Annotated in this window: 43 protein-coding genes and 1 tRNA gene; 9 read left to right on the top strand and 35 right to left on the bottom strand. The window is 37.4% G+C overall.

Annotated elements, in window-relative coordinates; translation table 11 throughout:
• Nucleotides 1–166 precede the first annotated feature (166 nt).
• The 25 genes from HF974_01490 to HF974_01370 form a co-directional block, all read right to left on the bottom strand.
• Complete coding sequence (locus HF974_01490; GenBank protein ID MBC2697017.1) at nt 167–889, bottom strand: DUF4157 domain-containing protein; 723 nt, start codon at nt 887–889, stop codon at nt 167–169.
• Nucleotides 890–1,636: 747 nt separating this feature from the next.
• The gene (locus HF974_01485; GenBank protein ID MBC2697016.1) at nt 1,637–4,024 is read right to left on the bottom strand and encodes a hypothetical protein; all 2,388 of its coding nucleotides are present in this window, start codon (nt 4,022–4,024) and stop codon (nt 1,637–1,639) included.
• Between the two features lie 103 nt (nt 4,025–4,127).
• Nucleotides 4,128–4,310: a hypothetical protein gene (locus HF974_01480; GenBank protein ID MBC2697015.1), complete on the bottom strand. Its 183-nt coding sequence runs from the start codon at nt 4,308–4,310 to the stop codon at nt 4,128–4,130.
• Between the two features lie 379 nt (nt 4,311–4,689).
• A complete protein-coding gene (locus HF974_01475) occupies nt 4,690–5,892 on the bottom strand; it encodes a hypothetical protein (protein ID MBC2697014.1) in 1,203 nt (400 codons plus the stop codon).
• 268 nt (nt 5,893–6,160) lie between these two features.
• Nucleotides 6,161–6,835 (bottom strand): YkgJ family cysteine cluster protein, encoded by a 675-nt coding sequence (locus tag HF974_01470; protein ID MBC2697013.1) that lies wholly within the window; start codon nt 6,833–6,835, stop codon nt 6,161–6,163.
• 282 nt (nt 6,836–7,117) lie between these two features.
• Nucleotides 7,118–8,095 (bottom strand): hypothetical protein, encoded by a 978-nt coding sequence (locus tag HF974_01465; GenBank protein ID MBC2697012.1) that lies wholly within the window; start codon nt 8,093–8,095, stop codon nt 7,118–7,120.
• 26 nt (nt 8,096–8,121) lie between these two features.
• Nucleotides 8,122–8,835 (bottom strand): hypothetical protein, encoded by a 714-nt coding sequence (locus tag HF974_01460; protein MBC2697011.1) that lies wholly within the window; start codon nt 8,833–8,835, stop codon nt 8,122–8,124.
• Entirely contained in the window at nt 8,819–10,117 is a 1,299-nt protein-coding gene (locus tag HF974_01455; GenBank protein ID MBC2697010.1) for a hypothetical protein, read from the bottom strand. The genes HF974_01460 and HF974_01455 overlap by 17 nt, the downstream gene beginning before the upstream one ends.
• 3 nt (nt 10,118–10,120) lie before the next feature.
• Nucleotides 10,121–12,529 (bottom strand): hypothetical protein, encoded by a 2,409-nt coding sequence (locus HF974_01450; protein ID MBC2697009.1) that lies wholly within the window; start codon nt 12,527–12,529, stop codon nt 10,121–10,123.
• A 582-nt stretch (nt 12,530–13,111) separates the two neighbouring features.
• A complete protein-coding gene (locus HF974_01445; protein ID MBC2697008.1) occupies nt 13,112–13,507 on the bottom strand; it encodes a GPW/gp25 family protein in 396 nt (131 codons plus the stop codon).
• Nucleotides 13,507–13,899 (bottom strand): hypothetical protein, encoded by a 393-nt coding sequence (locus HF974_01440; GenBank protein MBC2697007.1) that lies wholly within the window; start codon nt 13,897–13,899, stop codon nt 13,507–13,509. Before HF974_01440 ends, HF974_01445 begins: the two co-directional genes overlap by 1 nt.
• A gap of 2 nt (nt 13,900–13,901) precedes the next feature.
• Nucleotides 13,902–14,540, bottom strand: coding sequence for a phage tail protein (locus tag HF974_01435; GenBank protein MBC2697006.1), 639 nt, complete (start codon nt 14,538–14,540; stop codon nt 13,902–13,904).
• Nucleotides 14,537–15,574 (bottom strand): phage late control D family protein, encoded by a 1,038-nt coding sequence (locus tag HF974_01430; GenBank protein MBC2697005.1) that lies wholly within the window; start codon nt 15,572–15,574, stop codon nt 14,537–14,539. Before HF974_01430 ends, HF974_01435 begins: the two co-directional genes overlap by 4 nt.
• 25 nt (nt 15,575–15,599) lie before the next feature.
• Nucleotides 15,600–16,229, bottom strand: a complete 630-nt coding sequence (locus HF974_01425; GenBank protein MBC2697004.1) for a peptidoglycan-binding protein LysM — start codon at nt 16,227–16,229, stop codon at nt 15,600–15,602.
• A complete protein-coding gene (locus HF974_01420) occupies nt 16,229–18,946 on the bottom strand; it encodes a hypothetical protein (protein MBC2697003.1) in 2,718 nt (905 codons plus the stop codon). The genes HF974_01425 and HF974_01420 overlap by 1 nt, the downstream gene beginning before the upstream one ends.
• 7 nt (nt 18,947–18,953) lie before the next feature.
• Nucleotides 18,954–19,385, bottom strand: a complete 432-nt coding sequence (locus HF974_01415; protein MBC2697002.1) for a phage tail protein — start codon at nt 19,383–19,385, stop codon at nt 18,954–18,956.
• Nucleotides 19,386–19,393: 8 nt separating this feature from the next.
• Nucleotides 19,394–19,576 carry a hypothetical protein gene (locus tag HF974_01410; protein ID MBC2697001.1) on the bottom strand — a complete coding sequence of 61 codons (183 nt, stop codon included), beginning with the start codon at nt 19,574–19,576 and terminating at the stop codon, nt 19,394–19,396.
• The gene (locus tag HF974_01405; GenBank protein MBC2697000.1) at nt 19,570–19,941 is read right to left on the bottom strand and encodes a hypothetical protein; all 372 of its coding nucleotides are present in this window, start codon (nt 19,939–19,941) and stop codon (nt 19,570–19,572) included. Before HF974_01405 ends, HF974_01410 begins: the two co-directional genes overlap by 7 nt.
• 22 nt (nt 19,942–19,963) lie before the next feature.
• Nucleotides 19,964–20,404: a phage tail protein gene (locus HF974_01400; GenBank protein ID MBC2696999.1), complete on the bottom strand. Its 441-nt coding sequence runs from the start codon at nt 20,402–20,404 to the stop codon at nt 19,964–19,966.
• A 31-nt stretch (nt 20,405–20,435) separates the two neighbouring features.
• Nucleotides 20,436–21,980 carry a phage tail sheath family protein gene (locus tag HF974_01395; GenBank protein ID MBC2696998.1) on the bottom strand — a complete coding sequence of 515 codons (1,545 nt, stop codon included), beginning with the start codon at nt 21,978–21,980 and terminating at the stop codon, nt 20,436–20,438.
• A 1-nt stretch (nt 21,981) separates the two neighbouring features.
• A complete protein-coding gene (locus tag HF974_01390; protein MBC2696997.1) occupies nt 21,982–22,389 on the bottom strand; it encodes a hypothetical protein in 408 nt (135 codons plus the stop codon).
• Nucleotides 22,390–22,694: 305 nt separating this feature from the next.
• Nucleotides 22,695–23,240 (bottom strand): hypothetical protein, encoded by a 546-nt coding sequence (locus tag HF974_01385; protein MBC2696996.1) that lies wholly within the window; start codon nt 23,238–23,240, stop codon nt 22,695–22,697.
• 23 nt (nt 23,241–23,263) lie between these two features.
• Nucleotides 23,264–23,830, bottom strand: a complete 567-nt coding sequence (locus HF974_01380; protein ID MBC2696995.1) for a DUF4255 domain-containing protein — start codon at nt 23,828–23,830, stop codon at nt 23,264–23,266.
• Between the two features lie 6 nt (nt 23,831–23,836).
• Nucleotides 23,837–26,071, bottom strand: a complete 2,235-nt coding sequence (locus tag HF974_01375) for an ATP-binding protein (GenBank protein ID MBC2696994.1) — start codon at nt 26,069–26,071, stop codon at nt 23,837–23,839.
• A gap of 52 nt (nt 26,072–26,123) precedes the next feature.
• Nucleotides 26,124–26,435, bottom strand: coding sequence for a hypothetical protein (locus tag HF974_01370; GenBank protein ID MBC2696993.1), 312 nt, complete (start codon nt 26,433–26,435; stop codon nt 26,124–26,126).
• 571 nt (nt 26,436–27,006) lie between these two features.
• On the opposite strand from HF974_01370, the gene HF974_01365 reads away from it, so the two are divergent.
• The 5 genes from HF974_01365 (at nt 27,007) to uvrB (ending at nt 33,719) form a co-directional block, all read left to right on the top strand.
• A tRNA-Thr gene (locus HF974_01365) sits at nt 27,007–27,080 on the top strand.
• A gap of 45 nt (nt 27,081–27,125) precedes the next feature.
• Nucleotides 27,126–27,350 carry a hypothetical protein gene (locus HF974_01360; protein ID MBC2696992.1) on the top strand — a complete coding sequence of 75 codons (225 nt, stop codon included), beginning with the start codon at nt 27,126–27,128 and terminating at the stop codon, nt 27,348–27,350.
• Nucleotides 27,351–27,425: 75 nt separating this feature from the next.
• Nucleotides 27,426–30,248, top strand: a complete 2,823-nt coding sequence (uvrA, locus tag HF974_01355; protein MBC2696991.1) for an excinuclease ABC subunit UvrA — start codon at nt 27,426–27,428, stop codon at nt 30,246–30,248.
• The gene (locus tag HF974_01350; protein MBC2696990.1) at nt 30,241–31,791 is read left to right on the top strand and encodes an excinuclease ABC subunit C; all 1,551 of its coding nucleotides are present in this window, start codon (nt 30,241–30,243) and stop codon (nt 31,789–31,791) included. Before uvrA ends, HF974_01350 begins: the two co-directional genes overlap by 8 nt.
• Complete coding sequence (gene uvrB / locus HF974_01345) at nt 31,785–33,719, top strand: excinuclease ABC subunit UvrB (GenBank protein ID MBC2696989.1); 1,935 nt, start codon at nt 31,785–31,787, stop codon at nt 33,717–33,719. Before HF974_01350 ends, uvrB begins: the two co-directional genes overlap by 7 nt.
• A gap of 66 nt (nt 33,720–33,785) precedes the next feature.
• Here the strand turns inward: uvrB and HF974_01340 are convergent, their stop codons facing one another.
• The 4 genes from HF974_01340 to HF974_01325 all read right to left on the bottom strand — a co-directional run bounded on the left by HF974_01340 (nt 33,786) and on the right by HF974_01325 (nt 37,515).
• A complete protein-coding gene (locus HF974_01340) occupies nt 33,786–35,936 on the bottom strand; it encodes a hypothetical protein (protein MBC2696988.1) in 2,151 nt (716 codons plus the stop codon).
• Nucleotides 35,920–36,174 (bottom strand): hypothetical protein, encoded by a 255-nt coding sequence (locus tag HF974_01335; GenBank protein MBC2696987.1) that lies wholly within the window; start codon nt 36,172–36,174, stop codon nt 35,920–35,922. The genes HF974_01340 and HF974_01335 overlap by 17 nt, the downstream gene beginning before the upstream one ends.
• A complete protein-coding gene (locus tag HF974_01330; protein ID MBC2696986.1) occupies nt 36,175–36,804 on the bottom strand; it encodes a hypothetical protein in 630 nt (209 codons plus the stop codon). It abuts the gene before it with no gap.
• A gap of 378 nt (nt 36,805–37,182) precedes the next feature.
• The gene (locus HF974_01325; protein MBC2696985.1) at nt 37,183–37,515 is read right to left on the bottom strand and encodes a hypothetical protein; all 333 of its coding nucleotides are present in this window, start codon (nt 37,513–37,515) and stop codon (nt 37,183–37,185) included.
• Between the two features lie 607 nt (nt 37,516–38,122).
• Between HF974_01325 and HF974_01320 the strand changes: the two genes are divergently transcribed.
• The 4 genes from HF974_01320 to HF974_01305 all read left to right on the top strand — a co-directional run bounded on the left by HF974_01320 (nt 38,123) and on the right by HF974_01305 (nt 44,943).
• The gene (locus tag HF974_01320) at nt 38,123–43,381 is read left to right on the top strand and encodes a PGF-pre-PGF domain-containing protein (GenBank protein ID MBC2696984.1); all 5,259 of its coding nucleotides are present in this window, start codon (nt 38,123–38,125) and stop codon (nt 43,379–43,381) included.
• A gap of 381 nt (nt 43,382–43,762) precedes the next feature.
• On the top strand, nt 43,763–43,885 hold the full coding sequence (locus HF974_01315; GenBank protein ID MBC2696983.1) for a DUF4277 domain-containing protein: 123 nt from the start codon (nt 43,763–43,765) through the stop codon (nt 43,883–43,885).
• Nucleotides 43,886–43,948: 63 nt separating this feature from the next.
• On the top strand, nt 43,949–44,419 hold the full coding sequence (locus HF974_01310) for an IS1 family transposase (GenBank protein ID MBC2696982.1): 471 nt from the start codon (nt 43,949–43,951) through the stop codon (nt 44,417–44,419).
• Between the two features lie 110 nt (nt 44,420–44,529).
• Nucleotides 44,530–44,943: a hypothetical protein gene (locus HF974_01305; protein MBC2696981.1), complete on the top strand. Its 414-nt coding sequence runs from the start codon at nt 44,530–44,532 to the stop codon at nt 44,941–44,943.
• A 109-nt stretch (nt 44,944–45,052) separates the two neighbouring features.
• On the opposite strand, the gene HF974_01300 is transcribed toward HF974_01305, so the two are convergent.
• From HF974_01300 to HF974_01275, 6 genes are all read right to left on the bottom strand, one after another.
• On the bottom strand, nt 45,053–46,042 hold the full coding sequence (locus HF974_01300; protein MBC2696980.1) for a glycosyltransferase: 990 nt from the start codon (nt 46,040–46,042) through the stop codon (nt 45,053–45,055).
• A gap of 51 nt (nt 46,043–46,093) precedes the next feature.
• The gene (locus HF974_01295) at nt 46,094–47,290 is read right to left on the bottom strand and encodes a methyltransferase domain-containing protein (protein ID MBC2696979.1); all 1,197 of its coding nucleotides are present in this window, start codon (nt 47,288–47,290) and stop codon (nt 46,094–46,096) included.
• A gap of 41 nt (nt 47,291–47,331) precedes the next feature.
• Nucleotides 47,332–48,015, bottom strand: a complete 684-nt coding sequence (locus HF974_01290; GenBank protein MBC2696978.1) for a hypothetical protein — start codon at nt 48,013–48,015, stop codon at nt 47,332–47,334.
• 134 nt (nt 48,016–48,149) lie between these two features.
• Nucleotides 48,150–49,394 (bottom strand): IS110 family transposase, encoded by a 1,245-nt coding sequence (locus HF974_01285; protein ID MBC2696977.1) that lies wholly within the window; start codon nt 49,392–49,394, stop codon nt 48,150–48,152.
• Between the two features lie 321 nt (nt 49,395–49,715).
• Nucleotides 49,716–50,261, bottom strand: coding sequence for a hypothetical protein (locus HF974_01280; protein ID MBC2696976.1), 546 nt, complete (start codon nt 50,259–50,261; stop codon nt 49,716–49,718).
• Nucleotides 50,262–50,392: 131 nt separating this feature from the next.
• Nucleotides 50,393–51,805 carry a lipopolysaccharide biosynthesis protein gene (locus tag HF974_01275; GenBank protein MBC2696975.1) on the bottom strand — a complete coding sequence of 471 codons (1,413 nt, stop codon included), beginning with the start codon at nt 51,803–51,805 and terminating at the stop codon, nt 50,393–50,395.
• Nucleotides 51,806–52,130: the final 325 nt, after the last annotated feature.

The raw sequence follows: 52,130 nt of genomic DNA, 5'->3' as shown, positions 1-52,130 counted from the left end.
TAAAAGTAGTAACAGGGGATCCTCATTTTAAAGATTTCAAAGATGCCGTTATGATGTGATTTTTAAAAAAGTACGGATTCCTGCAAGTTCTACTATACGATTAAGATTCAGCGTCTGAAAGACATTAAAATGCATATTTAGTACTATCTAAACCCTTCGCTACACTTCAACTTCTGGAAGTTTTCCATCTTTGTTGAAGCCCCATTTGAGGAGGAGCAACAAATTGTATTGGGGTACTTTTTTGATTCATTGACCTACTGATCAATCGATTTTGCTGAACTATGTGTGTCAATTCATGTGCCATCAACCTCTGTCCCTCCCTTGTCCCTGATGTATACTGCCCTGCCCCGAACACCATATCCTGCCCCACCGTAAACACCCGTGCATTCACCGCCCGCGCCACATCAGCCGCCCGCGCATCAGTATGCACCCGCACCTGGCTGAAGTCTTGACCAAAACGCGGCTCAAAAAATGCTTGGGCAGATCCTGGTAATGGCTGCCCACCACCTCTGATGCTGTTGATGCTGGTCTCCACATCTGAGACAACTTCCGATGTCTGGCTGGGCAACGGCTTGGTTTGAATCTCTTCTTCCTCTTCTGGCCCCACCTGCTGCTGCACCCCTGGCTCCGGCATCTGCATCACTTCATCCGCGACCCGGTCCGCCTCCTGTTCATACACATACCCGGGCTGCCCAATACTAAGCTTAGCCTGCAAAGCCCCTGACCTGACCATCCTCTGAACAGCCTGGTTGCCGATGGTTCTTTGAAGATACAGGATTCGATTAACAGGTGAGTTTTGAGATCGAAAACCGGTCTTTTGTTTATTTGAAGCCGAATTCTCCTTTGTTGACAAAGGTTTTTTGGCATCTATCTTTATTCGTTCTCCCATATTATTTACCTCCACTTAACTTTTAGAATATTTTTCAATTCACCTCATTTGGTACTGCTATTCGATGTTAATTTCACTTCTGGAAAAGAGTAGATCTTCACATTGCTTTCATCAATCTGCTCCATCAGTTCAGGATTAATGACCTTCTTTTCATAATCCAGCCATACCTGCCATTTTTCATTATCCTGGCACCCGAATCCCCTGCACGGTACAGTGCGATGTTCATATATTGTACACTTGTATGTCTCCCGATCAAGATGAACGCAGTAACAGTCATCACCATGGGCGATCAGATAGGGCTGCCAAATTCCTAGTGGATGAGCCCTTATTCCACATCCTGTTTGGAGAGTGCAAAGGGAAATTTACAATAGACAGCCTTACAGACAGGCAGTCAGCTCAAACAATCAACCCAGGCTTCATGTTCGAATGTGTACTTATCACACTCAGAGTCTTGATACAATAGCCCGATGCCGCTTTCTACGAATTACCTCACCAGCCGCTCTGCAACCTGCTTTTTACGCTCATCTATCTCATTAATAGAAAGTATGTAATTTTTACTGAGCAACTCGATAAGTGTAATGAGAAACGAGGTTGCTTCTAAAGTTCTGGTAGTGTTGGTATTAATGGGTTTATGGGTATAGAATAAACCTCTGGTTATTTCCTGCCGGATTTTACTGAAGCTGATCTTGATATTGGTTTGATTTTCCGGATGAGTTGTTCATCTGTTAATATTAATCAATAATTAGATCACTGGATTATCGACCAAACATAGCGTATCTTGACCATATTTGTATTCATTCCAGCAAACATTGTTTCAACATAAGCAACAAACATCGGTACATCAGATTCACCCTCGATTTGTTTTTCCGTATAGGTGAATATTTCTCCTTTCCCAACATTACTTGATGTTAATTCTTTGCCATCTTGAGTTAATGTAAGCCATACGTTTTGTCCCTCAAGATCGATTTCCACTGCAGTAAGTTCAATACCATCTGAAATCTTAGACGGTTTACCAACATGAAGAAGTATCTCATCATCAATTTTTTGTTCAAAAATGATCTCTTTCAGCTTTTCGGGATTACCGTTCAAAGCAACATAATTTCCGACCATAGCATAGTAATAACCTCCGTGATTTCTATACAAAAGTCTACATTCTTTCGTACCATCTTTACATAATCCATTAGGCACGGTCAAGTCCTTCTCCTGAGATACGAGATATTTGACATATTTAATATCATCAACGGTTAAATAAACATTTATTGTTTTATTTCCACCATTTGAATCAATCACAATTTCTCCCTTATAAGTGTCAGGCTCATATCTTGCAGTATTGGTAACAGTAACCATTCCCGAAGATCCTAAAATTGGTTTTATTTCTATCCATTTCGGGTAATTCTTCACACGCCAGTCTAAGGTTCCCCCTCCATCATTTGATATCTCGAATGTCAGGGATTTTTCATCTCCCACATATATAGTGCCAAAGTCGAGTTTATTCGGATCTACAGATAATTTTGGCATTAGAATACCTCCCTCTCCGGGTCCTGCTTTAACGGTCACTGTAACAGTACTATCAGCTTCTCCTGCTTCATTCGTAGCTGTAAGCTCATAAGAGGTATTTATCTCGGGATACACAACTGTATTTCCATAAACTGGATTCATTCTTTCTCTATCGATAGTAACTTTTGTAGCACCAGAAACCTCCCAGTATAATGTGGAATTCCCTCCTTCAGAAATATCAGGAGGATTGGCATAAAAGGAATCAATTATTGGTAAATCCGAAGGTAATACTCCAACATACACTTTGGTATCTCTTACGTCAGATACTCCAGCATCATTAGTTGCCATAAGGGTGAAAAGGGTATTTTCTCCAACTACTCTTATCATTGAGCCTGCTGGTACTTTCACAGGAATTCCATCGATAGTAACGCTAGTAGCACCAGATACTTCCCAGCTTAATGTGGTTTCACCTTCCGGACCATCTATATGCTTAGGTTCGGCACTAAAGTTATGGATTACTGGTGCATCTAATATTGTTTCGTCTGTTATAACCAAGGATATTCTCCCTGTCTTGGTTCCCCCATTTGATTCCACAGTAATTATTCCGGTATGCAATCCCAGATCCATGCCACCACTATTTACACTAACAGAAACCGTACCAGATTCAGTTCCACTATCAGGAGAAACTATTATCCAATCCTGGTCACTGGAAACATCCCATTCCAGGGTTCTGTATCCGTCATTCCATATTGAAAAGGTCTGAGCACCCGTCCCGGGTACAAAATCAAAGTCTATTGGATCAGGATTCGTTGATAATTCAGGTGTTATGATCAGTATTAAAATTATAGCTATAGCAGCTAATGTGATTCCAATTGCAGCAATCTTTATCCATCTATTAGGATCAGGAATAGGTTCAGGAATAGGCTCGGGAATAGGTTTAGATAAATTGATACATCTTAGATCTTCAATTAATTTCAATTTCCCGCTTTTAATCTTAAAGCCTTCTTTATTAGCCTCATATCCAATTGTCTGGTTCAGGAACTGCTGGCCTATAGTGAATGAAAATGATCCGTCCTTATCAGATACCAGATCTATTGTTGAGCCACCTATTGAAAAACTAATACTGGCATTACCCAAAGGATTATCTGTTTCATCACAGATTTTACCTTTTATCTTAATTTCAATTTCATCCATCAGAAAATCCGATTTGATCTCAAATTTATCAATCTCATGAGAAATATCTTTTCTTATGAAACCTTCTTTCTTGATGACAAAATCTAATGTCTGTCCTATATAATCTTCGTCTGCTGTGTATTCATATTCACCCTGCTCATTGGAAGAAATTGAAGCTATTTGCGTACCTTCGATACTAAGTGTGATACTTGCATCCTTAACAGGATCACGGTTCTTTGAATTTCGAATAGTGCCAAATATCCTTGTTTTCTCTTTAGTTCCTTTTTCAAGCTCATTCAATAGAATATCTGACTTAATTTCAGCTTTATCGATCTCATAAGAAATGTTCTTTCTTTCAAAACCTTCCTTTTGTATGATAATGTCCAATGTCTGCTCCAGATAATCTTCCTCTGTTGCATATTCATATTCACCCTGCTCATCAGTAGTAATAGAAGCTATCTGCATACCTTCGATACTAAGCCTGATGTTTGCCCCTGCAACAGGGTCCTTATTCTGCGAATCACGAATTGTACCATATATTCTAATAATATCACCCTCTGTTTAATTTCTACTCTTCAACTCTATTATATTTTGATTTCTGATAAGTATGAATTCTCTCATTACTATCATCTATCTGCTTAATCATCTCATCATTTATTACCATCTTTACAAAATCTTCCCACACCTTCCATTTCTCATTATCCTGACAGTCAAATCCCCGGTAGAGCACAGACCGATGCTCCCACACCATACACTTGTAACTCTCCCTATCCAGATGAATGCAGTAACCATCATCGTCGTGAGCGATCAGATAAGACCTGTCGAACTCTCATCTTCATTATTTATTTATAGTGAATCTTTTTTAACGAATTACGGAGGGATAAAAGGACGATTATAAAAAAGGTCCAGGTTTATTTTACCTTCATAAGTTCCACCATTTCAATCAATGAAAAATCTTCTTTCATGGTAGCCTTCGTCCTTCTCCTTTAGATATCCTTCTTCGGTATGAATTGACTAATGTAGATCTCCATCCTCAGAATTCGAAATTGAAAATGTCCTTGTATTCGCTTCAATTATATTGAAATGAGTCCCAAGTTCAAATTTAAACGAAGGTGGATCCGGATATAAAGTCAATATGGCTTTTCAACATGCACTGTTATGGATTTAGCAACTTCTCCTACATCATTCATAGCTCTAATAGTGAAAGTTGTAGTTTGAGAAATCCATTTGTCTATTGAGCCCTTTGATACTTCCACAGGTCCTACTCCATCGATAATGACACTTGTAGCACCAGATACTTCCCAGCTTAAAGTAGTTTCACCTTCCGGACCATCAATATACTCAGGATCTGCCATAAAAATGTGAATTTCTGGTGCCCTTGATGGTGGTTTGCCATCTTCCGGTATATGCAAAAATATCATCCCTGTCTTGGTTCCCCCATTTGATTCCACAGTAATTCTTCCGGTATGCCTCCCTGGATACATGCCAGCACTATTCAAAATAACAGAAACCGTACCATCATCAGTTCCAACATCAGGAGATACTATTATCCAATCCCGGTCACTGTAAACATCCCATTCCAGGGTTCCGTCTCCGTCATTCCATATCGAAAAGGTCTGAGCACCTATTCCGGGTACAAATTCAAAGTTTATTGGGTCAGGATCTGTTGATAGTTCAGGTGGTATATCTTCCGTTGTATTCCCTAATAAAATTATAGCTATACCGACTAATATGATTCCAATTGCAGCTACCTTTATCCAATTTATATTATTAGATCCATTATCAATAAGAATGTCCTTAAATAAATTAATGCATTTCAGGTCTTCTATCAACGTTAATTTTCCACGCTTGATCTTGAATCCTTCTCTACTGGTTTCATATCCAATAGTCTGGTTCAAGAACTGCTGGCCTATGTTAAATGAGAATGATCCATCCTTATCAGAATTTAGGTTTATTGTTGAGTTACCTATTGAAAAACTGATACTGGCATTATCAAGAGGATTGTCTGTTTCATCGCATACCTTTCCTTTTATCTTAATTTCAATTTCATCTATCAGGATATCTGATTTGATCTCAAATCTATCTATCTCATGTGAAATATCTTTTCTTATAAAACCTTCTTTCTGGATGACATAATCCAAAGTCTGTCCTATATAATCTTCCTCTGCTGTGTATTCATATCCACCCAGTTCATCAGAAGTGATGGCAACTATCTGCGTACCTTCGATATTAAGTGTGATACTTGCAGCCTTAACAGGGTCACGGTTCTTTGAATTTCGAATAGTGCCAAAGATCCTTGTTTTCTCTTTTGTTCCTTTTTCAAGATTATTCAATAGAATATCTGACTTAATTTCAGCTTTATCGATCTCGCAAGAAATGTTCTTTCTTTCAAAACCTTCCTTTTCTATGATGATGTCCAGTGTCTGCTCCGGATAATCTTCCTCTGTTGTATATTCATATTCACCCTGCTCATTAGTAGAAATAGAGGCTATCTGCATACCTTCGATACTAAGCCTGATGTTTGCCTCTGCAACAGGATTTCTATTCTGTGAATCACGAATTGTACCAAATATTCTAATAATATCACCCTCTGTTCAATGACTACTCCTCAACTTTGTCATCATTATTAACATTTGATTTCTGATCAGTATAAATTTTCTCATTACTATCATCTATCTGCTTGATCATCTCATCATTAATTATCATCTCTATAAAATCCTCCCACACCTTCCATTTCTCATTATCCTCACAGTCAAATCCCCGGCAGGGCACAGGCCGCTGCTCCCATACCGTACACCTGTAACTCTCCCTATCCAGATGAATGCAATAACCATCAGCATCATGAGCTATAAGGTAAGGTCTGCCAAATTCCCATCTGATAGCACCCTCTTCTACATCCTGTCTTGATAGAGCAAAAGGAAATTTACAGCATATAGCTTTGCAGATATGCCGCCTGCTCTCACAATCGACATCAGTTTCATGTTCAAAAGTATATTTATCACATTCCGGATCCTGGTACAAAAGCCCTATTTTACTCTCTACAAATTTATTTACCAGCCGATGTGCCACCTGCTTTTTGCGCTCATCCAGCTCTTCAATTGAGAGTATATCCTTTTCACTCAGCAGTTCTATGAGTGCGTAAAGAAATGAGGACGCTTCTAAGTTCCTGGTGGTATTGGCATTGATGCGTGTGTGAGTATATAGAATACCTCTGGTTATTTCCTTAAGGAATTCATTGGAGTTGTTCCGGGTATTGGTTTGAGATTCTGATTGCATGATCTACCTCTATTGTCAAATCAACTTTCAAGTGTCGGATTATGAAGGGCATAGGGCACAATTCTAAAATCAAATTAATCAATAATTATATTAGACACAGATTAACACTGATACATTCACTTCCGCAGGAAGTGAATGCCTGCTACGCCTTAATGGCGTGCAGGTTACGCAGATGCAACCTTAAATCAGCGTTAATCTGCGTGAATCAGCGTCTTGAAAATAACTGGAAAACATAACCGTGTCAGATCATATGTCTTGCGATATTGTATGATTGACTCGACACTATTCTTCCAATATATCGTAATATTTAAATCTGACACCAATTGTCTTATCAGACAGGTTCTTTACCATCAATCTATAGAAATATTGATTTCTATGAAAATTAACAACCCACCTCCATTCAATAGCTGAGTCAGGAGTAGTTGGAAGTACACTGGTTATAAAGAACCTGTGTGTATTAGAAAGTTCAGAATGTACTTCTTTCTCAGAATTAGCATTGATCTCGATCGGTTTTTCACCTAATATCTCTTCACTTGACCTTTTATGGGTCTTGAATTTTGAGATCGGGACTGATCTATCAATAATTTGATCCTTACCTACCATATCCTTATCAAGGTTTCCAGTCAATATGCCAGCGACATTAAGATTACCAGTATGTGTAGTATTATCAGAATTAAACTCTACCCCATCATCGATACCTCTCATCACAGGCAGCTTATTCGAATAAGTGGGAAGCAGGAAGCTCAAGCTTCTAACAACCATATCACCTCCTACGGCACCAGCATATTTTCGATCCTCAATAACGATCTGGTGAATAGTCATTTTGTTAGGATCCAGTATCAACTTAGCCAGCAAGATCTTTGTTGCAGGTTCATCAGGCATTTCCGGATCGTACTTTATATCAGGATGTTCCGTAATGCGGGAATATCCTTTTACTCCTGTCTCCTCAGTAGGGTCACTCTGGCTCTGGTCGTATGATATGGTCAAATAAAGCGTTGTTGCCGTAGCCGCAAAAAGATCGATCTGCTTATCCTCATCAAGTATGATCTGCCTTCCCTGACCATCAACAGCCATACCACCTGAAACCATCACATACTTGTCACCACGCGTAAACGTAACATTAAGACCGTATGCAATACCCCATATATGCAGGTTCTTACTATGTGACCTGATAGCATTTAGATGATACTGCTGTTCGTCCTTAAAATCGTTCTCCTCTAAGAACTGTCCGGTAAAATAGTTCAACCTTTTAATTGTCATACATTATCTCCTTTAAAAAAAGATTATCATGAATCTTCTATTTTGATATTTATCGAATAATTTGTATGTACAGGTTTTTCTGATTCAATGATTTTCTTAATTACCTTTCGTTTGTTATTTATGGTTATATTATCAGATGCAGGCAGGTCCACATTAACAATAAAAAAATAGGGTGGTAGTCCACCTAATATAGTATTCTCTCCAACAGTCGATCTTATCCCTACCTGAAATGGTTCTACTTCTTCAATAATATTCACATCAGTTCCAGTATATATCCATAGATATTCTTCCAGTCCCTTTTTAGTCCCGCGCATTCGAAATATTGGAATGATACCTGCAATAACCTTTCTTTTTCTTTCAATATCCCAGTCCTCTTTCAATACAAGGGCTACCCAGCTTGCCAGCCATTCTAAGAATTCATCTACATAAATATTCATGAACTCTTGCGTATCTATATTAGTATTGAAATATTTCCTGAAGAGTTCTTTGTTATTATTTTCTATAGGATGCAAAAAAGACGTTTCACCAAATATGAATGAGAAGCGGGGATGAAATAATTCAGGAATGATATCAAGCACCTCTGCGATACCCTTTCTTCCATTTAATGCATCATCATCAATTCCACTTAATATTTTTTCAAATATTTTAAGATATTGTGTGATAAAAGGAACCTTCCCGTCCTTTACTGTCTCGTAAAATACTGATGGAAGATACTCCATGTATTTACTTTTGGAATTCATCGCCTGCAACTTCCTCCATTACTTCTACTTTAACAGAAACATCAATAAGTCCGTCTATTGCTTTTATTCTCAGATCATCATCGTTATCGATCACTACACTGACAGTTCGTTTGACGCCGTTGGTATCTTCCACCACCTGAACTACCTCATAAATGATAAGGGGTCTTCCATATGGCCATCCGCTGCCTTTGGAACCACCTGTTAAAGGATCAAGATAATTCAAGATCCTTGTCCTTACATTCTCCCGGACTATCTCTACTTTTTCATATGAAGTAGGTTCTATCTTCACATGAATCCCAACACCAGTATAAACAGGACTGCTCACTTCGATCACTGTTCCTATAAGACGTCTGGGATCTAAGTATTCTTTCACCTGTTCTATAAGTGCCTTATACTTATCCCGCCTGTTGGATACAATGATTATCCTGACCTTTTCTCCTTTCGTAGATTGATCTACGATCGCCCTGATAACCTTAGCACGGTTAGCTATTTTTTCAAGTTGATCAGGGTAGGCATCTTCAAGGAGCATTCTGTTTAGAAGTATATGAGCTTCTCCATGCAATTCTTGTTTTTGCATCAATACTTTAGTCCTGTCACTCAGTTCCACTTCTGAAAAGGATTCTTCTTTGTTGATATAGCCGCTTTGGATCAACCTGTTCAATTCATCAATTAATGTTTGTTGAAGTAATGGTGATAAAGGCGCTGATCTATCAAATCTTTCAAGTAGTCCCTTCATAGTCGAAGAAAAAGACCCATAGATAAAAAGGGATACATGATCTTTGGCATCACTCAATTTAACAAGTAATCTGACAGTATCCTTGAGATCACTGGTATGGAACAGATCAGAGTCAGTAGCTTCAATAGCAAGTTCACGAAAGTCCTCTCTGGTTACTGCCCTGTACCGTGAATTTAAAAATGTTAAAGCTGCCGCTTTCATATCTATAATATTTGTCTCATTTCCTGTTTCGATCTCTAGTAGGAATTCAAGAATATCCCTGTGAGACCTGAAAAGATTGGGATCTGCTAACAAACGGTCGATATCATCGATACCTGAGACTCCTGCTAAGAGCCGCAGGAAATTGACATATGATGCATCTGGTATTTTGTTTATCCTGTATAATGTTGCCTCTGTGATCCAGCAAACCATCTCAAGTATAGTAATACCAGGATCAGATACATTGTAATTTGTCCATTTATCAGTATAATTAGGAATAGATGCAAGCATCTCATCTACAATATCCTGATATGTTTTAGTATCAAGATCAGGAAGTGTAATTGGCATATCTCATCCTTCAATTGTCACATTGATATTACCGCAGCAGGGCAAAGCATTAGGTTCGATCCGGATATGTTCCACACCTGATTTTTTATCAATTTTCTCTTTTTCGTCCTTTGTAAGTATAATGTCAGTAATATAATCCACACCTTCAATACCTTCGATTAACGCCGCTATCTTTGAGATAAAAATGTCCTGTCCGAACTCCCATCCCTTTCCATTGTGACCGCCTTGTAAGGGATGCAGATATAATTCAAGCCTTTTTTTTATCCTATCCATTACAATAGTACTTCCGGTCGTAATTAACGGCTTGAATTTCAAATCGATAGTAATTTCCTTATAATCAGGACCAATTACCTCTATTTTATTAAGAATTAAAAAAAAGACTCTATCTTTAAGATACCTTTCGACCATATCCAGAAGTCCAATGTCAGGTAGCGGAGCAGCACTATCAAATTTCGGCACTATGATAACATTTATCCTGTCATTATCAGGTATGCATTTTGCCCTGGCAACATATTGTGAGGATTCATATGCAAGCCACTCAAAATCCTCTTTAGTAATAGCTTTATTCCTGCTTTTAATGGTATAGGGTCCGCGTTCGATTGCCTGGTCAAGAGTCTCCTGGTTACTACCTCCGGATGATGGGATGTGGTTGGCCACACTTTCTATATTTGGAATGGCAGTTTTTAACGATGTGATCATCCCGGCTCTTACATCACCCTTTTTACCACCTCCGCTTATATACTTCCGTGCAATAATGTTATTTTTTCCGTTTTGAGGTATCATGCCCCTGATACCATCACCAAAAGTTATCCTGCCGTTTGCTCTATCAAGAATATAATGACGGCCTAGAGGATCAGAAAGTGCAAAATCCTTTATTTCATGCCATCTTACCCATATTTCCTGGATTTTACCTGATCCCTCCTGCTTTTTTAGTAAATCCCTCTGTTTTTTTGAGACCATAGAGGTTATTTCATCTTTTGATAAAACTCTGATCTCTTTTACCTCAATTATCTCTCCTTCAAGTATAGGTTTTTTTGAAAAAGAAAGTGTAAGATCACTGTGCCCGTTACCTGAACCAAGTATCTCATCCTTAACAGTTACAATGTTCATTGCCCGGACCGTATTTGGAAAAATACCTATTAATTTAGGGCAGGACACCCGATTACCCTTATTGATCTCCATTTTGATCCAGTACATTTCCCTTTCAAATTCCAGGGTACGTTTAATATCAGAAGGACCTACAAAACTAACAATCCCACCTGTTTCTAAGCAATCTGTTTCATCTTCAACAGTAATATCTTTCCATAAAACACCATTGAAATATTTATATACAAGGTCAGTTGGTTCCTTAACAGTCAATAAATAATCCGGTTCTTGATCAAATTGATCTTTAAGATCCGGATGTATAATTATATTGTCAGTTTCATTAAAAAGCTTCATCTTAAGCGCAAAAAAAAGGGTTAACGGCATATTTGCAATATTCTTATTAAAACCAAGATATAAAGCTGGCTTTTTATTTGAAGATGCAAAGGGTTTATTTCCGGGTTGAAGGTCCTTAAATTGGAAATAGTTTAAGGATTTAATTCTTTCAATTTCTTTTTTATGATAGCTGTATGAGATAGTTAAAGATTTAATAAAAGGAGGATGTTGATCTGGTATTTTATATTCAACTGCGACAGCAATGCCCATTTCAGTAAAAATCCTGGAAAAATCTTTTTTATATTTTTCATATTCTTCAGGAAATCGGTGGATTATATCATCAATACCTTTTGTCTCAAATTTTCTTTCATAATCATATATGTTTTTTACCCTTATCCATCTGTTCAACTGACCGTTGATTTCTAATGGAAGAATAGAAGGACAGATAAATCTAACCTGATCACCAGACTTTTTTTCAGTATCTATTAATTCCAGTAATTCCCATTCACTCCCGTTCCAGTATTCCCATGGATAAGTATTTACTTCAAATTTCCTGTCATCTTCAAACCCGAAATATAGAGAAATAGTAGCATTCTCCTTTGAAAAAGCCTCATTTGATCCTATGTAAAATGCAGATTTCTGCTTTGGTTCCTCTCCAAACGGATAAAAACCCATTGCCAGATCTACAGGTGTAATATTTGCAAAGGCAATATCAGGTGTAATGTGTTTTATGGATATATCTACAGTAATGTGAGAGATACTGGGTAGTTTAACTCCTTTGACTATTTGCATATCCTTCTTTGGTCTTGCTGATAACCAGAAACTTTTGACCCCATTAATATAAGTTGGTTCCAGCTTTTCTATATGAAAAGAAATATCTAATTCTTCTGTTCCTACATTATAAAACTTAGGGTTTTTAACAGGATTCTCATTACTGTCATACCACGTATAAAAGAAATCCCGCTTAAGATCCCTCCCTTTAAAATGGATCATTAGATCCACAGGTCGCTGAATATTGAGTAATATATCATCACCCAGATAGAGTATATGATCAACTGGCTTTTCATTGGAACTTTGTCCAAAGATTGAAAAACCATCTTCACTTCCTGATATAAATTCCGAATGATCAGTATATTTATCCTCCCATGGATTAAAAGAAAAAACAGCCGTAAGTGCAGCCGGAACAACACTTAGATCCTGCCCTGTTTCAAAGACCACATCCGGGTCATCTGATGAAGCTACTCTTGTACCTGATGCAACAGTAGCAACTGATGAACCTTCTGTGAGATAGAATGTTAATGGAACCTTTGATGGTCTGGCCGGCAGCAGATTTATTCCTGCAAAGTTAAAAAAGGCAAGTCTTTGTTTATCCGGAATTTTATTAAGCTGTACAATCAGCATCTCTGTCATCTTCGAAAAGAGTTTGAGCAATACCAGACCTGGATTGTCAGTATCAAAATATCCCGCCTCATCATGGATGGTCAATTCAGGACAGTACGTACTGGCAAGTTCCAGTGTCTGTTGATATATCTCTTCTGATGTCCTGTTATCCAGAACAGGCTTTTTATTTTGCATCTATCCCTCACCAAGGTAAAAAGGATATACAAGGTTATACCGCGTATTTGTCGAAATAGCCTTATATTCAATATCTATATTCATCCGTACCTTTTCGTTATTATCAGGATTAGCATCAACGTTTATCAGTTTGATTCTTGGTTCCCATTTTTTCAAAGCCTCTTCTACATAAAAAATTACAAGTGTCGCAGTGGATATATTATTTGCAGAAAAAACAAGTTCATGTATCCCACATCCAAAGTCAGGCCGCATAACACGCTCACCTTTTACAGTACCCAGGATTAACAGTATAGATTCCCTAATAGATTCTTCATACCCTGACCAGGTAACTTTTCCGGATTCAACTTTCAATGGAAATCCAAAACCGACTCCAAGAAAATCCTTTTCCATACATATCACCCTATAAATACCGTACCTGCTGCAATTACCGTACCCACTGGCATATCTGCAGGATCATTGCAGGTCATTGCTGTGTCACCATTCCTTGCAGCCATTTTTCCATTAATCTTTACCGTGACGCTTCCCATTTTTATAGTTGCTTTGTTTGAGGGAGGCTTCTGGAACGGTCCGCCTTGTGGAATATGGGGTGGAAGATTCGAAGCAATCGAATCAACTGTTGCAGCCGGCATACCCATTATCTTTACATCAGGACTGAGATTATTATCAATAATACCCATAAAAGGATGAGGTAGTGGAGTTGGAACCGGACCCCCGGGTGTTGGTATCATAATAATATGAATATCTATTGCTGTGATCTGATCTCCCTGTTTAGCTGCCGGTAGTCCCATGATTAATTAATATTCACCATTGCCCCTTTAATGTTCAGATTGCCTGATGCTTTAACATCCACACTGGAAGTAGCCTCGATCTTGGTAGATGCAGTTGATTTAGTCTCAATATCCATTGCTTCTATTGTTACCTTTCCATTGGGTGCTGATAATTCGATGTCTTTATCAGACTTGATAGAGATCGTATTATTCTTTGTATCTATGATTATCATATTTTTTTCGGTTTTATCCATGATCTTTATCTGTTCTGATCCATCACTATCATCAAGTGTTATCACATGCCCGCTCCTGGAGCGGATCACTCTTATGTTATTCTTTCCATCGCTGTTATTTTCAGGAGGTACATCCTTTCCATTCCACAATGATCCGATGACATACGGCATGTTAATATCACCATATTCAAAAGCCACTAACACCTCATCATCAACTTCCGGTAAGAAAAATGCACCTCTCTCTTTTCCTGCCATAAAAGATGTTACTCTTGCCCAGTTCGATTCATCCTCACCACTTAAACGGGGGATCTTGACCTTTATGCGTCCAAGTTTTTCAGTATCTTTATTATTAGTAACAATCCCGACTACAACACCATATATTCTTGAATCTGATCTTTTTTTCTGCTCTAAGATATCAGTAATACTCATATGCCGGTTCTCCTCACTTTAAAGGTTGTTGTATATACTCCTTCTTTGATTGAATGTACTGTAGAGATCACATAATATATTCCGCTGATCCGTTCTCCGAACCCTTTGATCTCGACAGTTATGCCTGCTCTAATCAAAGGATTCCCCATACATTCCCCCTCACCGGATATGAACTCTTTAAGCATAAGGTTATATTTTGCTTTTGCAATATTCTGCGCTTCATCAGTATCAGTGATCATATCATCTACAATGCAAACCGAAGATGAACCAAAAACACTTTCTGAAAAATAATAACCTGATTCCTCACCTGCCATTTTAGTATTCTCACTTCCGCTTGAAACAGTAGATATTATCTCTTCTTTTTTCTTGATGTCCCAGCCCCTTACTTCAATCTGGCTTCCTTCTGTCAGTGTTTTAATCTGTACTGAAAAGCTATCAAGATCCACACCATACTCAAGAGTTAATTCAGGTGTTTTATCTTCCTGTGATTTTCGAAAGATAAATGTATCATTATTTACAAGCATCTCAAAGCCAATACGCTTTCCGCGTTCAAGCAAGAATTCGTAATTGCTCTGGTCATTCTGGAAAATATAAAGGTGTGTTTTTTGGGAATCTTCAACTTCAGGGGTCAGACCTACTTCCGAAGCAATGGATGAAGCGATATCGCTGTCTTTCATATCTGTAAAAGAACGCCGCATTGTCCCGAATCTTAATCTATGAAGTTTATCATAACCTCTTATCTCTAAAAAAGCAGTATCGGAAAATGTCAGATCAAGTGCTGTGATCTCACCTGTCATTATTTCCACTGCACTGTCCATACCCATAGAGAGCTTGACACTATCTCCCGGCTTGAAGCTTTCAAGATCAATCCCCTTCCATGTTCCCTGCATGAAATTAACAATATTCAGCTTAATAACAAACATTGCCGGCAGATTGATCTCATCCTCAAACGTAACCTCTTTAACAGCCATCAGCAGTTCATCAGAAAGCTCATTTCCATCAAAGAGCAGCTTGAAACTGGCAACATTTATAATATTACCTTCCATCAGGCAGGACTCCTTAATCAGGTATTACTAATGTTTTTCCAATGTCATGCGTCTGAGGAAATGCAATAGGGTCATCAATATTATTTTCATCAGCTATCTTTCTCCATAAAGCTGCATTTTTTAGTGCCTTATGAGCAATGAGATCAAGCCTATCACTGCTTTTTATTGTCCACACTTTCCTGCAGGCTTCAATCCCCATATACTCTGCATACTCCTGTGGAGTAGCAACAGATTTGAAGGTAAAGGTTAGTTCTGCTCTAACAGGTATCCCTGTTTCAAGGAACATTGTAAATTTCTGATCAAGTTTATGGATTATTCCTTTATACGTAAACTTTCCCCAGACAAAAAGGCAAATAGGAGGCCTATTTCGATCCGGTCCTTCAACAGCAGGCATTAATAGTTTAGCAATTTTATTGGTTTTTTCTCTTACATCAGATTGTGTTTCATATGTATCAAAAAATGATTTGACAATGAAATCTACAATGTCTACCTTATTAAAGGAAGGGCTTGATTCCTGTCCTTCATCAGGATTAACTCTACCAATGATTGAAACCGTATAATCCTCGGGATTAAACATAACATCTATTATTTCTGTTTCGTCACCAGTATCATCAAGTATTTTAATTTGAGCTTTTTCTACCATTAGAATAAACCTCTCCTGTCCTTTTCTATTGATATCTTTTTCTCGATTATCTTGTATACCTTATCGGCAATCATGTGAATTTCATGAACTGATCTGTGCTGCGAGGATTCTTTTATCAGGCTTTCATTTATTCTTGTTGAATTTATACTTCTATCAGGTATTTTTTCAATTTTTTCCTGAACATTATTTGCATTTTGTGAAGTGGGTATATTGAGAACAGGTTCGCTGGCATATATGAGATCAACATCTTGTATTGGAAAAATCTTTTTATGAATTTGTTCCTCTTCATTAAAAGAAGGATGTAATCCATATATAAGGGGATGAATGACTCTTGGACTTATATTATTATCACTATTAATTTCTTGAAAATGATTGGTGATCTTAGAATTTTTTTTAATTATATGATAATAAAGTCCAGTATCGTCAACAATTCTACTTTGCTGTGAGTTTGAAATATTTGCTGTTTCTTTAGATACATTCTCATCTTCAATAAATCTATTTTTTTTAATTATTTGTAATAATTTAAAAAGATGTTTTTCATTAGTAAAATACTGTATTTCCGGATAAATCGGATTATTAAATTTAGAATCTGTATTTCTAATATTGATAAAGCTCTGTAAATAATTACTAACTATAGGATTTATTGAATTTACAGTAATTCCTGATGCTCTAACTGTCGTGTTTGAGGTGGGAAATGATATGTCGTCTCCAGTTCCATAATACTTATTAGTTATGTATTCATGTGGTATGGTATATTTAATATTAGTATTATTAGTATTATTAACAATCCTGCCTTGCTTTGGAATTGAAATATTTGCTGTTTCTTGAGATGTGTTTTTATCTGCAATTGATCTGTTTTGTTTAATTATTTGTAATAATCTAAAAAGATGATTTTCATTAGCAAAATACTGCATTTCCGGATAAATCGGTTTATTAAATGTAGAACCTGTATTTCTAATATTGATAAATCTCTGTAAATAATTAATAACTATAAGATTAATTGAATTTACAGTAATTCCTGATGCTTTAACTGTCGAGGTTGAGATGGGAAATGATATGTCATCTCCAGTCTCATAATGCTTAATAGTTATGTATTTATGTGGTATAGTACTATTAATATTATTGTTATTAATAATCCCGCTTTGCTTTGGAATTGAAATATTTGCAGTTTTCTGAGATATATTTTTGTATATAATTGGTCTGTTTTTTTCAATTATTTGTAATAATTCAAAAAGATGTTTTTCATTAGTAAAATACTGTATTTCCGGATAAATCGGTTTATTAAATTCAGGACCTGTATTTCTAATATTGATGAATCTCTGTAAATAATTGCTAACTATAGGATTTATTGAATTTACAGTAATTCCTGATGCTCTAACTGTCGTGCTTGAGATGGGAAATGATATGTAGTCTCCAGTCTCATAATACTTGTTAGTTATGTATTCATGTGGTATAGTATTATTTATATTATTATTAACAATCCTGCCTTGCTTTGGAATTGAAATATTTGCTGTTGCTTGAGATGTGTTTTTATCTGCAATTGATCTGTTTTTTTTAATTATTTTTAATAATCTAAAAACATGGTTTTCATTAGTAAAATACTGTATTTCCGGATAAGTCTGTTTATTAAATTTAAAACTTGTTTTTGTAATATTGATGAATCTCTGTAAATAATTACTAACTATAGGATTTATTGAATTTACAGTAATTCCTGATGCTTGAGTTATGTTTTTATCTGCAATTGATTTGTTTTTTTTAATTATTTGTAATAATCTAAAAAGATGTTTTTCATTAGTAAAATACTGTATTTCCGGATAAATCGGTTTATTAAATTTAGAACCTGTTTTTATAATATTGATGAATCTCTGTAAATAATTACCAACTATGGGATTGATTGAATTTACAGTAATTCCTGGTGCTCTAATTGTCGTGCTTGAGATAGGAAATGACCTGGCATCTCCAGTCTCATAATACCTATTAGTAATATGTTCATGTGATATAGTATTATTAATATTAGTATTAGTATTAACAATCCCGCCTTGCTTTGGAATTGAAATATTTGCTGTTTCTTGAGATATATTTTTATCTGCAATAGGTCTTTTTTGTTTAATTATTTGCAACAATTTTAAAAAATGGTCATCATAAGCAAAATACTGTACTTCCGGATAAATCGGTTTATTAAATGTAGGACCTGTATTTTTAATATTAATAAATCTCTGTAAATAATTACTAACTATAGGATTTATTGAATTTACAGTAATTCCTGGTGCTCTAATTGTCGTGCTTGAGATAGGAAATGACCTGGCATCTCCAGTTTCATAATACTTATTAGTTATGTGTTCATGTGATATAGTATTTTTAATAATATTATTAACAATCCCGCCTTGCTCCGAAATTGAAATATTTGCTTTTTCCTGAGATATATTTATATCTGCAATTGGAAAATATGAACAATATTGCCTGAATACTTCCGGATACTGTATATTAAAAGATTTGATAGAATTATTAATAAATATTTGATTATTTAAATTAATTTTCTTATTAACGCTTCTATTACCAAATAACCTGAGGAATATCAATGAAGGCAGTCGGCCTGAATTTCTGAAAATACCATATCTGCGAACTATATTTTTAGAAAAAGCAAAACCGTCAATTCCAACAGGCGGCTTTGATATTCTATCCTGTAAAATCTTAACAAATATATTGTATCTATTCATTTTATTGCTATAATAAAAGGTGATGAGCTAGTATCAATGTCTCACTTGCAACAGTACTATTTTTAGCATTGAATGTAGGTCCTTCCCATTTGATAGGATACGCTTCAAAGAAATGATAGTAGTCCAGGATTTCATTTCCGGAGTGATCAAATAGATAAATTGTCCCACTCTTTCTTTCGAATTTGCCGGATATTACAGTCTGATACCAGCCCCATAATTCCCAATCCATAAGTCCACGCTTCAATGTAATGTTACTGTATTTTGTAAATTTTGGGAGTTTATATTCGTAGTTATTGACTCCTCCTTCTTTTATAGTTTCAACTTCAGTCTCAATTGTTAAACCTGAAACATCGGTAAATCCGGCCGCAATAATACCTTCTATTTCCACTTTAAATCTATAGGCACTATAAGGGTCTGATCTTTTTCCTGTTTGCGACATAGCTTTCCCTATACATCCAAAAGACTTTTTGTTTTATTTGAATTCATTTTCTTATTTATTTTACTAACCTCTTCACACCACTGCTTACGCTCATTATGTTCCATATTTATAATGGTCTCATAATCCCAGTGGAGGTGATATGCCAAAAAGGCTACCTCCTCATATACATTATCGAGTGGGTAGCCTATAATTCCCCCGACGAGGTTGCCTCTATATCAAACTCATGCTCACATTTAGGGCATACCGCTTTGATAGTATTCGAACCGTTTTGATTGATCCTGTTGTACATATCCTGAAGGTATGCAAAATCCACTGTAAAGAGTCCTTCAATAATCCTTGGATTTACCATCTTCAAATCTCCCAGACTGGTAATTACTCTGGAAAAAAGGATTACAGTCAAATATGCCGGATTATTCTGCACCCTTGGATCTTTCATAGGCAGTATCTCATCAGCCGCGGTAGCAAGTCTCATCTTCCCTTCTTTATGAAGTGTGCCGTCTTCATCCGCAAATCCCATAGGTAAGGTAAAATCATATTCTGTCTGTAAGATTCCCATTTTACTTCCTCTTAATTAAGCATTACTTCACTCGTTTGACTCCTTCATGTACTATTTCAAATGTTTCGATGACCACCTCATTCGCTTTTGCACTGAAATCAGATGAATCATATTTGGTTGGCCATGCTTCGTTAATATCCCACTGTGCCTTATCATTCCCTTCCTCATCGATCAAAATCAATGAGATGCTTTTTCTTGCTGTTATAGCGCCGGAATCTTCAACAAGCTTTTTCCAGTTATAAAGCTCCATTGAATCAGTCAGCCCCTTTTTAAGCGTTATATTTCCATATTTGGTAAGTCCTGATAATTTTCTTTGGAACGGTTGATCTGTACCTTCTCTATAATCAGTTACATCTGTGGTTGAATCGGGGATAGTGGCATCTGCAAAACCTGCTGCATCAATGCCATCGATCTCTACTCTGAACCTGAAATTCCTATATGGATCGTCTCTTTCTCCTGTCATATTATTATCTCCTTTGTGGTATTAATTCACATTACTTTGTCAACGTTTTCTGGCTGATCCTGATTATTACGAACTCAGCCGGTTTTACAGGTGCTACTCCAATCTCTATGATAAGCTGTCCTGCATCTCTGACTTCAGTCGGATTATTCTCTTCATCAACCTTAACATAAAAAGCCTCTTCAGGAGTATTTCCGAATAAAGCACCATCTCTCCAGACCCTTAAAAGGAATGCTGTAATATTCCTTTTTACAGATCCCCACAGAGAAGGAGTGTTCGGCTCAAAAACTACCCATTGAGTAGCTTTGTCAATGGATTCTTCAAGGAAAATAAATAGCCGTCTGATGTTGATATATTTCCATTCAGGATCGGCGGAGAGAGTTCTTGCACCCCAGATGCAGATTCCTGATGACGGGAAGGAGCGGATCACATTTATTCCCGTAGGGTTCAATCCGTCATGTTCACTTTTCGTGATTATCTTTTCAATACCAGTAACAGTATCAAGATAACCTTCTACAATACCAGCAGGTGCTTTATGGACTCCTCTGACTGTGTCGGTCTTAGCATACGTACCTGCAACAGCTCCGGATGGAGGTACGGTTTTTATCCTTCCTGTTGCCGGGTCGGTGATTTTAATCCATGGATAATACAGTGCTCCATATGAGGAATTAAATGCATTTCCTCTATAATCACCAGTTCCTTTCTTGAAATCGAGTATTTCCATTGGGCTTAAATCAGAAGGAGGATCAGCAACAAAGAAGCAGTCACCTCTGACCTGGCAGTAATTTAGTCCTGCCAGCATTACCCCTCTTTCTCCTGCCATATCAGGAATAGCTACTATGTTAATATCATCGATCACATCAAATGCATAAAGGCCGTTCTGTGCACTTTCATCACCAATAAAATCCGTAGATTTCAGATCATTTATACCATCATCACCTTCTTGAAGAGTAATTGGTTGGTCAATACGTGGTTTATTTCCCGAACCTGCAACGCTATTAGGAGGACTTCCTTCATCCCAGTCATCCTTTTCAACTCTGATATAAGATAAATCATTATTATTGATCTTATCTTCTACATTGTTTATGGTAAGGTCATCAATTGCTTCTATTTCAATATCATTATATTTGACGATCAGTTTGAATCCGTTTTCTTCAAGTTCAGGATCAGTGGCGGCTTCAACGTCAATTGATATTTCATCACCCCATTCCCCATCAGATGATGCCAAAACCCTTAGTGCGGGTTCATTACTGCTGTCTGTTAATGTCCCGGCTGAAGGTGAAGACGCTTTTGTATTCAGATCCTGTATATCCGAATAATGGCAGGTTCGAACAACATAGCATCTTGTTCCTCCTTCATTGAAAAATTGATTCACTGCATATGCCATATTTCCATTGGCAATATAACCTCCGAATTTATTAACAAACTGTGTCCAGTTTGCTATCAGCTCTGCTTTACCTATTGGTCCCTTTTCGGTGATTCCTACAAAAGCACCAGTTGAAGTACCTACTCCTTCAATTGGCTTTACTCCTGAGGACTTTTCCTCAACATAGACTCCTGGCGATAGATATTGACTCATATTATCCCTCCAAATTATTTAATTTTTTCTCACTGACTGTTTCATCTGTTATTACCGATTCATCTGTTATTGTCGGTTCATCTGATATTACCGATTCATCTGTTATTACCGATTCATCTGTTATTGTCGGTTCATCTGATATTACCGATTCATCTGATATTACCGATTCATCTGATATTACCGATTCATCTGTTATTACCGATTCATCTGTTATTATCGGTCCAGCATCAGGTTTCTTATCATGATGACTTTTAATGATAGCCCCTTTTGCAATTAGTTTTTGAAGATGTCTTGATGAATATTCTTCATCTGATACATCTGCTGTACCTTTTGATAATAAAAAGATACTTTTACTTTCATTCAAATTTATTATTATTTTCTGGTCTAATTTATTTCGAATTACAACCATAACACCACCCTATCTAAAAATTAATTCTAATGCAGAACAAAATCCTCGCTAGCACTCAGATTTTCTTGACTGAAGCTTTGAAGAAGCTGAAGATTAGAAAATATGAACGAAGTGAGCATTTTCGATATTCAAATTATACCTTAGATACTATTGGAATGATTAATAAAACATTCGGCATAATTTTTCAGATTATCCAAAAAACATAAAAAGACATATTTTGAAAATTATTATATACTTTGTGAATTGATTAGCAATTATGATTCAATAGTTTTGCAATTACACGTTATACACTCCCATATCTAATTTTAAGTTAATTGTATTGTCTGTGCTTGTATAGTCTTACCAATTATTAATGAAACTGTTAGTTTCTTTGGTTTATACCCATCCTTAACAATATTGAGTGTTGATTTTTTAGCTTTATGTTTGGTATTAAACCGGATGAAAAAACTACCATCCTCTTGGGAAATATTATCCGACACAGCTCCCTTGACTTTTATAGAAGCATTGGGAACTGGCATATATTTAGAATCAATGATCTTACCTTTTATAATTGTCATTCCTTCCGGAAAAGGATAGTTGGCTTTTGGTTGTAGAAAAAGATCAATGAATGGGTGTTCACGATCGATCGATGTAAAATCTATACTGAAATCTTCCTGTTTGTAAAATGCACCACCTACTGTGAGAATGAACTTCACTTTTGGAAAATTTAATAATAAAAAATATCCTGTACTATGTTTTATGATAGGTTTTGTTATCATTGATGTATTTAAAAAAACATCTCCAATGACTTTTTTCTCAGGAGATATATCATCCTTTGGCATTACAGCCAGAGTTAATATTGTTTTAACCATTTGATTAAAAAACCTACTTTTGTTTATTTTTTCTTTGTATACACTTCGATATCCTTTTCTATAACACGCTTGATCCTGATATCCGGTTTCTCTGAGGGGATTTTTATAGGTGTAAATATATAAGACACTGAAAGTTTGAAATCCTGATTAGGAAACCGTTCCCAGAGTTTGTTCAGTTCTTCAAAAGATAGATTGTTGGCAATAACCCGTATCTTATCATTTCCACTTTCTTTTAGGCTTACTGTTAGCATATCATCCTTAATTACAGCATTATCATAAAAAATCTGCATGATCCGCTCAAGGATTATGACTTCTGTTTCTCTATTATTGGCAAAAGGAGTGAATATATAATATAGATCAAGGGCAAGAGGAGAGTAACGCATTTGATCTATGCCAATGGGTTTTGGTTCAACATTTCGCAGATGGCTATTCTCAACGATCTGGTACAGGAACATTGAAAGCTTTGGAGTAGTGGTAGCTTCAATATCTGCCGGTGAATCAAATAGAATGGAATTTTCATCAGAAAGTTCATATATTTTTTGATGAAGTAATTCCTTTACTGATTCTCCAACGTCCCTTAAGATTGCCATTTAATTTTATTCCGCCTCAATAAGTTCATAATATGGTGTAAAATCTGCCTTTAAGAAGGTTTTTCCCATTTTCTGATATTCCCGTTTTGCTGCATGCATAATATGGGACATTTTGATTCTTTCAGACCTATCAGCAGCATAAAATGCCGATGCAATAGCTATATTTTTAATATTACCTCCTGCAAGCTTCAGCTTCTCAGAGATAAAATCAAAATTTATGTCATTACTAAGCGGTGCTTCCTCTGGAAATATCTTGATCCATATTTGTTTTCTCAGTGTTTTATCAGGGAATGGAAACTCTACTATAAACTGCATCCTTCTTAAAAAAGCATCATCAATATTTTTACTAAGGTTCGTAGCAAGTATCACAACACCTTCATATTCTTCCATTTTCTGCAGTAAATATCCGGTTTCTATATTAGCATACCTATCATGGGCATCTTTTACTTCCGAACGTTTCCCAAAAAGGGCATCTGCCTCGTCAAAAAACAGGATTGCATTACTGGTCTCAGCTTCTTTAAAGATCTTACTGAGGTTTTTTTCTGTTTCACCAATATATTTACTTACTACACTGGAAAGGTCGATCTTATAGATATCCAGTTGGGCTTGCGTGGCAATAATCTGTGCAGCCATGGTCTTGCCTGTACCGGATGGTCCTGAGAAGAGGGCATTCAGACCTTTTCCCAGTGATATTTTTTTATCAAATTTCCAGTCCGAATATACCGTTCCTTTATGCTTTATATATATCCTTATTTCTTTCAGTTGCGCTTTTATATCTGCTGGCAGTATAATATCCTCCCAGGTATGTAGAGGAATTATCTTTTTAGCTAACTCACCAAGCTTCTTGTTAGACCTAGCTTTTGCACCCTCGTAAAGGTCATGTACAGAAAGTCCGGAAACATCCGGGTTTCTTAATCTTGCAATATTATTTGCAGTGTAAATAGTATCTTTTATCTGACCACCGCTGAAGTTGAACTTAGTAGCAAGTGCATTGATGTCAGCATCATCTATTATTGTAGAATAACTTTCTAAAAATGAGCTCCATATCTGTTTGCGGTGTGTGAAAGAAGGAAGGGGTATATTAAAATTTATATATCTGTGTTTTGCAAGAGCCACTTGTGGTTCCCACATTTCTTCACTTGATAGAAAAATCAAATTTGGAAAATCATCTAGTTTAAGAATCAAATTCCTTATATTTATTCCAGTATCTTTTTCAATAAACAGAGCATCAAAACCTTCAAGATATAGACATGAATGTTGTAATCGGGCTTCACGGATTATGGTATCCAGTATTTCAAAAGACTCATCCTTTATCAAAGCCTTTGAATCCACTACTAATAAGGACATTCTTAATTCGGTGCAAACAGCTTCAGCCGTTAGTTTCTTTCCAGTACCATAAGGTCCATGTAATTGTATTATCAAAGGAACTTCAACATGAGAATGGTACTGTAAAAGCTCGATCAATTTATTTTTTTCATCCTCTGGGATTATAATATCCGAAAAATACTTATCAGATTCAATTAAAGTGCAAATATTTTTTATTTTAGGATCGATCGCATCTGATTCTAATAAAAAGCTAATGATCCTTTCATCTACCTTCAAGGAACGGGATAATAATGGAACCTCGTCCATCGGATTATCATCTGTAAAATAAATGAGATGGTTGTTGATCAATGTACCAGTATATGAGAATTTTTGCCTTGCTCTGAACTTTTTTTCTATAGAAGGATAGAGGAGTTTTAACACCAGATCAACACTCGGACGCTTTTTTGTTAGATCATTTTGAAGATAAGCATATAGTTTTTCATATCGTAGATCCAGCTCTGGTGCCAGGCAGATTAAAATAATATCTATTTCAAAAGGATCAAGTTGAAAGAGTTCTGATAGAATGTGAAGCCGCAGTTCTTTTCCTTTCTTTATACTATAATTTTTCTTTTGGTAAATTTCCCTGGTTATTGTTTCAATATGCTCCAGTTCTGAATCTGAATATGGATCAGATCTCATTTCACACAGAGGAGTCTGTAAAATTGCATTCACTTCATCTTCTGATATGAATAAACCCCGGAAATCATCCATATATCCCTGATGATCTAACCTGTATTTCTTTAAGTAAAAACGGATCATCAGATCAATTCTATGAAGTTCATAAAGAAGATATTCAATATTGGTATTATAGACTGTTATATCATCGATAAAGAGGAATTCACTGGGATTCTCTTCGGATTCAGGAATAACTTTCATAGAATTACTTCTTTATGGTAATCTCACAACCAGTTCATATATCTGCCCAATTCTACAATCTACGATATGCAGTCAATAGTATATCACCATCAGATAATTTCCCCAATGATTTCAACCGATCAACTTCTAACAGGAATTTCCCAAGGGTATTTTGATCAAGATTATTTTTCTCTGCAAACTTCATAGCCAGACTTTTCAGTTCTTTTCTGGATGAATATCTCTTGGGCATTTTATTATCAAAAAAATCAAATATCAGCCCACATTTTTTGTGTCCTATGGTGGACGTAGATGGATTAGCTGAAGTCGGTATATAGTCTTTAAATGTTTCTCCCTCGATAAACTCACCACATTCACATAAAATCATAAAATTCTCTCCCTTATTTTTAAATCAATATACAGATTTATCTATTTTAAAGAAGTATCATAGCAAAATTGCTCACTCCTGAATTTTGAAAGTTAATTTCACCCACATTCTTTCAATGAGAATATTGATTATTTTTAGTATATATGCCTTTTGCAAAATCTATGATAATGACCCCCATGATTTTAAATAATTATCAATATTTATTTTAATTTATTTAAATAAATGAATTTATATGCTGGAATCTTATCATTAAAATTAGCCAATTCCACCCACTAGCACCGCTTCCCCCAAAAGTCCCTCCATCTGCCCCAGAGTCCCTCCCGCGATAATACTTTCAGATGTATATTTTATATCCAGCAAACCGATAAACCTGGGCTGCAGGGAAAATACATGATACTACATCACATTCCAGCCAAAATGTATCCCAATAGCTGACAATAACCCAAACGACAATACTTCGCAATTAAATATAAATATGGATTGCAATCATATACAATGTTGGAGGCAGAACACCGAAGATTTTATGTGCCATTATAACCTTCAAGCGTCCACTTTTATTAGACTAAACAATGCCTTGGTGGCTCAGCCCGGCAGAGCGAGTGATTTGTAATCACTAGGTCGGGGGTTCAAATCCCCCCCGAGGCTTTTAAAATATTTTTATAACCCTGTTTTCAGACCACGTTTTATTGCATGAAAAATTGCCGCTGGCATGTAAAAATACCTACGAAATATTCCGTAAGTTTTAATGCAAAGAGATTCAAAGGAAGAACCAGCAGGATATTGCGACAGGAATTTGCTGAGTTGAAGGAATGGTGCAAAAAGAGTTTATGGGTTCCAAGTCTCTATCATGGAAGTATTGGTTATGGCTGTAGTTTTGCTCTTCAGAAAGACTTGAATATAAGTTACAGAATGTAATAGAAAAAGCAATCAAGGAAATCAAACATTAAAGATAAAATCAGTGGATATTTTGTGCTTTCAGGGGGGAAGTAGTTGAAAAACATCAAAATTAAAGGAGCACGGGAACACAATCTGAAAAACATAAACGTTGAACTCCCACGCGATAAGCTGACAGTGATAACTGGCATCTCCGGCTCAGGAAAGTCAACACTTGCATTTGACACAATTTATGCAGAAGGACATCGACGATATGTCGAATCACTATCTTCTTATGCACGGCAATTTCTGGGACTAATGAGCAAACCTGATGTGGATAGTATCGAAGGATTGTCTCCAGCTATATCTATTGAACAAAAAACAACAAGCAAAAACCCAAGAAGTACCGTTGGAACGATTACTGAAATCTATGATTATTTAAGACTGCTGTTTGCAAGAATCGGCGTTCCATATTGCCCTGAACATGGCATAATAATAGAATCACAGTCTCCTGAAAAAATTGCGAAAAATATCTCAAAAGAACTTACTGGGATGATAATCATCCTTTCGCCAATTGTTCGCCAGAAAAAAGGAACCTATGAGCAAATTTTCAAGGATTTAAACGAAGAGGGGTACTCAAGAGTAAGAGTAAACAAAACTATCTACAGGACAGATGAAGAAATTCAACTTGAGCGATACAAAAAACATGACATAGAAATTGTAGTCGATCGATTAGATGTAAGGGACAGATCAAGACTTGCCGAGGCATGTGAGAATGCGATTAATAGGTCTGATGGTTTGATCCTCGTTCTTGATGATAATGATGTTGAACACACATATTCTTCTAAGATGACCTGCCCGAAGTGTGGAATTTATTTTGAAGAATTACAGCCAAGAATGTTTTCATTTAATAGCCCATTTGGCGCTTGTGAAGTATGCCATGGTCTTGGAATTAAAATGGAATTTGGCGAACATCTCATCATACCGGATGAAGGAAAATGTATTGTAGATGGCGCTATTGCACTTTATAAAAATATGAGGGACGGCTGGCGCGTACATTATCTGGGGGGAGTAGCAAAACATTTTGGGTTTGACATATTAACTCCCATTAAGGATTTGACAAGGAAACAATACGATGTGCTGATGTACGGCTCTTTGGAAAAAGTCAGTTTTAACATGACTGCAAAAAACGGAGACACTCAATGGTCTGGGAAAGGAGCGTGGGAGGGACTTATTCCTCAATCTGAAAGACTCTACAAACAAACGGAGTCAGATTACAGAAGAAAAGAACTGGAAAAATTCATGATCATTTCTCCCTGTCCTGCTTGCAGTGGAAAGAGACTAAAATCAAAGGTTCTTTCTGTGAAAATTGCAGATAGATCGATCATTGACGTTACCGACATGTCAATAAAACAATGCATTGTTTTTTTCAAAACCCTGATACTTTACAAAAAACAGGAAGAAATTGCACGTCAAATTTTAAAAGAAATCAAAGCAAGGTTGGATTTTCTTGATCGGGTGGGTCTTAACTATTTAACCCTTTCAAGAAGCACAGGCACTCTTTCTGGTGGGGAAGCACAAAGGATCAGACTTGCAACGCAAATCGGATCTAATCTCATGGGTGTTGTATATATCCTTGACGAACCATCCATTGGACTTCATCAACGTGATAATAAAAAATTAATTGACACTCTGTATAGATTGAGAGACCTTGGAAATACGCTAATTGTTGTCGAGCATGATGAAGAGACTATACGGCACGCAGATTATGTTATTGACATGGGCCCCGGGGCAGGACTTCATGGGGGAGAGATAGTAGCAGAAGGAACACCAGAAGAAATCGAAAACCATCCCGCATCACTTACCGGAAAATACCTTTCAAAAAAATTACAAATCGAACTGCCAGAGGTAAGAAGAAGATCTGACAGCTACATTCATATTAACGGGTGCTGTGAACACAATCTAAAAGATGTGGATGTAAAAATTCCAATCGGTGTCCTGACACTTATTACTGGTGTTTCCGGTAGTGGAAAATCCACTCTTATTTATGAGATATTATACAAGGCCTTAATGAAAAAACTCCATCAATCAAGGATAATTCCCGGAAAACACCATTCAATCGAGTTTGATGATAAAATAGATAAGGTGGTTGTGATCGATCAAAGTCCGATAGGAAGGACTCCCCGAAGCAACCCGGCAACCTATACAAAAGTGTTTGATGAAATCAGAAAAATATTTGCACAAACACCTGAAGCAAAACGAAGAGGTTACAAGCCAGGGAGGTTCTCATTTAACGTAAAAGGTGGAAGGTGTGAGGCATGTCGTGGAGATGGGGTAATAAAAATTGAAATGCATTTTTTGCCTGACATCTACATTGAGTGTGAAGAATGCAAAGGAAAACGGTACAACAGAGAAACACTTGAGGTTACCTATAGGGGGAAGACAGTTGCAGACGTTCTTGATATGAGTGTTGAAGAAGCACTGGACCATTTTCAAAACATTCCATTTATCAGAAAAAAACTTGAAACACTTTCACAGGTCGGACTTGATTACATCAAACTTGGTCAAGGTTCCACAACTCTTTCCGGGGGAGAGGCCCAACGAATTAAACTAACCCGTGAACTTTCAAAGAAAAGCACTGGAAGAACGATTTATCTACTTGATGAACCAACAACAGGACTTCATTTTCATGATGTAAAAAAACTAATTGATGTCCTCAATGATTTGGTAGATAAAAGAAACACAGTCGTTGTAATAGAACATAATCCGGAAGTCATAAAATCAGCCGACTATCTAATTGATTTGGGTCCGGAGGGTGGAGATTTAGGCGGGGAGGTTGTTGCCTGTGGAACACCTGAAGAAGTATCACAAAACAAACGAAGCTATACTGGTGAAATTCTAAGACCTATCTTTTTTTTAAAGGGAAGGAAGAATGTTTGATGTAAAGGGCCTTCCGACTGAACCAGGGTGCTATCTTTTTAAAGATAAAAATGATAAAATAATCTATGTTGGCAAGGCAAAAAACCTAAAAAAACGAGTTAAAAGCTATGTTCAAAAAAATGACCTGGATGTAAAAACCCAATGTCTTATAGAACGTGTTGAATCACTTGAGTACATTGCAACAGATAATGAAGTTGAAGCGTTTATTTTAGAAAATATTCTCGTTAAAGAACATCAACCCAAATATAATATCGACCTGAAAGATGCGAAAAGCTATGCATTCATTCAACTAATTGACGAGGAATTTCCAAGAGTCCTTCTTGCGAGAAATAAAACCGGAAAAGGAAAGTTCTATGGGCCTTTTGTTTCTGCCCAGGAAAGAGATTATATTCTTCATTTTTTAAGAAAAACATTTGCTCTTAGAACGTGCAAGAAAATGCTCAAGAAACCGTGTTTGAGGCATCATATAGATCTTTGTGACGCTCCATGCATTGGTCTCATTAACAAAGAAGATTATAATAAAAAAATAGAGAAGGTAAAATTAGTACTATCTGGAAATGCAAATAAACTAATAAAACAAATGCAAAAAGAAATGAAAATTCATTCAGGAAAATCACAGTTTGAGCAAGCACTTAAGATTAGAGACGAAATAGCAGCAATAGAAAAACTTAGCGAACATCAAAACATGCAAAGGCAAAAACAGTATGATGAAGACATCATCAACTACAAAATAAGGGATGGAAAGGTATATCTGATGCTTTTTAACATCTACAAAGGATTGCTTTCAAATAAAAACGAATTCATTTTTGATTACAATGATGATTTCTTAGAAGAATTTATCATTCAGTATTACTCAGAAAATCCGGTTCCAAAGGAAATTATTACTCCTGGGAAGATGAGTGGATCAATTGATCTGTTTCTGCAAACAAAAAATGGTAAAAAGGTAAAAATTACAAACCCTCAGAGGGGTGCAAAAAAACAACTTCTTGATCTAGTTGAAAAAAATATCGAAATCACGTTCTTTGCTGACACGGATAAAGTTGATGCACTTAAACTGAAACTAAAACTCCATGAGGCACCCGTAGTTATTGAATGCTTTGATATCTCTCATTTATCCGGAACATCAACGGTTGGTTCTATGGTCCAATTTAGAAACGGAAAACCAGATAAAAGTAATTACAGGAGATTCAGGATACGAACCGTTGAAGGAATTGATGATTTTGCATCTATTGCTGAAGTTGTGGGAAGAAGATACACTCGACTGAAAAATGAGGATGGAGAGTTACCAGATCTTATTATTATCGATGGTGGAAGAGGGCAACTAAACTTTGCCCTGCAAGAACTTGAAAAACTTAACTTAAAAATTCCAATAATCTCTATTGCCAAACGGTTTGAGGAGGTTTATGTTCCTGGAATGATTCATCCGCTGAAACTTGCACAAACAGAAAAAGCTCTACATTTAATTCAGGAAATACGAGACGAAGCACACCGCTTTGCAATTAAATATAATAGATTACTTCGTAAAAAAGAGCTGATATCGTGAACAAATTTAAACTCATAACCGATCTAAAGCCAGGAGGGTCACAACCCGAAGCAATAGACAAACTTGTGGAAGGACTCAAAAGTGGTGAGCAATGTCAAACACTGCTTGGGGTTACTGGGAGTGGTAAAACATTTTCCATGGCCTGTGTTATAGAAAAGGTGCAAAAGCCAACACTCGTGTTCACCCACAATAAAACACTTGCTGCGCAGCTTTATAGTGAGTTTAAAGATTTTTTTCCGGAAAACCGTGTTGAGTATTTTGTTTCTTATTATGATTATTATCAGCCTGAATCATATATTCCCCGGAAAGATCAGTATATTGCAAAGGATGCAGACGTAAATCCAAAGATTGAACAGATGAGACTTGCGGCAACTGCGTCGTTGCTTTCCAGAGAGGACGTGATCGTTGTTGCTTCAGTTTCATGTATTTACAGCGTTGGAGACCCGGATGATTATTCCAAGCTTGGTTATGAAATAAGAAGGGATCAGCAAGTAGCAAGAAATGACATTCTTGGAAGACTAGTTGACATGCAGTACGAGAGAAATGATTTTGATTTAAAATCAGGAAGGTTCAGGGTAAAGGGAGATACGATTGACCTCATACCGGGATATTATGACAATATCATTCGCATTGAGATGTTTGGTGACGAAATTGAAAAGATAAAGGAAATCGATAAGGTAACAGGTGAAACAACAGAGGTTATAGATTATTTTTTTATATATCCTGCAAAACATTTCGTCATTGCAAAGGAAAAGAAAGAACGGGCAATAAGGGCAATTAAACAAGAGCTTGAAGAACGGCTGCCACAGCTTGACCTGCTGGAAGCTCACCGGTTAAAACAAAGAACTCTTTATGACATTGAAATGATTGAAGAAACTGGTTTTTGCAAGGGAATTGAAAATTATTCACGGCATTTTGATCGGAGAAAAAGTGGTGAAAAACCCTTTTGTTTGCTTGATTATTTCCCTGAGGATTTTCTGATGTTCATTGATGAAAGTCATCGTACTATCCCCCAGATCCATGGGATGCATCGTGGTGATTATTCAAGAAAAAAAACACTTATTGATTATGGGTTCAGACTACCCAGTGCATATGACAATAGACCTCTTACATTTAATGAATTTGAAGAATATATGCGAAATACAATCTTTGTTTCTGCAACGCCTGGTGATTATGAACTTGAAATATCCGGCCGGATCGCAGAACAAATAATCAGGCCAACCGGACTTGTTGATCCAAAAGTTGAAATGAGGAAAATCAAAGGTCAAGTGCCTGATCTAATAAATGAGATCAATAAAACGGTAAAACGAGGAGATCGGGTAATTGTTACTACGCTTACGAAAAGACTTGCTGAAGAACTTAGTGAATATCTGGCAGAAAAAGAAATTAAAACAAGATATCTCCACTCTGAAATTGATACTCTGGAGAGAACAGAGATTATTCGACAATTTAGACTTGGAAAATTTGATGTACTAGTTGGTATCAATTTGTTAAGAGAGGGACTTGATATTCCAGAGGTAGGTTTTATTGGTATTCTTGATGCAGATAAAGAAGGATTTTTACGTGATGCACGAAGCCTCATTCAAATCATTGGAAGGGCGGCAAGGAATCTGAATTCAGAAGTCGTTTTATATGCAGATAATCTCACAGATTCGATTAAAAAGGCACTTGAAGAAACAAACCGAAGAAGAAACATTCAGCTTGAGTTTAATGAGAAGCACAATATAACTCCCACTACAATTGTAAAGCCCATAAAAGAAAAAGTAGTTGACGTTAAAGATACAAAACACATTCCTAAAACAGACATTCCAAATATGATAATCGAGCTAGAACTTGGGATGAGGAAAGCAGCTGATGATCTTGATTTTGAAAAAGCTATATTTATTAGAGATAAAATAAAAGCACTTAAACAAACAATATCCAGGTAGGCTAAATGAATAAAAAGGATAAATGGGGAATTCCTGACTGCCGTTGACACTGTAATTGCCCTATCCTCAAAACCCTTCAATCCTCATCTGCTCACTTCCCATCACCACATCATCCAGCACATCCCTGTCATATCCAAAAGGCCGCAGCAGGCTCTCAGCTGCCCGTAGCGTGATGTCATAATACTTCTTTTTGTCATACACCGTGTCAGGCTCTATCAGTTCGGCCACCTTCACCCTGTTGTGGAAATACCTTGACCTGTGGTTGGTGTGTATGTACTGCACAGCCTGCCCGGGCTGCACCTCCACACCTTCTTCCCTTAACTGGTACAAAGCTGCAGCCTGGCTCCCTTTCTGCCTGTAATTTCCAAGCTTGTGCCTGGTGTGGGTGGTGAATACCAGATCTTCGCAGTCGGCCCTGCCGTTTAATACCTCACCGGCATAGCGGCGCACCACATCCAGCACGCAGGGGAGGTTACTGTATAATTCGTCCACGGTGCGGGCACATTTCATCTGATCTAACATATCATGCTGCAGCTGCTTGATGTATCTGGGTGTATCCCTGCGCCGCAATTCGATTCCCCTCACCTTCATTTTTCCATCTGTCATCAGGCCGAAGTACCGGTTCATGGCCCCGGCCCGGTTGTGGCGGTTAGATGGAAACACTATCCAGTGGTAGTGCCCTTTGAGTTCCAGTGGGATTCCCACGGTCTCACTCACAAGGTCGCATAGTTCCCCTGGGTCACCGCTGCCCCTGACCCACAGGCTGTCCACAATACCATGTAGTATATCAAATCCCATACCCTGGGCAATCTCCATGGTTTGGAGCAGTATCTCCCTGGCGTAGGCAGTGATGGATTCGTGGCACTCTATCCGCCCGAACCTTGCCTTGTTGAACCCCATGTAGCCAAAGCTGGTGACAAGCAGCCATTTAAGCACATTCTGCATCATCCTGTGCTCCTCGCTGCCGCCATCTGCCATTTTCTTATAGGCCAGACGCCGCTTGATCAGTGGCCCGATGACCCTTGGTATGAGCCCCACCCGCTTCTGGCAGATGTTATATCCGATAAAGGGCACCCTCTCGGGCGAATCCGGGCAGCACTTGCACAACACGGTTTCTGGGGAGATGTTCTTTGTGACCATAATGTGGGGGAACAGGCTGGTGAAGTCCACTTCGGCTGCATTTTCATATATACCTACCCTGGGTTCCAGTATCAAAGCACCCCGGTCCGAGCGCAGCAGTTCTTCTGCGGTCTTGAAATTCTCGGATAGGTTACGCCGCCATGGAACCAGTACACCGTCCTTTAGTGCCTGGTTCACCTGCAGGGCCGTGACCGCACTGCCAGGACTGAGCCTGGATAACTGTTGCGGGGGTATGCCCGTTATCCTGCCCAGGTCGATGAGGCCCCGCATCCCGCCTTCACGGAAGATGAATGTCTGCTCATCGATGTGCAGCCTGCCTTTTAGTGGGTAACCGCCTGGTTTGTAGATGATGCGGCCGTAGCTGAAATACGACCGGCCCTTGTTCTGTGCGGGCGGCTCGTCCCGCTCCCGGCCCAGTTGAAGTGATGCCCCTGTTTTTGCTGCCCTGTGGTACAGGTATGGAAGCTGGAAACTGTCGCCGCCATGTGTCAGTATCACCTCAGGGTTCATTTCTTTGACCAGGGAGGACAGGCTTTCGATCATATCGGCTTCTGGCATACCTTCGAGGGTGTGGTCACCCAGCCGGATATCACGCAGGGAATCGCTAAAGCAGGGGTTGCGGCCTGATTGCGGTGTGATGTCCAGTTCTAATGTGGTTAGTTCGGGAATAGAGTAGTCGGTAGTCTGCTGGTCGTCATTGAGGTGCATTTGTGAATCCAGCCGAGCCATGGGGAACAGCCCCTTCTCAAGTAGGTACTGCCTGGTTGGGGGCAGGTCCACGTTGTATGCCCTCCAGCCCCGTTTCTCCAGCATATCTGCAAGGTTGAATACCCCGCTCCAGTCATCCAGGGATATGGCAAGCACATCTTGTGGCTCCTGACCCAGGGATGTTATTTTCTGTTCGACCCTGACATGCCGCACCTGGGGCAGGGTGGATATAAGATGCCTGTTGTGGACGGGACATTCCAGGTATATGCGGGGTAGGTATCTCACCCTGTGGGGTGTGCATTTGTTGCCTTGTTTGACCCAGAGGATTATGTGACCGTCCCTGTACTCGATATCAAGGAGATGGGGCATGTTTTTCCTCCTCCAGGTCGTCTATTTGTTTTTGCTGTTCGATGAGGATGGACAGTACTATAGTATCCATGGGGTCAATGGATGCCGCCACTGTGGATGCTGAGGCATGTTCCCGTGCCATGTCCATGATACGATCAAAGACCTGCTGGTCGCGCCGGCGCAGTGCCCTCCTGAAATCGCCAAGCTCCATGGTGATACTGTCAAGCAGCATCCTGAAACTGGGCACGGTCCTGCCCATTTACACCACCGCCGTGTATGCGCTGAGTTGCATCTGGCCCGGCGGTATGGGCATAAATTCCAGTACGTTATTTTCGTCCATTATCCTGAGCAGTTTGCGGCGCTGTACTACCCTGATGACCCTGCCGGCACACTCTTCCACCAGCCTGGCACCCCACCAGGTCCCTCCATAGCTGGTTATGATGGTGGTCAGGCTGTGGGTACGGGTGTAGTCCTTCAGTTGCTTTACTGCCTGCTCCAGCAGTCTGCGGGAATGGGGGCTGCCGAAGAGGTGGGGCAGGTATGCCACTGCCAGAAGCCCTGGCTGCCATTTTTGGATAACGGGCGGCAGCTGCTGTGTGAGCAGGTCGTTCATCTGGTATTCGGTGAAAGCGCGGGCTACGTGGGTCTTTGTCATTACGGTCTTTATGTCTGCCTGCAGCACCTTTGATATGCTCCGCAAGGTGTAGGGGTTGAAGCTGTTGCCTCCGTCCACGATGACTGCGTCCTGCTGGTGTCGGTCCGCAGTATGGGCGCACAGGTACAGGAGCAGGTCGGGTACGAACTTCGAGGGGCCTTCTACAAGGGTTATGGTGGAGGGTTTGAAGCTTTCAAGGTCAAGGCCACAGGCTTGAGAGGATGGATTGTTCATACGGTAGCCTCGCATTTTGTTGAGTTATGTGGATGTTAGGTCGTATGGGGGTAATAATGTGAGGATAGAGCGAGGTGAAAGTATTCTGGGACATTCTGGTTATTTTTATTCCAGTTCTTGTAATACCTTCATGGAACACTCATTTCAAACTAAGATAGGAAAGTTACCACAGAGTTTCATAAGGAAATTCACATCATCGCAATCCCACACCTGTATTTGATTTTATTGTGATCGTACTTTTTTTACCTCGTGGCTGCCACATTCTTGCATTTACTACATTGTGGAGAAGGTGACAAGGATCAAAAAAGAGCAGAACCGTTCCTTTTTGTTGGGGATAGTATTCTATCTGTTGGATAAAATCTTTTTGTATAGTTTCGGTTAGAGCCTTGCCCGGAAACAATCCTGTTTTCTTAAAGGATAATTGAAGTTTTTTTTACACAAGAGCTGCACATGACTCAAATTGTACTCAATACCAAAGTTCTGCTTAATGTAGTGCTGTACGTCTTTTGCAATAGCAAATACACCTTTATCGGCTTTGATTTTAAGCTCAGATAATTGCTCTTCACTTAATTTTGCTTGCCCGCCAATATAATTGAGCACGAGTAAAGAGTCGATTCCACCTTCCTTGTAGTAATTGATCCAATTGGTGATGGTATTATTCGTAACCGACAAGAATTCAGCAATATCTGAATATTTCCAACCAAGATACATGAGTTTAAATGCTTGAATGCGCTTCAGCACTTTAACAGACTTGGTTTTAGGCTCAGCAACTTTAAGTTGTTCATACTATGTGTCTGAAATGTCAACTCGTTGAAATAATTCACCTTTTCTCATATACGATATAATGCAGTCATAGCAGGTAAAAGTTACAAAAAATAGATGCGATTTAGTATGATATTATTATGATAAGCATTACTATAATACTATTTTTCAATATTTATGGAAATATTTAAGTACTTATAACTAATTAAATAAGGATGGAAAAGAGATGATATTTAAAAGAGTTGAATGTGATTATTGTCACAAGGAAATACTCATTCTTGAGGAACATGTTACAGAACCGATGTTCTGTACGCTGGGTTGTATGGATTAAAGTGAAAAATATCAGAATGTGAGATGGTCTGTTACAAAAGGGTTTGAAAAATTATGATGAAATTTAAAGCGATGCATGACTTTCGGATATATGGATTATATCGGCAAGTTAGATCTGAGAAATTTGAAGATATAAATATGATTCTATTTTGAAAAGGTGTTATTTATGAAAAAAAACCAAGCTATTAATACTCATATTTTATTTGTAATATTATGTGTTTATATTATGTTTGTTGGCTTTAGCGCTATAGTTAGTGCTTCAGACGAACTAACAGGTCAGGCTGTTATATCTGATGATTTTAATTCATCTACACTTAACGGATCTATCTGGACCTTCATTGATCCTCTTGAAGATGCAACACTTATCATGACAGGTACTCAGGCATCAATTACTGTCCCTGCAGGTACATCTCATGATGTATGGGCAAGTGGTAACAATGCACCCCGCATCATGCAATATGTCAGCGATACGGACTTTGAGATTGAAGTCAAGTTTGAGTCTCAACCGACCTCAGAATACCAAATGCAGGGAGTTATTGTTCAACAGGATGATTCCAACTACATACGTTTTGATTTTTTAAGGGATGCGACAAATACAAAGGCATTTGCTGCAAGTTTTATTAGTGGAACTCCCACTGGGAGGAGTAATGTTATCATTTCCCCAGGCAATCCCTTATATCTTAAAGTAAATCGACAGGGAGATCAGTGGACGCAATCTTATTCCTACGATGGCACAAGCTGGATTGAAGCTGCTACCTTCAACCATGCAATAACAGTAACTTCGTTAGGGCCTTTTGTGGGGAACCATGGCGTCCCAGAGAACAGTTCACCCGCCTTCACGGGTTTAATTGATTACTTTAATACTTCCTTTCCTATAGTCCCTGAAGATGAAGACACATCTCCTCCCCAGATTGACCTCTGGTACGGAAATTACCAAAGGTTCGGAGACATTGGTGTCCCCCAGCGGTATGCAAATATCCTGGGCAATGTACATGACTCTTCAGGTATTGCCTCTTTGAACTATTCCTTGAATGGAGGTAGCGATCAGCCCCTCTCCATAGGACCTGATGGTCTCCGACTTCAGTCCAATGGCGATTTCAACGTCGAGATCAACGTCACTGACCTGACATGTGACAGTAATAATTCGGTTGTGATCAGAGCGACAAATTACGCCGGAAACACCACTAATGAAGAAGTGATTGTTCATTACTCCTGCAACAATATCTGGCCGGAAACCTACTCCATCAACTGGAACAGTGTGACTAACATACAGGATCCTGTCCAGGTCGTTGATGGCATGTGGATCAAAGAGACAAACAGTATCCGTCCCTCCATAATTGGGTATGATCGTGCAGTTGCAATGGGGGATAATACATGGGACGATTATGAAGTGACTGTGCCGATCACCATCAATACCCCCATGGATTCTTCTGTGATACATGGTCCAAATGTTGGTATTATTATGAGGTGGCAGGGGTACTATAACGAGGGTGGCGAACAGCCAAGTAGCGAATGGTGGCCGCTCGGGGCGCTCGGAGTATACATATGGGTTCCCCAACTGAACGACTACAGGCTGCAAATTATAGGGAATAACATGCAGCTAATTGCAAATGATGAGAGTGCAAAGCACCTGGAAGTGGGTGTTCCCTATATGTTCAAGATGAGGGCAGAAACGATTGATACTAACACGCTCTATTCCCTCAAAGTGTGGGAACAGGTTGAAGATGAGCCCTCAGAATGGACAATCAGCGGTTATGGTGTTCCGGGAGAATTAAAACATGGGTCTATCATGCTTGCTTCCTATTATGTTGATGCAAGCTTTGGAAATGTCACAATTAGACCTGATCCGTTTGACGATCCTTTAGCAATTTTCAATGTTGAGACTATAGTAGATGCATCTTCTGCCACTATCAGATGGGACACTAATGAGCTAGCGACGAGCAACGTTTCATACGGTCTGAGTACAGGATATGAGAATGGAAGTATAAATGACACAACACTGGTAACTTCTCATGAAATTACTCTGCCGGATCTGACACTTGGGACCAATTATCATTATCAGATTACCTCTGAAGACGAAGTAGGTAATTCCGTAAGTACATCGGACCTGAACTTTACTACTTTAGATGACTCACCTATAATCTCAGATGATTTCAATGCTTCAACTTTGAATACAACATTATGGACAGAATTTGATCCAAAAAATGACGCGATATTTGAAATGGTAGGTACCGGTACCTCTGATGCATGGTTAAACATTACGGTTCCTGCAGGAATATCCCATGATGTATGGGCAAGTGGTAACTATGCACCCCGCATTATGCAGGCTGCAAAGAATACAGATTTTGACATTGAAGTCAAGTTTGAATCTCAACTGACCTCTCAATACCAAATGCAGGGAGTTATTGTTCAACAGGATGATTCCAACTACTTGCGTTTTGATTTTTACAGGGATGCGACAAATACAAAGGTATTTGCTGGAAGTTTTACAGGTGGAACTCCCACTCAAGAGAGTGATGTTATAATTTCCCCTGCCGATAATCCATTATATCTTAGAGTAAAACGACAGGGAGATCAGTGGACACAATCCTATTCATTCGATGGTACAAGCTGGATAGAAGTTACAAACTTCAACCATGCATTAACAGTAACTTCGGTAGGGCCTTTCGTGGGGAACCAGGGTTACCCAGATAGCAGCTATTCACCGGCCTTCACTGGTTTAATTGATTATTTCTTCAATTCTACTTCCCCTATTATTCCTGAGGATGGAGGGGATAACGAACCTCCAACAGTTACCGATAATGAACCCACAGGAACTAATGTTCCCGTAACCACGCAAATAAATGTGACTTTCAGCGAGGCAATGAATCAAACATCTGCCGAGTCAGCATTCAATACATCTCCTGAAACTACGGGGAGCTTTGCCTGGAATGATAACAACATGACCTATACTCCGGATTCTGATCTAACATCTGACACAACATACGGGGTTACCATCGGAACAGGAGCAGAAGATCTGTCTGGCAATCCTCTTGCAACAGCTTACATCTGGGACTTTACAACAGCAGCAGAATCAGATATCACAGCACCAACCGTAACTGATAATACTCCAACCGGAACAGCCGTGCCAGTAACGACCGTGATAACAGTTACGTTCAACGAGTCGATGAATACGACATCCGTAGAAGATGCGTTCTCCATTGATCCTTCGGTTGCAGGAACGTTAAGCTGGTCTGGCGATACGATGACCTTCACCTCAACCGCCGACCTTGCATACTATACAATGCATGAGGTTACCATCGGAACAGGAGCAGAAGATCTGTCTGGCAATCCTCTGGCAACAGCTTACATCTGGGACTTTACAACAGCAGCAGAATCAGACATCACAGCACCAACCGTAACCGATAACACTCCAACCGGAACAGCCGTTCCAGTAACGACCGTGATAACAGTTACGTTCAACGAGTCGATGAATACGACATCGGTAGAAGATGCGTTCTCCATTAATCCTTCGGTTGCAGGAACGTTAAGCTGGTCTGGCGATACGATGACCTATACTCCGGATTCTTACCTTGCATCTAACACAAAATATACAGTTACTATTGGTACAGATGCCAAGGACCTGGCAGAGAATAATATGGAAACCGAGCATACCTGGAATTTCACATCGGAAGTTTCCGATAACACACCACCTATAGCTACGATAACAGAACCAGATGATGGAGCATGCATTAAAGGAATCATAAATATCATTGGAACGGCAAATGATACGAATTTCAAGAGTTATTCAGTAGAATGGAAGAATACTACAGTTGATTGGACAGAGATACGAAACTCGACCGAATCTGTATCTGGTGGAATACTTGCTACATGGAATACAACCGATCTGGAAGACGGTGACTACATGATTAGACTAACTGTTATAGATAACGCATCCAACTCTAATACAACCACAGTTAATCTTACAATCGATAGCATTCAACCTGAAGTTAACATTACCGAGCCTGGAAATGAATCAGACTTAAAATTCTTTGAGAACATAGTTCGAGGAGAAGTCAATGATGATAACCTATATTCTGCCCAATTGACTGTAATAAATGAAGCAGGTGAAAATGTAAGCTCTTATGATCTAAACATCAGAGGTGGTGAGTTTAGTAAGCGTGTAGAATTTGCGCCTTATCAGAATAACACATTAGAACTTGTTGCAGTTGACAAGACAGGAAACTCGAACAGTACAAATGTAACAGTATTTGTCTGGAACAATACACTATTTAATGAGACGGATGTTAACCAAAGTAAACCAGTAATAATTGACGCTAAAAATGAAACAGATACCTTAATAGAATTCGTTTCAAATGTTACTAAATCCAATCTGACTTTTACAGTAACAGCCATAACAAATGAGACCGAGATAAATGAACTTAACAATTCAGTTTTTATTGTATCTGATGAGATGGCAGTAGGAAGAATCGTTGAAATAAACGTGACCGGTCTTGACGTTACTAATAAATCTGAAGTTCAAAGTGTTACGATAAACCTATATTATACAATAGGCGACCTGGACCTTGATGGCGACGGCACTATAGAAACTGGAGAATTGGATGAGAATAACTTGTACATTTACTGGTATAATGGTACTAACTGGACAAAGTTAACAAAAGAAGACAATTCTGATATGGTTATTAACAACGGTCAAGTGAAAATTACAGGAGATGTTCCTGGTTATGTATGGGCAAAGGTAAATCATCTCAGTATGTTTGCTTTAGCAGCACTTCCAGTACCTGAACCCACTGAATATAAAGATAATGACGGCGGCGGCGGTAGCAGTGGCGGAGGCGGCGGCACCTCTGGAGAAAACTATTATAACATTCTCCTATCAGAAACCGACAGGCAGAGCATATTCAAGAACTCAGACGTCTCATTTATTTTCGATCTGGAGGATAACATAGTCAGGCATATCAATTTCACAGCCCTGAAAAGCGCTGGTACGGTGGCCGCCAAAGTTGAAATATTGAATAATACCTCTACGCTTGTGAGCACACCGCCACCAAATAAAGTATATAAAAACCTGAACGTGTGGGTTGGAAACGCTGGATGGGCAACAAATAGGAATATAGCCGATACCACTGTTGTTTTCACTGTAGATAAATCATGGATCACTGAAAACAATATCGATGGGCCTTCAATAGCTCTTTATCGTTACAGCGATGATACATGGCATAAGCTGGTGACCAGAAAGATTGCCGAGGATGCCAATAGCTTGCAATTTGAAGCTGAAACACCAGGATTTTCACCATTTGCTGTAACAGGTAAAGAGGAAGAAGGAGAACCAGACGGAACAGGTATTATTGCAGAGCCTACAGTAACAGTAGATAAAACCCCTGTCCCGACACCAACTGATAAGAAAGGGATACCTGGATTTGGTCTATTTGCAGGCTTGTCGGTCTTGTTGCTAGCAGTGCAGTTATTGCGCAAAAAGAAATAAATGGGGCTGTACTAGCCCCTTTTTTTTTGGTATATAAAGTATAAATTTCTTCTCAAATCTTGATATATTGAAATGCATTTGGCTCTTCCTGGATTCCAAGTTGGTGATTTTGAATTGAATAAGTAGCTAAAAGCACAAAATCGCTGGATTGTTTTAATCATCAGTCGGTTTTAATGCAATTATATATATATATGTAATTCCTACAATTCAAGCCCAGTGGAGCCTATTATAACTATAAATAATTTGATTGATAATGCAAAGTGCTATCAGGTCGTCCGCATGTCGCACTCTCACTTTACGCAGGTAAATCCCAAAAGTGAATCTTTTTAAATTACTTCCTCCATTTCATCAGTAAACTCATCTGAGGGGATGAAAAACTGCATGAATATAACAACAACATCACTATCTCATTTAGGATTAGTTAGCGGAACGTTTGACGAACTTGGTATTGTAGACTCAATAGATACTACCATACCAAAAATTCGAAATCACAATTTATGGTAGTGTCCTAGAATAGACCGCATAACTTATTTCCTATAATATCCATTATTATTTTTGTGATGTTACATGGCTAGACCTCGAAGTAAAATCGATATTACATGTCAGAATCCAGAATGCAAATATTTTTTTGTAGAGTCCGGGAAAGATATAATAAAGCGCGGAAAAAATCGAGCAGGGCATCAACAATATTATTGTAATCACTGCCGTCGTTGGTTTGTTGAAACAGCGAATACACCGCTGTATCATAAACATCTTTCGAAATCTGAGATAATCAACATCTGCAAACACCTTGTAGAGAAAAATGGTATCAGATCAATTGAAAGAATAACAGGCCACCACAGGGATACAATAGGAAATTTAATCGAAGATCTTGCCTTGCATGCTGAGTTAGTAAATTCTATACTTCTTCATGATGTAAAACTTAGACAATTTGAGGTTGATGAAATGTGGACATTCGTAAAAAAAAACAAAAAAAAGTTGAGCCCGGAAGCCCTAATTCAGATATCTAAGGTGATACCTGGATATTCACTTTCATAACGAGAGGGTCGTATCTCATTGTTGCTTATGAGATTGGGAAACGGACAAAAAAAACATGCAAAAAATTAATTGAAAACGTTTTTGATCGAGTACAATTACCTTTTCCAGATATGAAAATTGAGATATTTTCTGATAGACATGATGACTATACAAATACTATTCCTGAATATTATACAGAGACATGTGTTGATTATGGGCAAGTTATAAAAATAAGGAAAGGGGGGAAAATTGTTGATAAAATCAAAAAAGTTATTTATGGAACTCCCAACATAAATGAAATCGAGACTACAGATATCGAAAATATGAATGGTATTTGTCGTGAAAGGCAGGGCAGATTAGTTAGAGATACTAAATGCTTTTCGAAAAAGAAGCCAAAACTCATAAATTCTTTCGAAATATTTCATTTTTATTGGAACTTTATGGATAAGTTGACAAAAACTGATACCCCTGCAATGTTGGAAGGTTTGGCGAACCATCAATGGAATTGGGATCAATTTTTTTATTGTTTAAATTATGCGGTCTAAATTAGGACACTACCCAAAAAAGGATAACAAAAAGTGCAAATATATGTTTAAATTCAAAAGAAGAGATAATTTGAGGTTAAACATAATTTTTGGACAGCCACTAAAATAATCAAATCAATAAACTCCTGTGCTTTATACTGCCTTTCACAAGATAATAAACATTTGCAAAGTCTATGATGAAATATCTCCAAAAAAACAATATTCTTACAAATATCATTATATAATTTCTATCAATAAAAACTCTGGTAACCAAGAAAGCAAATAAGGTAAAAAATAATGGAATTGATACATCTAAATTTAATAAGTAAATAATAAAGGTTCCGATTGCAAAAATAATGTACACATGTGATGGTACGAATACTTTTAAAAAAAGCCGATTTCTATATTCAGGATGCTTTTTAACAAATAGAGGAAGTGATTCTCTCCTTTTCAATCTTTTAAAAATATATTTAAGAATATTAAGATATCGAACCTCATGATAAACTATCATATTTTTGTTTAAATAAATTTCATTCCCTCTTTTAATTAGACGAAATGCTAAATCATCATCTTCACCATATGTCAATTTTTCATCCAAACATGATATTTCAATAAGAGATTTTTTCCTATAAAAAATATTACACGTTGGATATGTTCTATATTTTTCTTTTCCTGTATATGTCGCTACATCTGCATATTCTAGTATTTTATTTTTCTTTTGAATTTTTATTTCAGGAAGAGTTATTCCTTGAACTCCACAAAAATCTGCATTTTTTAATGATTCTAATGCTTGTTCAATCCAAACTGGATCGACAACACAGTCATCATCCGTAAAACCCACGATTTCTCCATTAGAATTGATAATTCCCAAATTTCTTGCGGATGAAGCACCTTTATCTAACTGTTTAATATAACGAAGATTTAGATGACTTTTTATAATGTCTTTTATTATCTTTTCCGTATTGTCAGTTGAGCCATCGACAACAATTATTTCAAAATTTTCCTGTGAAAAGGTCTGATTAAATAGTGAATCCAGTGTCCTTACTAATGACCCTTGCCTATTGAAAGTTGGAATTATGATACTTACTTCTATTCTATTTGCATTGTTTTGAGAAGCCATAGTTTGAATCGCCTCATAGAAAGCTTTTGATTGATTTCATCTGTATATCCTTCATAAAACAAGTATTAATCTTGTCGATAATCCTAAATGATTTAATGTCTGTTGAATTTCGTTTTTATATATCGGGTTAGTTACTATTGCAACATCCGGCTTATATTCACGCAGGAACTCCGGCGATAAGATTTTCAGTCCGGTTCCTGGAATATATTTTCCCTGTTTGCGTGGATTGATATCAATAACATATTCGATATTATTTCCACCCACGATCATATTTAAAAATGTTACACCTTTGGAACCTGCCCCCCATAATACCGCTCTCTGACCCGATTGTTCAATCATCTTTACTTTTTCCTGCCATTCTTCAATTGTAGCCCAAAATATTTTAGTAAACTTTCTAACATCGGATTTCATTTTCTTACTGGCTGCACATTGGGTATTTGGATCATGGGGTGACTTATCAGGTACTGCTTCAATACATAGAAATTGGCCTTTGTAAGTTTCAGTTAAATTGCATATCGAGAATCCACATGAATTAAATAAGCAAGCAAGTGAATTCCTATTGAAGAACGATCTATGTTCATAAATTAAATCCCATATTCCAAGGTCCCTGAGAGTATAACCAACATTGGGTACCTCAAAAAAAACTATGGTATCATTATTCCCTATAATTTTACGAAGATTTGTCAAAAAATCAGATGGGTATTGGATATGTTCCAGAACATGGCGACAACAGATGAAATCAGATTTATAATTCAAATAGTCCTCTGAATAAAAATCCTTAATGAAAGTAATTGTTGATGAATCCGGGCAAATTCTATTCCCAACATTTTCATAACTAGGATCAAATCCAACTCCTTGATTTCCACCTGTTTCACATAGCAATTTTAAAAACTCCCCTTTTCCACATCCGATCTCGATGATACTTTTTCCGTGTAAATTGTAGGTTTCAATCAATCGATCTGCTAATTCCTTAGCATAGCCCTGGAAAAACGGAGAGAAGTGTAATGAATTTTCATATTGTTGTGTATACTCCATGAGGTCGAGATTAAAAGCACAATTGAATATATGTTCACAATCTTCACAAAATACTAAAATAATATCGGATGTTGGGGCACTCAAAGCATCGTCACTTGTTTCCCAGAGAAGGTTGCAATGAACAGGGACCTTTGGAATCTCAAGAAACACATTGGTATTTGATGATCTACAGACAGGACATATACTTTCTTTCTGTGTATTATTTTTGTTCACTAATATATGCTCCTTCAAATTATATTCATTTACCTCTTTTTTCAAAATATTAAAACTGATTTAAGCTCTGTAATAATACCCATTTTATCAATAGTCTCTTGAATTTCATTACAATAAATTGGATTCATAACTATGACTGTATCAGGTTTGTACTGTATTAAAAACTCTGGGGCAACGATCTTCTGCCCAGTCCCAGCCATATATGTTCCATGTTTATTTGGATTAATATCAACTACATATTCTATCTCTTTAAGAATGTTGAGAGTGGTGAGAAACGCAACTCCTTTTGACCCTCCTCCCCATGGGACAACTTTCTGATCGTTTTTCCTTGCCTTTTCCAAATAGCTTTTCCAGGTATTTAAATGATTTTTACAGTTTTTAAAGAAAAAATCAACCTGACTTTTTAGCTGTACTATATCCTCTTCAACAGGTAATGAATTGAATATCCCTCTATGTCCCAATCGTGCTCCTAACATTATATACTGATCGTCATAATCTATCCACATATCTATAACTTCAAAGCCATTATTTCTAAATAATTGAGCCAGAGATCCAGGACTGAAATACGAGCAGTGTTCATAATATATATCCCAAAATGCCTGATCATTCAGGATTCGGATAACATCGGGAATCTGGAAAAATACGATGGTATCAGTTTTGTTGTTAATGGTTTTTTTTATAGTTCTAATAAAATCGGCTGTTTCATATATATGTTCAAGTGTCATTCTGCAGCAAAGGAAGTCGCATTGAATATCTGAGTATTTTAGCATGAAAGTACCCTCAGTCTTAACATCCCGTGACTATCGTTGTAAAGAAAACAACAATTTTCTGGGATGTTAAGATCAAAGATATTTATCTGTCATGTTACATCTGTGTTCTTTTTGTTTACAATTGCAAATATTTCACTTAATATTGATATTCTCTCATCAATGGATATTTCAGCAGTCTCAACAATCTTCCTCTTTTGAATTTCTCCTTTTTGATAACCGGTTTCATCTTCATACATTTCATTGTTTGTGATGAGATGCCATATAATCGTTACAATTTTTCTCGCCAGAGCAATTATTGCCTTTTGATATCCAATTGTTTTCTTCTTCCGGTTGAAAAATTCTTTCAGCTTACTGGCTTTCTTTCTGGAAGCTGCTTGAGCAATCTGGGTTAGTATCCATCTTGCTACCTTTGAACCTCTTTTGGTGATTCTTCCATTATAATATTTATCTGCAGATTGATACACATTTGGTACTATTCCAAGCCATGAAGCAAGCTTGTCTCCCGATGAAAAGTCATTGAAATCACCGATTTCAGCAATCAGTGTTGCAGCACTTAACTCACCGATACCTGGGCAAGACATCAAAATATCCATATCATGTTTATGATGTTTGTAAACGTAATTGAACATTTGTGTTTCCATAATGCTTATTTGCTCATCAATATCTTGGATCAAGTTTAGGCATGTTCGAAGCCTTACTGCAGCACTTTGAGACATTTCACGTTCAAGAATCTCTTTGATCTGCTCACTCTTTTTACGAACATTTGGACTGAGTTTGTCTACTATTTCGTCAAACTTCTTACCAGAACAGATTCCTGATAGAACCATTTTGCCATTCTTACCAAAAATATCAGTGAGTACATCACTGAGATGAAACATTTCCGAAGAAAGAATGGCGTGTGCTTGATTTTTTATATCAGTTCTTTTTCGCACAAGATTGTGACGAAGACGCACATATGATCTGAATTCTCTGTGGTGTTTGGGAAAAACTCTTGAAGGCTTGACCATGTTATTTAAAGCAAGTTGTGCAATAAATTCAGAATCGATCTTATCCGTCTTTTTATGAGAATAGGCCTTCATATCACGTGCATTTCCAACAATTACTGTTACGTGACTAATTAGTGTGTCATAGATTGGAACCCAAAAGTCACTTGTTGATTCACATGCAACAACTTCACACTGATTTCCGATTATCCAAGATTTGAGATCTAAAATTCCTTGGTCATTCCTTTCGAAACGCTTTTGTGCCATTTCACCTGATCGGCTGAGTATTGTGGCTATTAAAAAACGTTTGTGGAGATCTAAACCACAAGCTTTGTTTATTAGTACTGACAACATATATTACCTCATTTTTTAATGGGCAGTGTGATTGCCTCGAAGGCAATTTAGCATCCGTGATCAAAGTCACATTTGAGCTTTCGATGGCAATTCACTGGTTAGTTTTCTGACGGCTTCGAAGAACCAAAATAATGACAACCTATCCTGCCCAAAGAATAGTTGGAGTAATAACAAAAAAAGGTTATGCAAGCAAGCTGTCCCAAAACTAATTCACATTATACAATTCGGCTATATTTTATCATAATTGGGCAATTATTGATTATAATTCAATGTTATTATCCCAGATAGATAGATTTCATTTGATTTGTACACACGCTTTTAGTTTTGGGACAGCCTGCAAGGGGTACTTTCATTTTTTGAGCATGTCATTCGAAGAATTTCATGTGCGTTTTCTGAAAAAAAGTCTTTTTTGATAGATACTTGATATTTTTCCAAATTTTCATTCCGTTCCGGGATATAAGCCGGATCAAAACCCATACCACGATTCTTCCCGATTTCACAAAGCATTTTTAAAAACTCTCCCTGTCCACATCCTATTTCAATGATGTCTTTTCCATGCAGATCATACATATCAATTAAACTTTGGGCTAATCTCCTGGCAAATACATTGAATGTTGTTGAGTAAATTTGTGTTGATTCATATCCATCTGAATATTCATGGAGGCTGGAGTCAAATGAAAAATTTGAAATAAAACCACATTTATTACAAAATCCCAATTTTATATCTCTTTTAGGATATTTTATAGCTTCTTCTTTAGTTTGAAATAATAACACACTATGTATGGGTATATTATCAATTTCATAAATAAATGATATTTCCACTGAACCACAACTTTGGCAAGAACTTTTTTCCAATATTTTCACTTCCTTATATCAATTTCACATAATTTTATTAATTGGTTATTCTCTTTTATATTTTTTTTCTATTTGGACTTTTGTTTAAAATAAAAAAATTTATTCATCGAAATATAAGCTATTTTACATTATACATTTCATCATGATTTAAGATTTGAGCATAAAATTCGAATGTCTTCTATTATTCTTCCTTTTGTTAAAACAATTAGGATGAGTGAATATATAATAATTCCTGAAAATAATAAAAATAATAGATATATTAGAGGATGGTATAAAAAAATATTGACCATATGTGTATATTGTTTAATCATAAAAATAATTATTGTCATTACACACGCAGAAAAAGTTGGAGGAATTAAAATTTTAATAAACCTACTTGTCTTAATTTTCAGGAATCTTCCTACAAAAACAAAATTAATAGGAGTAATAATGATCATTAATAGAGAAACAAGAGCTGCAGCTCCGTTTATTCCAAAAAGCTTCGCAGCCGGGAGAACAAGTATGATCATCAAAAATAATTGTACTCCAGTCAAGATAGTTGCGATTTTAGGCACACCGATGGAGTAATATATACCAGATGTTGTTGAATTGAGCGAAAGAAGTAGCCCTAAAATACATAATATCTGTAAAGGTAGAATGGAAGGACCCCATTTTTCTCCAAGAACTATATTTACGAATTCCGGAGCGAGTGCAAAAATTCCAAAATTCATTGGTATTGATATAATGGAGGTATATTTTAATGTCTTTAGATACGCATTTCCTACCCTTCCAATATCAGATTTGATGGTAGAATATGTCGGAAACAAGACCCTGTCAACTATCGCCATAACTTCTCTCGATGAAAAGGTGGCCCAACTATAAGCGATAAAGTAGTAGCCCAAAACGGTCGGTCCGAGTATCTTTCCCAAGACTATATAATTTACATTGTCAATTAATAAAACCATCAATCCTGTTGCAAATACATATTTCCCATAGCCATAAAGTTCTTTTGCAATTTTTTTATCGAAATATAACTGAAGTTTCACTGGACTTTTGATCCAATAATAGATAGTAGATATTAAGCTCTGTGCTATCCTGCCATATATGATACTCCAAAAAGAATAGCCAGAGTATGCCAGAGCAATTGCTACTGCTGAATATGAAATATAGCCTAAAAGATTGGATTCAACTATCGTTTTAAACCTGAGTGTTTTTGTTAATTTTATTTCTGGTAAAAATCGGAAATTTTCAAGGATAAGAATAATAGCAAGAATTCTCAAAACAGAGGTAATTGCCTGATCGTTGAAAAAAATTGCCCAATAGGGAGCAATAATAAAGATTATAAAAAAAAGAAAAATACCTGTAGCCGATCTCATTATGAAACCAGTCTGTAATGATTCTTCAAACTTGTCCTGTTTTTGAATAATTGCATTAGAAATGCCAAAATCTTTGAACCGATCCACTATAGTGATCAAAATTCCAGCCATTGCAACAATGCCAAAATCAGAGGGCAGGAGTAATCGGGCTAAAATTATTAGAGTGACCGAGTTGAGTATCTTGGCAAGGATTTGCAATAAACCAACTGCACTTAGATTTATTATTGTTTTTTTTGTTAAGGACATAACTGGACTTTACTTTTAAATGATGAGTTATTTAACTTGATATTTTCAGATTAATATTTAATCTTTCTGAACTTTCATTTTTAATGTCATACCAATCCTCTTTAAGAGAAAAAAACACTCAATACAATCAGCTTTTTCCGATTTTGCATTACATCAATTGTTTCAACCGTCATTAACTCGAATTTAATTAATGTGTAACTCCGCACATTTTACAAAAGGGACACATGTTTTATACTACACTTGCAATTCACATACCAGTGATGACTATGTCCCAATG

Source organism: ANME-2 cluster archaeon, from assembly GCA_014237145.1.
Classification (GTDB): domain Archaea; phylum Halobacteriota; class Methanosarcinia; order Methanosarcinales; family Methanocomedenaceae; genus Methanocomedens_A.
Note: the sequence above shows the minus strand (reverse complement) of the source record. Positions and strands in the feature narration are given on the sequence as shown.

Coding starts and splice junctions, on each gene's coding strand:
- HF974_01455 (MBC2697010.1), bottom strand. CDS start 10,117: ATGCCAATTACACTTCCTGATCTTGATACTAAAACATATCAGGATATT.
- HF974_01425 (MBC2697004.1), bottom strand. CDS start 16,229: ATGGTAGAAAAAGCTCAAATTAAAATACTTGATGATACTGGTGACGAA.
- HF974_01460 (MBC2697011.1), bottom strand. CDS start 8,835: ATGAATTCCAAAAGTAAATACATGGAGTATCTTCCATCAGTATTTTAC.
- HF974_01350 (MBC2696990.1), top strand. CDS start 30,241: ATGTTTGATGTAAAGGGCCTTCCGACTGAACCAGGGTGCTATCTTTTT.
- HF974_01415 (MBC2697002.1), bottom strand. CDS start 19,385: ATGTCGCAAACAGGAAAAAGATCAGACCCTTATAGTGCCTATAGATTT.
- HF974_01325 (MBC2696985.1), bottom strand. CDS start 37,515: ATGTATCTTGGTTGGAAATATTCAGATATTGCTGAATTCTTGTCGGTT.
- HF974_01320 (MBC2696984.1), top strand. CDS start 38,123: ATGTTTGTTGGCTTTAGCGCTATAGTTAGTGCTTCAGACGAACTAACA.
- HF974_01360 (MBC2696992.1), top strand. CDS start 27,126: ATGAAAAATTGCCGCTGGCATGTAAAAATACCTACGAAATATTCCGTA.
- HF974_01310 (MBC2696982.1), top strand. CDS start 43,949: ATGGCTAGACCTCGAAGTAAAATCGATATTACATGTCAGAATCCAGAA.
- HF974_01485 (MBC2697016.1), bottom strand. CDS start 4,024: ATGCAGATAGCTTCTATTACTACTGATGAGCAGGGTGAATATGAATAT.
- HF974_01400 (MBC2696999.1), bottom strand. CDS start 20,404: ATGACAGGAGAAAGAGACGATCCATATAGGAATTTCAGGTTCAGAGTA.
- HF974_01385 (MBC2696996.1), bottom strand. CDS start 23,240: ATGGTTAAAACAATATTAACTCTGGCTGTAATGCCAAAGGATGATATA.
- HF974_01390 (MBC2696997.1), bottom strand. CDS start 22,389: ATGGTTGTAATTCGAAATAAATTAGACCAGAAAATAATAATAAATTTG.
- HF974_01450 (MBC2697009.1), bottom strand. CDS start 12,529: ATGATCCATTTTAAAGGGAGGGATCTTAAGCGGGATTTCTTTTATACG.
- HF974_01370 (MBC2696993.1), bottom strand. CDS start 26,435: ATGATTTTATGTGAATGTGGTGAGTTTATCGAGGGAGAAACATTTAAA.
- HF974_01290 (MBC2696978.1), bottom strand. CDS start 48,015: ATGACACTTGAACATATATATGAAACAGCCGATTTTATTAGAACTATA.
- HF974_01335 (MBC2696987.1), bottom strand. CDS start 36,174: ATGGGCAGGACCGTGCCCAGTTTCAGGATGCTGCTTGACAGTATCACC.
- HF974_01315 (MBC2696983.1), top strand. CDS start 43,763: ATGAATATAACAACAACATCACTATCTCATTTAGGATTAGTTAGCGGA.
- HF974_01405 (MBC2697000.1), bottom strand. CDS start 19,941: ATGGGAATCTTACAGACAGAATATGATTTTACCTTACCTATGGGATTT.
- HF974_01330 (MBC2696986.1), bottom strand. CDS start 36,804: ATGAACAATCCATCCTCTCAAGCCTGTGGCCTTGACCTTGAAAGCTTC.
- HF974_01305 (MBC2696981.1), top strand. CDS start 44,530: ATGAAAATTGAGATATTTTCTGATAGACATGATGACTATACAAATACT.
- HF974_01340 (MBC2696988.1), bottom strand. CDS start 35,936: ATGCCCCATCTCCTTGATATCGAGTACAGGGACGGTCACATAATCCTC.
- HF974_01470 (MBC2697013.1), bottom strand. CDS start 6,835: ATGCAATCAGAATCTCAAACCAATACCCGGAACAACTCCAATGAATTC.
- HF974_01395 (MBC2696998.1), bottom strand. CDS start 21,980: ATGAGTCAATATCTATCGCCAGGAGTCTATGTTGAGGAAAAGTCCTCA.
- HF974_01465 (MBC2697012.1), bottom strand. CDS start 8,095: ATGACAATTAAAAGGTTGAACTATTTTACCGGACAGTTCTTAGAGGAG.
- HF974_01300 (MBC2696980.1), bottom strand. CDS start 46,042: ATGGCTTCTCAAAACAATGCAAATAGAATAGAAGTAAGTATCATAATT.
- HF974_01375 (MBC2696994.1), bottom strand. CDS start 26,071: ATGAAAGTTATTCCTGAATCCGAAGAGAATCCCAGTGAATTCCTCTTT.
- HF974_01380 (MBC2696995.1), bottom strand. CDS start 23,830: ATGGCAATCTTAAGGGACGTTGGAGAATCAGTAAAGGAATTACTTCAT.
- HF974_01420 (MBC2697003.1), bottom strand. CDS start 18,946: ATGAATAGATACAATATATTTGTTAAGATTTTACAGGATAGAATATCA.
- HF974_01480 (MBC2697015.1), bottom strand. CDS start 4,310: ATGGTGTGGGAGCATCGGTCTGTGCTCTACCGGGGATTTGACTGTCAG.
- HF974_01490 (MBC2697017.1), bottom strand. CDS start 889: ATGGGAGAACGAATAAAGATAGATGCCAAAAAACCTTTGTCAACAAAG.
- HF974_01435 (MBC2697006.1), bottom strand. CDS start 14,540: ATGAGTATTACTGATATCTTAGAGCAGAAAAAAAGATCAGATTCAAGA.
- HF974_01440 (MBC2697007.1), bottom strand. CDS start 13,899: ATGGGACTACCGGCAGCTAAACAGGGAGATCAGATCACAGCAATAGAT.